Origin of the sequence: Kitasatospora sp. NPDC058218 (assembly GCF_042882445.1) — a bacterium.
Lineage (GTDB): Bacteria > Actinomycetota > Actinomycetes > Streptomycetales > Streptomycetaceae > Kitasatospora.
Map to the genome: position 1 here is coordinate 143,000 of NZ_JBHVWC010000003.1, position 54,719 is coordinate 197,718.

Sequence of the window (54,719 nt, forward strand, 5' to 3'; positions counted from 1 at the left end):
CATCATCCAACGAATCGGGCGCCGGGCACACCGCCCGACGCCCTACTCCCGCATAAATCACACAGGTCTGTTATCCGAACTTCAGACCTTCATGACTTCGGACTTTCCGCCCTGCAACCGCCCTGCATCCGCCCTGCTCCGGAGAACCGGGCAGGTCAGAACGGCAGACCGGGGATGCCGCCGCCGCCCAGGCCCTGGGTCAGCGGGCCCATCCGCTCGGCCTGCAGCTTCTGCGCCGCCTGGTTCGCGTCCCGGACGGCCGCGAGGATCAGGTCGGCCAGGGTCTCGGTGTCCTCCGGGTCGACGGCCGCCGGAGCGATGGCCAGGGCCACCAGCTCACCGGCGCCGGTCACGGTGGCCTCGACCAGGCCACCGCCCGCCGAACCGTTCACCTTCGTCTCGGCCAGCTCCTGCTGCGCCTGGGCGAGGTCCTGCTGCATCTTCTGCGCCTGCTTGAGCAGCTGCTGCATGTTGGGCTGGCCACCACCGGGGAACACGGCTCACTCCTTGCGTTCTGCGTCCGTCGTGCTTCGTATCGTCCTGATCCGCGTGCTTCGCCCGCGCCACCGGCCGTGCTCGGCCCTGTGGTGCGTACGCCGCCGCGTCGTCGTACCGAGCCTACGTGCCACCGGAACCGGCCGTTCGTCCAGCCGCCGCGCGGTCGCCGTTCGGGCGCCGACCCGCCGCCGACCCGCCGCCGCGCGGCTACCGCTCGGCCGCCGCCCAGTTGCCGCTCAGTTGCCGCCGTGCCGGATCTCCTCCAGCACCGTCGCGCCCAGCTCGCGGATGATCAACTCCTGGCCGGAGAACGTCTCCTCCTTGAGTTCGGGGTCGTCCTCCTCCGGGATGTCGTCCTCCAGCGCGACCGACTGCGCCGGTCGCCCGGCCGGCGCCGCCGGTTGGGCCTGCACCGGCGGAGGCACCGGCGCGGCCGGCATCGCCGGGGGCGCGGCCATGGGCGCGGGCGCCGGTACGGGCGCCGGTGCAGCTGCCTGTGCGGGCGGCGCGGACGCCACCGGACGCGCCGGTGGCGCGCCCCAACCGCCGGTGGAGACGCCGGAGCCGCTGGGGCTGCTGCCGCCGGTGTTGCCCCCGCCGGTGCCGCCGGAGCCGCCCGACGGGTCGACGATGCACTCGATCCGCCAGTCCACGCCCAGCGCGTCCGCCAGCGCCTGGCGCAGCACGTCGTCGCTGTTGCTGCTGACGAAGCTGTCCCGGGCACCCGCGTTGATGAACGACACCTGGAGCACGCTGCCGTCGAACCCGGCCACCTGGCCGTTCTGGCTGAGCAGGATCCAGGTGAAGCGGCGACGGTTCTTCACCGCCTCCAGGATCTGCGGCCACATCTGCCGGACCTGCCCGGCCCCCTGCTGTGCGGCGCCCGACGGCTGCGCCCCGCCCGGTGCGGCGGCCGGGGCGGGGGCGGCGGGAGCCGGGGCGGCTACCGGGGCCACCTGGAGGGGCGCGGCTGCCTGCTGCACGGGCGGCGCCGCCACCGGCGCGGGCGCACCCCCGCCCGGGGAGAAGCTGCGCGGGATCGGCCACGCGCCCGGCGCCGGCCCGGCCGGCGCCGCGGGGGCGGGCGCGGGGGCCTGGACCGGGGGCGCCTGCACCGGAGCCACCTGCACCGGCTCCGTCGGCGCTGCGGCTGCCTGCATCGGGGCCGTCTGCATCGGAGGTGCCTGTACCGGAGCCGCCTGCATCGGAGGTGCCTGCATCGGGGCGGCGAACCCACCGGAGGCCGCCCGGCGCTCCAGCTTGTCCAGCCGCGCCTGCAACGACAGCTCGTCGCTGTACGCACCCGGCAGCATCACCCGGGCACAGATCAGCTCCAGTTGCAGCCGGGGCGCCGCGTTCCCGCGCATCTCGGTCAGCCCGGTGTTGACGATGTCCGCCGCCCGGCTGAGTTCGGCCGCCCCGAACGCGTCCGCCTGCGCCTGCATCACCGCGACCCGGTCCGCCGGGGCGTCGATCAGCCCCTTCTCCCCGGCGTCCGGCACCGTGGCCAGGATCACCAGGTCCCGCAGCCGCTCCAGCAGGTCCGTCACGAACCGGCGCGGGTCGTGCCCGCCCTCAACCACCCGGTCGATCACCTGGAACACCGTCGCCCCGTCCTGCACGGCGAAGGCGTCCACCACCTCGTCCAGCAGCGCGGAGTCCGTGTACCCGAGCAGCGCGGTCGCCATCTGGTACGTCACCCCGCCCTCGGTGGCGCCGGCGAGCAGCTGGTCCATCACCGACATCGAGTCGCGCACCGACCCGGCGCCGGCCCGGACCACCAGCGGGAAGACGGAGTCCTCGACCTGGATCTGCTCCCGGCCGCAGACCTCGGCCAGGTAGTCGCGCAGCGTGCCGGGCGGCACCAGCCGGAACGGGTAGTGGTGCGTGCGGGAGCGGATCGTCCCGATCACCTTCTCCGGCTCCGTGGTCGCGAAGATGAACTTGAGGTGCTCCGGCGGCTCCTCCACCACCTTCAGCAGCGCGTTGAAGCCGGCCGAGGTCACCATGTGCGCCTCGTCGAGGATGAAGATCTTGTACCTGCTGTGCACCGGTGCGAAGAACGCCCGCTCCCGCAGCTCACGGGCATCGTCGACACCACCGTGCGAGGCGGCGTCGATCTCGATCACGTCGATCGAACCGGGGCCGCCCGTCGCCAGGTCCCGACAGGACTGGCACTCACCGCACGGGGTCGGCGTCGGCCCCTGCTCGCAGTTCAGGCAGCGGGCCAGGATGCGCGCGCTCGTCGTCTTCCCGCAGCCGCGCGGGCCGCTGAACAGGTAGGCGTGGTTGACCCTGTTGTTGCGCAGGGCCTGCTGGAGCGGAGCGGTCACGTGCTCCTGCCCGATGACCTCGGCGAAAGTCTCGGGGCGATAGCGGCGGTACAGGGCTAGGGACACACCACCGACGATATCGGGACGAGCCGACAAACGCGTCGCCCCTCGACCGGGCCCCATCCGGCCCCGGGAACGCAAAGACCCCCCGCGCACCCGCCAGAGCCCTCCTACCCTTGCTGCCTTCCGGCCCTGGGGGGGTTCAGAGAGATAACGCCACACGAGGGGCTGAGCCCCACAGTACCGGATCCCCGGCCCCCACCTCCACCACCCCGCCCTCTCCACCCCGCTCCGCGATCCGCAGGCCACACCCCTGGACCACCCTCGACATACGTGGTCGCAACCACCCCCGAACATGTACTAAGCTCTCCCACGGAGGATTCGCCTAGAGGCCTAGGGCGCACGCTTGGAAAGCGTGTTGGGAGCAATCCCTCACGAGTTCGAATCTCGTATCCTCCGCACCCGCCCGCCAGGGCAAACGTAAGGCCCCGACCGCAGTGCGGTCGGGGCCTTCGTCGTTCCGTGGTTGCAGATTCGGTTCAGGTCACCCGATCAGGCACTGTCATCAGCATCGATCAGGAGCCGCTGGGCGGCATCGCGGTGTTGCCGCGAGCCGGCGGAGCCCAGAGCGAACTTCTGGCCGAGGTCACTCGAACCTCTGGTTCCGAAGGGCACCCGACACCTCACGTGCTGGGCGATACGGGGCTGTTGGTCTGCGGGGACCGATACCCGGCGGGCGCCGGCTGCGGGATGCGGGTACCGATGGCGACGGTGGGTAGTTGAGGCAGGCTGACGTGGACCTCCAGGCCCCCGTCGGGGTTCGGACGGGCGGTGACGGTCCCGGCATGGACCTGGGCGATGGAGCGGACGATGGACAGGCCCAGTCCGGCGCCCTGGGTGGAGCCGGTGCGAGCGGTGACGCCTCGCCGGAAGGGCTCGAACAGCTCGGGGAGGGTGTCCGCGGGCACGTAGGGTCCGCTGTTGTGGACGACCAGTCCACCGTGCGGGGATGTGCGGATCTGCAGCGCGCCGCCGCGGTGGTTGTGCCGGATCGCGTTCTGGACCAGGTTGGTCACGAGGTGGGTGAGCAGGACCGGGTCGCCCAGGACGCTGACCGGGTGCAGGTCCAGGTCGACCGTGACGCCGGAGGCGGTCGCGACGGACTCATGTTGGCGGGCCACCTCGGCGGCCACTTCGTCCAGCGCGACCGGTTCGCGGTGGGTGAGCCCTTGTTCGCCCTGGGCGAGGAGCAGCAGTCCGTCGATGAGGCGTTCGGCACGGCGGTTGGCGTCGAGGAGCTGCTGCCTGACCGTGTTGAGGCTGTCGGGTGAGGGGGAGGTGTCGGCGAGACCGATCTGGATGGCGGCGCGTTGGATGGTCAGGGGGGTGCGTAGTTCGTGGGAGGCGTTGGCGATGAAGCGCCGCTGACTGGAGAAGGCGTTGTGCAGCCGGTCAAGGAGGTCGTCGAAGGTGTCGGCGAGTTCCTTGAACTCGTCGCGGGGGCCGGTGAGGGCGATCCGTTCGTGCAGGTTCTCCCAGGACAGCCGCCGGGCGGTCGTGGTGATCGCGTGGACCGGTCGCAGGACGTGCCCGGCCATCCACCAGCCCAGCAGCATAGCGAGGAGCACCAGCAGGGCGAGTGCGATGCCGGAGACGGTCATTAGCTCCTGCAGCATTTCGTGCCTGTATCGCGCGATGGCGTCGGTCACCGCCCCCGGCACGATGTTCGGCGGCTGCACGGCCGAATGCTGCCATTGCCCGGGCAGCGAGGGGAGCGGTCCGACGACGGGGGGTCGGGAGCCGAGCGGTGTGCCCGCTTCGGTTCCGACGGACACGGTCCTAGCAGTGGCCGTGCGCTGCTGGAACCACAGGTAGATGACGGTGATCAGTAGCGTGCCGGCGAGGAAGAACAGTCCGCCGTACAGGGCGGTCAGGCGGACCCGTACGGTCGGCAGCAGGCGGCGTACCTTCCTGGGGTGGTCGGCCTGGACGGGCGGGTGGACGGGGTCGGGGTGCACGGGCGCCGCCTTCATATCCGGTAGCCGATGCCAGGCAGGGTCTCGATCATCGGGGGCTGTCCGAGTTTGCTGCGGAGCCTGGAGAGGGTGACACGGACGGCGTTGGTGAACGGGTCGGCGTTCTCGTCCCAGGCGCGTTCCAGCAGCTCCTCCGTGCTGACCGCCGCCCCCCTGGCCCGCAGCAGCACTTCGAGGACGGCGAACTCCTTGCGGGACAACGCCAGATAGCGGCCGTTCCGGTGGACCTGGCGGTTCGCGGCGTCGAGCACGAGGCCGCCCTTTTCCAGGATGGGCGGCAGTGCGGTCTGGGTGCGGCGGCCGAGCGCCTGGACTCGGGCGACCAGTTCGTCGTATTCGAAGGGCTTGGGCAGGTAGTCGTCGGCGCCCAGCCGCAGTCCTTGGACCCGGTCGGCCACCGTGCCGGCTGCGGTGAGCATGAGGATGCGGGTGCGGGCGCCTCTCCCGGTCAGCTCCCGGCAGATCTGGTCACCATGGACGCCGGGCAGGTCGCGGTCCAGCACGAGCACGTCGTAGTCGTTGACCGCCAGCCGCTGCTGGGCGCTGGGGCCGTCGTAGGCGATATCGACGGCCATCGCGTACGCGCGCAGACCCGCTGCCACCAGGTCGGCGAGCACGTGCTCGTCCTCGGCCACCAGTACGCGCATCGCTCGTTCCCTTCTTCCTGTCCGCGGGTCGCCGCCGGGCATATATCGGGCGCCGGCTTTCCCCTGCGCCAAGTGGTATCGCGTCGAATGTTTCTGCGGCATAACAGAAAACTGGAACGCCCATGAAATGCCGAGCCGCGTATTCCTTGGTGCCGAGGGCCGAATCCGGCCCTGGGACGAAGGGTACGAGAAGATGAAGATCAGCAGACTGATCCGGCCTGCTCCCACGCTGCGCACGCCTTCCAGGCTCCGGCGGGGGCTGGCCGGTGTGGGGATGGGAGTGGCGGCACTGGTGCTGGCCGGCTGCGGCGGCGGCCAGCACGGCGGCCCGAAGGTGGCCAGCCTCGGCAACGGCTCGCAAGCCGGGAGTTCGGCGAGTCCGTCTCCGGGGGCGGCGAAACCCGAGGACGCACAGTTGCAGTTCGCCCGCTGCATGCGCGACAAGGGCGTGGACGTGCCGGACCCGCAGGCGGGCGGTTCCGTCAGGCTCGGCGGTCCGGGCCAGGACCCGACCAAGGTGCAGGCGGCCCTGCAGGAGTGCCAGCACTTCCTCAGCGCCGGCGGTTCGAGCATGAACGACCCGAAGCGCAAGGACATGCTCACCAAGGTGGCCCAGTGCATGCGCGAGCACGGCGTGAACATGCAGGACCCGGACGGAAGCGGTCTGCGCGTCGAAGGAGATGTGGACCCGCAGACGATGGACGCGGCGAACAAGGCGTGCCAGTCGGTCATCATGTCGACGCCGGCCGGCTCTGCGCCCGGGAGCGGTGCGGGATGATCCACCGACAAGAGCAGGATGACGTGCCAATGAACCCTGACCACGGCGCAGCGGCCGGCCCCGGCACGGTCACCGGCCCACCCGACCCCGACCCGATCACCGCTGCCCTCCCGGTACCCGGCACGCCTGCCTCCGAGGCGGTGCGCCCTGGCCGGCGGGGAGGTCGCTGGCTGGTCGTCTGCACGGCGCTGGTCTTGGTGGCAGGCTGCGCCGCAGCGTACCTCGCGGTCCGCCCCACGGGAGACAAGCAGGTAGCCGGCACGGCCCGGCCGACGACAGCAGCGGTCACCAGAACCGACCTGGTGGAGCAGGACAAGGACGACGGGACGCTCGGCTTCGACGGCTCCTACACGATCACCGCGGGCTCCGGTTCCGGTTCCGGCACGGCGGGTGGCGGCCAGTCCAGGACGTCCGGTGCGTCGAACGCGGGTGCCAACGTGCTGACGTGGCTGCCCGCTCAGGGACAGACCATCGAGCGCGGCCAGCAGGTCTACCGCGTGAATGACAAGCCGGTTCCGCTGCTGTACGGGTCGGTCCCGTCCTGGCGCGACCTGAACGTGGGCGTGTCCGACGGTGCGGACGTGCAGGAGCTGAAGGAGAATCTCAAGGCCCTCGGCTACGGCAGCGACCTGGCCGACGACAAGCACTTCAGCGATGCCACCGCCCAGGCGGTCAAGAGCTGGCAGAAGGCTCAGGGGCGGTCGCAGACCGGCACGGTCGCGCTCGGGGATGTCGTGGTGGAGCCCACCGCGATCCGGGTCGCCTCCGTCACCGGGACGGTCGGCGCCCCCGCTTCCGGCGCGGTGCTGAGCGCCACCGGTACGGACCGGGTGGTCAGCGTGAACCTGGCGACCGGAAAGGTGGCCTCGGCCAAGCAGGGAGCGGCCGTGCAGGTACAGCTGCCCGGCGGCACGACGACCTCAGGTCACATCAGCGACGTCGGCACCGTCGCCACAGCCCCCGACAACGCCGGCAGCGCGGGCCCGGCAGGCAACAACCGGGCCGGCTCCGGCACCGACAACGTCACCATCAAGGTGAAGGTCACGCTCGACCAACCCGCGGACGTGGGCAGACTCGACGGGGCACCGGTCACGGTGCTGTTCACCAGCGACGAGCACAAGAACGTGCTGGCCGTACCGGTGACGTCGCTGCTGGCCACCGTGCAGGGCACCTACGCCGTCCAGGTCGTGGCCGACGACGGCACCACCCGCCTGGTGCCCGTCACGCTCGGCATCTTCGCCGGTGGCAACGTGGAGGTCATCAGCCCGGACCTGCACGAAGGCATGAAAGTGGAGGTCCCCTCCTCATGATCCCCGTCATCGAACTCGACGGCGCCGGCAAGTCCTACCCCGGGGGCGTACAGGCACTGCGCGAGGTCTCCTTGCGGGTATGGCCCGGCGAGCTGCTGGCCGTCGTCGGCCCCTCCGGGTCCGGCAAGTCGACGATGCTGCAGCTCATGGGAACCCTGGACCGGCCAACCGCGGGACACGTCAGGGTGATGGGCCACAACGCCGCCCGCCTGACCGACCGTCAGCTGTCAGCCGTGCGCTCCCGCTGGATCGGCTTCGTCTTCCAGCAGTTCTTCCTCACTCCGCACCTGAGCGCGGTGGAGAACGTCGCCACCGGGCTGCTCTACCACGGCGTGCCACGACGCCGCCGCCGCTCCCTCGCTGCCGAGGCGCTGGGACGCGTGGGCCTGGGCCACCGGCTCGCCCACCGGCCCCACGAACTCTCCGGCGGTGAACGCCAGCGCGTGGCCATCGCCCGCGCCCTGGTGGGGCGGCCCGCGATCGTACTCGCCGACGAGCCCACCGGAGCGCTGGACTCCGCCTCCGGCACCCAGGTGATGCGGCTGCTGCACGAGCTCAACGCCGACGGCACCACCATCGCCGTCATCACCCACGACCAGTCCATCGCCCGATCGCTGCCCCGCCGGGTCGAGATCCTCGACGGCCGCATTCGCTACGACAGCGAACCACTCGACCCGATGACAGCCCCGGCGGCACTGCCCCCGCCGCGCTACGAGGCCAGGGAGGCGACGTGAACGCCGCACCGTCCCGGACCGGGGCACCCGCCCCACTACCGGCGTCCGGCCGCCTCAGCCCCGGCGACGTCATCCGTGTCGGACTGGTCGGAGTCCGCGGGCGCCCGCTGCGCGCGTGCCTGTCCGCCCTCGGCATCGCGATCGGCATCGCCGCGATGGTCGCCATCCTCGGCATCACCGCCGGCAGTCAGGCCCAGATCGAAGCCCAGATCGCCAAGGTCGGCACCAACCTGCTCACCGCCACCACCGGACATGACCTGTTCGGAACCAAGTCCGAACTGCCCACGGAATCCGCGACCATGGTGAGCCGGATCGCACCCGTGCGCCAGGTCTCCGCCGTGGGCACGGTTTCCAACGCCACCGTGCACCGCAACGACAAGACCGACCAGCGCGACACCGCCGGCATCGCCGTCCAGGGCACCCGGCTCGACCTGCCCGCCACCATCGGCGCCACGATCGCCAAGGGCACCTGGCTCAACGCGGCCACCGAGCAATACCCCGCAGTCGTCCTCGGCTCCGTCGCCGCCGACCGGCTCGGTGTCCACAGCCCCGGCACCCCCGTCTACCTGGGCGGCCAGTGGTTCACCGTCGCTGGCATCCTGAGCCCCGTCACCCTCGCCCCCGAGATCGACCGCTCCGCCCTGATCGGCTGGGACGCCGCCGCCAAGATCGGCTTCGACGGACACCCGACCACCATCTACGTACGCTCCGCCGACGAGGCGGTCAACGACGTGCACGACGTTCTCGCACAGACGGTCAACCCGCAGCACCCCGACCAGGTGAACATCAGCCGCCCCTCCGACGCCCTCACCACCGCGCTCGCCGTCAAGAACACCTTCAAGCTGATGTTCCTCGGGCTGGGAGCGATCGCCCTGCTGGTCGGAGGTATCGGAGTCGCCAACACCATGGTCATCTCCGTGCTCGAACGACGAGCCGAGATCGGCCTGCGCCGGGCCATCGGAGCCGGCCGCGGCCAGATCAAGCTGCAGTTCCTCACCGAATCCGTGGCCCTCTCCGCCCTCGGTGGCATCAGCGGCGTGGTCATCGGTCTGGCCGTCAGCGTCGGCTGGGCACTCAACCAGAACTGGCCCGTCACCATCCCCACCCAAGCCGTCCTCGCCGGCGTAGGGGCCGCCGTCACCATCGGAGCCCTCGCCGGCCTCTACCCGGCAACCCGCGCTGCCCGCACCTCCCCCGCCGAAGCACTCGCATCCAGCTGACCACCACCGTTCACCACACCCGGTGCTCCTCACGCGGACAAGCAACTCCCCGGTCTCAGTTCTGGTCTCATTCACCACCGTCCGGCCAGGTTCAACGACTGGTCAACAACCACCTCCGCCGCAGGTCAGCACCGGTACGGACGCCGGTGAACTGCATTCGAGAGAATTGGAAAGCGTGTTGGGAGCAATCCCTCACGAGTTCGAATCTCGTATCCTCCGCCTCTGCCAGCCATGGCAGCTCGAAGGCCCCGACCGCCCAGCGGTCGGGGCCTTCGTCGTTCCGTGGCTGCGGCTTCCGAGACCCGCCGGGGAACGGCTGACTGCACAGCCGCGTCCGGCCGGCGGGCTCCCCGGCCGGGCCACTGCAATCACGCCCGCCGCCGAGCTCGACCACGGCGGGCTTCACGCCCTCGCCGCGGCGGTCGCGCGCTCCCGCCGAGCGCCTCGACCACCTCGGGCGGAACTTCCAATCCCCGCATGGCCTCGGGCGGCTCGACGAGGGTGCGAAACCTCACGACGTGCTCCCCTACTCCGCGTAGGGCTGGTCGGTTCCCTGGGCGCTGTGGCCGAGGCTCCAGACGTAGCCGTCCGGGTCGGCGAAGGTGCCTCCGTACCCGCCCCACGGCAGGGCGCCGGCGGGCTTGAGGATCGTGGCGCCGGCCTTCCGGGCCTCCGCCATCACCTCGTCGACCCGCGTCTCACTGCGGACGACGTAGGTGAGGACCAGCCCGCTGAAGCCGCTGCCGTCCGTGCTGGTGCCCACCTGGTCCGCAAGGCCCGCTGTGGGTCGGGCGGGAGTCAGGACGGCGTGGGGCGAGCTACGCCGCGGTCTCCCAGGCGAAGCCGTCCGGGTCGGTGAAGGTGTCGGCGGTGTTCCCGAGGGCGATGCGGTGCGAGCCGGTGCCGTCGGCGGGGACGCCGAGGTCCTTGGCCAGGGCGCGGCGCTTGTACAGCGCCAGCTTGACCTCACCGGCCCGGCCCGGGGTGAACTCGGCGTACTTGCCGCCGAAGCTCTTGGCCACGGTCAGGCCCCGCTCGACGTAGAACTGCTTGGTGGCCTTCACGTCCTCGACGCCGATCAGCAGGACGACCTCGTCGATCTCGCGGGTGGCGGGGCCGGTGTCCTTCTTCGCCGAGGTCGCGATCTTCCAGATCGTCCCGTCCGGGGCCTGGACGACGCCGCCGTAGCCCCACAGCGACTTCGCGGCGGGCTTCAGCACCGTGGCGCCCGCCTCCACCGCCGCGGCGACGAAGCCGTCGACGGTGGCCGGCCCGGACACCGTGAGCGCCAGGGTGAAGCCGCGGAACCCGGTGGAGTGGGCCTCGGACGCCCGCAGGCGTACGTACGCGTCCACGCCGAAGGCGGTGTAGAAGCGGTGGGCGGCCTCGGGATCGGCCACCTCCAGGACGACGGACGCGAGGGACATGCGGGCTGCGGTGGAAGCGGTGGTTGCCATGACCATCACGCTAGGGGCTGCGCGGCGGCCGGGGCTTCTCGATTCCTGACCGGTCTCGCGACCTGCTTCGCCACGCACGCCGGCATCCCCACCACCGTGATCGGCGCGCCCGCGCCACCGGCCGCACCGGCGGCGTCGGCGTCGGCATCGTCGGCGGCCACATCCAGCGCCTGGCGCCGGAAAGCCCCGGGCGGCATGCCGACCAGCTCGGTGAAGCGGGTGGTGAACGTGCCCAGCGACGCACAGCCGACCGCGAAGCAGACCTCGGTGACGCTGAGGTCGCCCCGCCGCAGCAGCGCCGTCGCCCGCTCGATGCGACGCGTCATCAGGTACGAGTACGGCGACTCGCCGTAGGCGGCCCGGAACTGCCGGCTCAGGTGCCCGGCGGACATGTGCACTTCGTGGGCGAGCGCCTCCACGTTCAGCGGCTGCGCGTACTCCCTGTCGATCCGGTCGCGGACGCGGCGCAGCCGCGCGAGATCCGCCAGGCGCTGCGCCTGGACGCGTGCGCGCCGCCATTCGGACTTGCACATGAGAGCCCTCCCCTTTGTCGTTTCGTCTGCCGATGCCATCGACGTCTTCGAGCGCCCGGAGTGCGGACCGGCCCGTCGGACCCGACCCGCCGGACGGCGGCGAGACGGAGTCCGGGCTCACGGCCGGTTCGACGAGGCTCGGCGTACGCGGCTCTGGCGGGTGGCCGGCAGGGCAGGCACGTCCGCCTTGGTGCGGCGCCGCGTTCCTCACTGCGCCGCCGCGCTCCTCATCAGGTGGTCGCGTTCCTCATCGGGCGGTCGCGATGGCGGCCCGCATGGCCGCACCGGTACCCGCGGGGCTCAGCGCAGCTCCTGGATGCGGACCAGGTTGCCCGCGGGGTCGCGGAAGGCGCAGTCGCGCACCCCGTACGGCTGGTCGGTCGGCTCCTGGACGACCTCGGTGTCACCGGCCTGCACCTTCTCGAACGTGGCGTCGAGGTCCGGGGTGGCGAGCAGGATCCAGCCGTAGGTGCCCTTGGCCATCATCTCGGTGATCATGCGCCGCTCGTCCTCGGTGATCCCGGGATCGGCAGCGGGCGGCGCCAGAAGGATCGACGTGCCGGGCTGGCCGACCGGGCCGACCGTGATCCAGCGCATCCGGCCCTGCCCGACATCGCTGCGGACCTCGAAGCCGAGGACGTCGCGGTAGAAGGCGAGCGACGCGTCCGGGTCGTCGTGCGGGAGAGCAGTCGTGTGAATGGTGATGTCCATAGTGGGCAGGCTAGACGCGGCTCCGTGGGCTGCGCTTCTCGAATCCTGCTCGATTCCCGCTCGATCCGGACGCGTCGGGACGTTCGCAGGCATGGCACCCCTGAAGCGCATGCTTTCCGCGACAGCGCACCCGACGTCCCGTCAGCGGCCCTCCAGCGGCAGAGGGGAGGCTCAGTGGGAGCAATCCCTCACGAGTTCGAATCCCGGCTCTTCGGACTGCCTTCTCCCCGCGCGTGTCCCGGATCACAGGGCGGCTCACCCGGCGGGCGAAATGCCCCGGGCGCCGGAACGGTTGGCAGCTGCAGGCATTCAATGCACGTGCAGATACCGTCTGGTAACGAGGAAGATCCATGACCATCACCGCGTCCTCCGCCTCCCGCGCGGCCGAGATCCTCTCCCGGCCCGTCGCGCTGAACGGGCTGACCGTCCCGAACCGCATCGTGATGGCGCCGATGACGCGCATGTTCTCCCCGGGCGGCGTCCCGGGCGAGGACGTGCAGGCGTACTACGCCCGGCGGGCCGCCGCGGGTGTGGGCCTGATCCTCACGGAGGGGACCTACGTCGGCCACGAGTCGGCCGGGCAGAGTGACCGGGTGCCGCGGTTCCACGGCGAGGAGCAGCTGGCGGGCTGGGCGAAGGTCGCCGAGGCGGTCCACGCGGCCGGCGGGACGATCGTGCCGCAGCTGTGGCACATCGGCATGGTGCGCAAGCAGGGCGAGCCGCCCTTCGCCGACGCCCCCGCCGTCGGCCCCTCCGGCCTGCGCGTGGACGGCACCGAGGGCACCGGCAGGGCGATGACCCGGGGTGACCTGGACGACGTCATCGGCGCCTTCGCCGAGGCCGCCGCGGCCGCCGAGCGCACCGGCTTCGACGGCGTCGAGCTGCACGGCGCCCACGGCTACCTCCTCGACCAGTTCCTGTGGGCGGGGACGAACCGACGGACCGACGCCTACGGCGGCGACCACGTCGACCGCACGAAGTTCGCGGCCGAGATCGTGGCCGCCGTCCGCGAGGTCGTCTCGCCCGACTTCCCGGTGATCTTCCGCTACTCGCAGTGGAAGCAGGAGGTCTACGACGCCAGGCTCGCCGAGACCCCGGAGGAGCTGGAGGCGGTCCTGGCTCCGCTCGCCGCGGCCGGCGTCGACGTCTTCCACGCCTCCACCCGCCGCTACTGGCAGCCGGAGTTCGAGGGTTCGGACCTCAACCTGGCGGGCTGGACGAAGAAGCTCACCGGCCGGCCCACCATCACCGTCGGCTCGGTCGGCCTCGACGGCGACTTCCTCCGCGCCTTCGCGGGCGAGGGCGCCCCGGTCCAGGGCATCGACGACCTCCTCGACCGCCTGGAGCGCGACGAGTTCGACCTGGTCGCCGTCGGTCGCGCTCTGCTCCAGGACCCGCAGTGGGCGGCGAAGGTGCTGTCGGGCCGGTTCGACGAGCTGAAGCCGTACGACCCGGCGGCCCTGAAGACCCTGAGCTAGGGGCCCCACGCCGAGGGGGGAACGCCGCAGGCGGAAGGCCCGGACCGTTGCGACGGTCCGGGCCTTCGTCGTCTCACGGGTGGTGCGGTGCCCCCGGCGGGCGACGGGCGACGGCGGGTCAGCGGGCCGCGGCGTCCGTACCTCGGGAGCCGCGGAGGAGGAGCCAGCCGGCGAGGGAGAGCTCCCAGACGAAGACCGGCAGGGCCGCGGCCGCACCGGGACCGGAGAGCTGCCCGTAGACCCCGAACCACACGGCCACGGCGGAGGCGCAGATCAACGGCCCGCCCACCAGCCCCAGGGCGGTGATCGCGCGCGGCACGACCCGGGCCCGGTGGAGGAGCAGCGCCAGCAGCAGGGTGTTGACGCCGAGGATCAGGTTGGGGCCGAGCAGGAACGTCCAGTCGTGGACCGCGACGAGCGCCCTGGCCACCGTGGCGGAGGCACCGGCGTCCGACGGCGCCGCGTCCCGGCGGAGCGTCACCACCGCGAGCACCGCGACCAGGCCGAGGACGATCACGACCGCCTCCAGCACCCGGGCGCAGACGTAGCCGAGGGCGATCCCCTCGTGCTGCCGCCGCAGCATCGGGAAGAGCGTCACCCCGGTGCCCACCACCGCCAGGGCCAGCACCACCTCGCACAGCGCCCCGAGCAGCACCCGGTTGTCGGCGCCCGCGCCGAGCACGTAGTCCGCGCCGTCCAGCACCGGGCCGTACAGCGCCACCCCGGCGATGGCGGCGACCTCGGTCACCAGGAACAGCACGCCCGCCGCGATGCCGTTGCGTCTGTCTGCGTTCATCCGGAGCTCCCCACCCAATCGAGGTGTACGGCGTACACCTGGTGATGACCATAGGCGTACGCCGTACACTCGTCAAGATGAACCAGTCAGCGGACGGAACGCGGCGGGCGCCGCTCAGCCGGGAACGTGTCCTGCGCGCGGCGGTGGCGTTCGCCGACGGCGCCGGGACGGACGCGATCAGCATGCGCAAGCTCGCCCAGGAGCTGGGCGTGGTGCCGATGGCGCTCTACAAGCACGTGGCCAACAAGGACGAACTCCTCGACGGCATGGTGGATCTGGTCGTCGGCGAGATCGGCCCGCCCGGCGCGGGCGAGTGGCGGCTCACGATGCGCGCGCACATCCTCGCCGCGCGCCGGGTCCTGCTGCGCCACCCCTGGGCCGCCGGTGTGATCCAGTCCCGCACCAGCCCGACCCCGGCCGTGCTCGGCCACCTCGACTCCATGGCCCGCCTGTTCCGGACCGGCGGCTTCTCCGTCGCCCTCACCCACCACGCGATGCACGCCATGGGCAGCCGCCTGCTGGGCTTCAGCCAGGAACTGTTCGACGACACCGCCGCCGACCCCGACCCGGCACTCCTCCAGCAACTGGCGCGCGCCTACCCCCACATCGCGGAACTGGCCGGAGCCGTCGGACACGACGCGGCCTCGACCGTCGGCAACTGCGACGACCAGGCCGAGTTCGAGTTCGCACTGGACCTGCTCCTGGACGGACTCGACCGCCTGAGGGCAGCCGAGGGACTCGGCCACGGTACGTAGCCCCGCTCGCCGGTCGTGGGATGCCCTCCGGACGGGCGGGTGGGCGGTGGGCGGGCGATGATGGAAGCCCCGGAAGCGCGGCGTTCGAGGCTCGGTATGGCGGTGTGGCACGTTCGGGACTTCACTCCGGACGATCTCGAAGCGGTGGTGCGGCTCGACGGTGAGAGCGCCACCACGGACCGGCCCGCCGTCTTCCGGCTCTCGGAACTCGTCGCCGCGCTGCAGGCGCAGAATCCGAGCGTCGTCGCGGTGGCCGACGGACACCTGGTGGGCGCGGCGGTGGGTCGGGTGGACGGGGGCCGGGCCTGGGTGCTGCGGATCGCGCTGCACCCCGCCTGGCGGAACCTGGGCCTGGGAACGGCACTGCTGTCCGCCCTGGAGCACCGGTTGCAGGACGCCGGGGCCAGGGTGGTCGCGGCCCTGTTGCCCGAGGAGGAGACCGGCGCCGCGGCCCTGGGCAACTCCGGGTTCCGCCCCCACCGCGGGCTGACGTACTTCGAGAAGCCGGAGGCGGTGAGCGCCCAGGGCGCGACGCTGCTGGCGACGCTGGGCGCGGTGGTGCCCGAGGCCCGCCTCTGGGGGCAGCTCACGGGGATGGCCGACGAGAAGCGGCTCATCGAACGGCGGCTGGTGCTGCCGCTCGCCAACCCCGAACTCGCGGACGCCCACGGGGTGGAGCCGCCGCGCGCGGTGGTGCTGTTCGGCCCCCCGGGCACGGGCAAGAGCACCTTCGCCAAGGCCGTCGCCGGCCGGCTGGGCTGGCCGTTCGTCGAGCTCTTCCCCTCCCGGCTCGCGCTGGAGGACGGGCTCGCCACGGGGCTCGGCCGGCGCTTCGAGGAGATGGCGCAGCTGGACCACGTGCTGGTCTTCATCGACGAGGTCGAGGAGGTCGCGGGCACCCGCAACCTCGCCGACCCCGCGTCGGTCGGCGTGGTCAACGAGCTCCTCAAGTCGATCGTGCGGTTCCGCGACCGGGAGGGCCGGCTGCTCGTCTGCGCCACCAATTCGGTGGCCGCCCTGGACCCGGCGTTCCTGCGCCACGGCCGCTTCGACTACGTCCTGCCGGTGGGGCCGCCGGACCACGAGGCCCGCACCGCCCTCTGGGTCGGTTACACGGCCAGGACGGGCACGGCGGCCGACACGGCCGCCCTGGCCGACGCCAGCAGCGGCTTCACCCCCGCCGACATCAGGCAGGTCGCCATGGCGGTCGCCCAGGCCGTCTTCGAACACACCCTCGACACGGGGGAACGGACCGAGCCCGACACCGAGGACTACCTGGACGCCATCCGGCGCACCCGGCCGACCGTGACCGAGGAGATGGCCCGGGAGTTCGCCGACCAGGCCATCCGCTACGGACGCACCTGAGGCCGGCCGCCCGGTGGGACCGGCCGGGGCGCTCCGGCGCCCTCAGGCGGCCCGGGCGGTGCGGCGGTAGCTGCCGGGCGGTTGGCCGTACTCCCGCTTGAAGGCCTTGGCGAAGGCGTACTCGGAGCCGTAGCCGGTCCGGGCCGCGACCGTGGTCAGCGGCGCCTCGGACTCGCGCAGGAGGGTGGCGGCGGTGGTCAGGCGCCAGCGGGTCAGGTAGGCCATCGGCGGTTCGCCGACGAGCGTGGTGAAGCGACGCGCGAAGGCCGCGCGGGACAACCCGGCCCGGCCGGCCAGGGCTTCGACGGTCCACGGCGCCGACGGGTCCTCGTGGATGGCGGCCAGTGCCGGGGCGACGGCGGAGTCGCCGAGCGCGGCGGCCCAGCCGGCGGCGGCCGCGGGCGGCTGGTCCTCGAACCAGGCGCGCAGGATGTAGAGGAGCAGCGAGTCGATCAGCGCCGGGACGATGCCGGCCGATCCGATCCTGGGCTTCTCCAGTTCGGTGCCGAGGAGTTGGACCGCCGCACTCAGCTCGGGGTGGCGGCCGTGCCGGGTGGGCAGGTGGACGACCTCGGGCAGTTGGCGGACCAGCGGGTGCGGACGGCCCTGGTCCAGGTGGTAGTTGCCGCACAGCAGGCTGGTGCGGGGGCCGTCGCCGCCGAGGGTGACCAGGCCGATCGGCGACCCCGGCCGGTACTGGTCGGGCCGCTCCTCCTCGGCCGGGGTGGTGGGATGGTCGGCGAGGATGTGACCGCGGCCGTCTCGCAGGAAGACCACGTCGCCGGGGCTGAGCGCGATCGGCTCCGCGCCGGGCGCGTCCTCCAGCGGGACCAGCCAGCACGTCCCGTACAGCACCACGTGGAACCCGGCGCCGGCGACCGGGGGGAGGCGCAGGCCCCAGGGGGCGCGGCCCTCGGTGCGTACGGACGTGGGCTGGCCCGTCCGCATCGAGCTCAGCGCCTCGGTCAGGATGTCCAACGCCTTCCCCCCGCTTCCCCGCACGTCCGACGCGTTCGGCCTTCCACCTTAGGGCCGCCCTCAGGCGACGGTCAGGACGACCTTGCCCTGCACCCGGCCGGACCCGACCAGCTCATGGGCCTTGGCGGCCTCGGTCAGCGGGAAGGTCTCGCTGACGTGCGGGCGGATGCGGCCCGCGTCGACGAGTGCGGCGATGGCCTCCAGCGAGGCGTAGTCGGGCTCGACCGAGACGCCCGCGAAGTGCCGGCCGGCGGCCTCGATCCGGGCGGCGAGCTCCTGGTTCCAGTGCTCCATGATGCTGACCAGGGTGCCGCCGGGGCGCAGGACCGCCAGGGCACGGTCGCCCTCGGACGAGGAGTCGAAGACGACGTCGACGTCGCGGACGGCCTCGGTGTAGTCGGTGGTCCGGTAGTCGATCACCTCGTCGGCGCCCAGGCCGCGCACGAAGGCGTGCTTGGCCTCGCTCGCCAGGGCGATGACGTGGGCGCCGCGGGCCTTCGCGATCTGCACGGCGAAGTGGCCGACGCCGCCGGCCGCGCGGTGGACCAGCACCCGCTGCCCCTCGCTCACCCGCGCCGCGTCCACCAGCCCCTGCCAGGCGGTGAGGGCGGCGAGCGGAACGGCGGCGGCGTGCACGTGGTCGAGCGTCGCGGGCTTGCGGGCCACCTGGCGCGAGGGGACGGCGACGTACTCGGCGTAGCCGGTGGCGGCGCGGGGGAAGAACGGCATGCCGTAGACCTCGTCGCCCGGCTTGAACCGGGCCCCCGGACCGGCCTCCTCGACGACGCCCGAGATGTCCCAGCCGACGCCGAACGGCGGCTCGCCGAGCAGCGGGTAGGCGCCCGAACGGACGGCCACGTCCACCGGGTTGACGGCACTCGCGTGGACCCGGACCAGGACCTCGCCGCCGAGCGGGGTCGGGCGCTCGATCTCGACGGTCTCCAGAACCTCGGGGCCGCCGAAGGACTGCTGGGTGACTGCGCGCATGGGAGGACTGCCTTCCTGGCTCGTCCGGCCCTCGTTCGGCCGGTTCCTGTTGTCCCCAACCCTAGGAAGATCCAACGAGCCGATGAATATCCTCCAGTCTTCGGAAGATGTCCCAGCGTCTTGCGGCGCGGGTTGCTCGCTCCTGCGGCGCGCCGCCCGGGAGTCCGGGCGGCGCCGCGTTCCGTGCCGCGCCCTCGCGTTGCCCTCGCCAGGCGCTCGCATTGCCCTCGCGTTGCCTCGCCCGGCGCTCGCCGCGCCCTCGCCGGGCGCTACGGGGCGAAGGCGTCGAGGGCGGTGTCCGCCGCCTCCAGCGCGGCCTCACCCACCGCCAGGGAGTCGTAGACGAAGTGGACGGAGGCGTCCTTGATCCCGCAGTAGCCGGAGATCCCCTCCCCCAGGGTGCGGGCGACCACCGCGTCCCAGCCCCGCTCCACGAACGCCTCCCGCTCGTAACTGGCCAGGCTGATCCAGAGCATCCGCTTCCCCTTCAGCCGGGAGCGGCCGCTGCCGTAGGCGAACCCGTGGTTCCACACCCGGTCGACCCAGCCCTTGAGGATCGCCGGCAGGCCGAACCACCAGAGCGGGAAGACCACCACGATCACGTCGGCCGCCTCGATCCGCCGCATGTGGGCGTGGACCTCGGCGGAGTACTCCTTGTCGAGGTCGGCCCAGTCCGGCTCGTCCGCCGGACCCGTCCGGGGGTCGAAGCCCTCGGCGTGCAGGTCGAGGAGGTCGACGGTGAGGCCGTCGGCGACCAGCCGTGCCTCGGCACGACGGGCCACCTGCGCGGTGAGGGAGTCCGTGCGCGGGTGGGCGAGGACCAGCAGGGCGTGCCGGCCGGGAGCGGCCCGGGCCGCGGTGGGCCCGTCGGTCGTCGCCGCGCCGGTCGCCCCTACACCGGTCAGTGCTGCGTCAGTCAGTGCTGCGCCGGTCAGTGCCGCGTCGGTCATCGCTGCGCCCCCAGCCGGACCAGCATCTTGCCGGTGTTGGCGCCGCGCAGCACGCCGAGGAGGGCCTCGGGCGCCTGCGCGATGCCCTCGACGACGGTCTGCTCGGTGTGCAGCGAGCCGTCGGCCAGCCAGCCCGCGGCCTTGCCGGTCCACTCCGGGAAGAGGTCGAAGTGGCTGCTGACGAGCATGCCGCGCAGCGTCACCTCCCTGGCCGCCACCTGGAAGAGGTTGTCGGGACCGGGCGCCCGTTCGGTGGCGTTGTACCCGCTGATCGCCCCGACCAGGGCGATCCGGCCACCGGTGCGCATCGCGCCGACGGCCGCCTGGAGGTGGTCGCCGCCCACCGCGTCCAGGTAGACGTCGATGCCCTCGGGAGCGGCCTCGGCGAGCTGCTCGGCGAGGTTGCCCCGGCGGTGGTCGACGGCCGCGTCGAAACCGAAGACGTCGAGGAGCTTCTTGGTCTTGTCGGGGCCTCCCGCCGAACCGATCACCCGCGACGCGCCCAGTTTCCGGGCCAGTTGGCCGGCCACGCTGCCGACCGCGCCGGCCGCCGCGGAGACCAGGACGACGTCGCCCTCGTGCACCGGGGCGGTCCTGGTCAGGGCCGCGTAGGCGGTCAGCCCGGTGGTGCCGAGTGCGCCGAGGTAGGCCTCCGGCGCGGCGGCGGAGACGTCGACGACGGTGGCCGCCGCGGCGTCCAGGACGGCGTACTCGCGCCAGCCGAGGAAGTGCGAGACGGTCGCGCCGACCGGAACGGCCGCGGACCGGGAGGCGATCACCTCGCCGATCGCGCTCCCCTCCAGAGCCGCGCCGAGGGCGAAGGGCGGGATGTACGAGGGCGCGTCGTCCATCCGGCCGCGCATGTACGGGTCCACCGACATCCAGGTGTTCCGGACCACGATCTGGCCCTCGCCCGGCTCCGGGGCCTCGGTGGCGACCAGTTCGAAGTTCGCGGCGGACGGCTCGCCGACGGGGCGCGAGGCGAGGCGGATCTCCTGGGACACGGTCATGGTGCTGTCCTCCGTGGGTCGTTGTGCGGTGGTGATCGGTCGTGCTGACGAGGACTACGGTGCCCGGCCCCGCGCACGGGCCGCCGACGGTCCACGCACGGCCGCCGACGGCCGCCGACGGTCCGCGCACGGGCACCGGTTAGCGTGACGGCATGCGTTTCGAGGTGCTGGGCCCGATGACGGTACGGACGGAGAGCGGGGACGTCGTCCCCGTACCCGAGGCGAAGGTCCGTGCGCTGCTCGCCGATCTGCTGGTGCACCACGGGCGTCCGGTACCGGTGGACCGGCTGATCGACGACCTGTGGGGCGAGGCCCTGCCGGGCAATCCCGAGAACACCCTGCAGACCAAGGTCTCGCAGTTGCGCCGCACCCTGGCGAAGGCCGAGGACGGCGCCCGGGCGCTGGTGGAGTACGGCCCCGCGGGGTACGCCCTACGGGTGGCCGAGGAGGCCGTGGACGCCGGCCGGTTCGCCCGGCTGACCGCCCGGTCGCGGGCGGAGCACGATCCGCGGGAGCGGGCCGCGCTGCTCTCGGACGCGCTCGGGCTCTGGCGCGGCGCGGCGTTCGCCGACTTCCGGGACGCCGCGTTCGCCCGGGCCGCGATCGCCGGTCTGGAGGAGCAGCGGCTCACCGCCCTGGAGGACCTCGCCGAACTCCGTCTGGAGCTCGGCGAACACACCCTGCTCGCCGATGAATTGGGACTGCCGGCGGAGGAGAACCCGCTGCGTCAGCGGTTGCAGGCCGCCCGGATGCGGGCGCTGTACCGGGCCGGGCGGCAGAGCGAGGCGCTGGAGGTCTACCGCGAGCTGGAGCGGCGGTTCGCCGAGGACCTGGGGCTCGACCCGGGCGCCGAACTCGCCGCGCTCCACGGGGCGATCCTGCGGCAGGACCCTGCGCTGGACCCCGGCCCGGGCCCCGTCGTCAGCGCCGCCGTCCCGCCCGCCGCCGCCGACGCCCTCACCGCCGCGCCCGCCGCTGCCACCGCCCCGGGCGCCTCCCGGCCGCGCACCAACGTGCCCGCACCGGCGAGTTCACTGATCGGACGGCAGGACGCCGTCGACCGGGTGTGCGCACTGGTCGGGGCGGGCCGGCTGGTCACCCTCACCGGACCGGGCGGGGTCGGGAAGACCCGGCTCGCCCTGGCCGCGGCCACCCGGCTGGCCCGGGCGGACGCGACCGCCGCCGGACCGCTCTGCCCCGACGGCGTCTGGTTCGTCGAACTCGCGGGCACCGGCGGCGCGGTGGCGGAGACGGTGGCCGCCGCCCTCGGCATGCGCGACGACGACGCCCGGGACCTCCGCCCCGCCGACACCGCCGAGGACGGACTCGCCGACACCCTCGCGGCGAAGCGGCTGCTGCTCGTCCTCGACAACTGCGAACACGTCATCGGCCCGGTCGCCGCGCTCGCCGACCGACTGCTGCGCCGGGCGCCGGGGCTGCGCGTCCTCGCCACCAGCCAGGAGCCGCTGGCGATCTCCGGCGAGGTCGTCGACGCCGTCGCGCCGCTGACGGAGGACGCGGCGGTGGAGCTGTTCGCCGGCCGCGCCGCGGCGGCCGCACCCGGCTTCGCCCTCGGCCCCGACAACCTCGAAGCCGTCGCCCTCATCTGCCGCCGGCTCGACGGCATCCCGCTGGCGCTCGAACTGGCCGCCACCCGGGTCCGCGCGCTCGGCGTGCACGCCCTGGCCAACCGGCTGCACGACCGCTTCCGGCTGCTCAACCAGGCGCGCCGGGACGCCCCGGCCCGGCAGCGCACGCTGCGCGCGATGATCGACTGGAGCTGGGAGCTGCTGTCCCCGGCCGAGCGGGCGGTGCTGCGCCGACTGGCCGTGTTCTCCGGTGGGTTCACGCTGGAGTCGGCCGAGGCGGTGTGCGCCGCACCGGACGCCGCCCCCACGGCGGACCCCGACGCCTCCCACGTCCTGGCCCCCGACGTGCTCGACCTCGTCACCCGCCTGGTCGACCGGTCCCTCGTGGTGGCGGCGCACCACGGCGACGGCGCCCGGTACCGGATGCTCGAATCGGTGATCGCCTACGGCCTGGAACGGCTCGACGAGGCGGGCGAGACCGCGGGAGCCCGGTACCGCCACGCGCTCCACCACACCGACCTCGCCGAACGCGCCGCGCTCCGGCTGCACGACCGCGACCAGCGCGGCTGGCTGGTCCGGCTCGACCGCGAGGTCCTCAACCTGCGGGCCGCACTGGACCACGCCACCACGAGCGGCGCCCCCGAACTCGCTCTCCGGCTGGTGAACGCGCTCAGCTGGTACTGGCACCTGCGCGGCCGCATCGGTGAGGCGGTCAGGTCGCTGGGACAGGCGCTGGACTCCGCGGCCGCCCACACCGGGCAGCCCCGCACCGAGCCGCCCCACACCGGGCAGCCCCACACCGAGCCCCCCGCCGAGCCCCTCGCCGAGCCCGCCGCCGGGCTGCTCACCGGGACCGTCACCGGCCCTCTCGCCGACCGGATCGCCGCGGCGCGCGTCCGGCACACCGCCTTCACCCTGCTCACGGGGGACGACGCACGGCACGGCGAGGCCTTCGAGGGCGCCGACGCGCGCGGCCGTTGGCTGCTCGCCCTCGCCCGCTGCGGCTTCGGCGACCAGGCCGCCGAGGGCGGGATCGACCTGCTGCCCGACGAGTTCCGCCGACTCGGCGACCGTTGGGGCGAGGCGGCTGCGCTGAGCGTCCTCGCCACCGCGGCCCTGTACCGGGGCGACCTCGCCGCCCTGCGTCGGTACGCCGGCGGCAGCGCGGTGATCTTTGACGAACTCGGTGACCGCTGGGGTCAGTTGAAGGCCTCCGAGCAGCTCGGCGTACTCGCCGAGATCGCCGGTGACTACCAGGGCGCGGCCCGCCTGCACCGGGACGGCGTCCGGAGCGCGGAGGAGCTGGAGCTCTGGACGGACACCTCCTTCCAGCTGGCCCGGCTGGGCCGGATCGCCCTGCTGACCGGTGACGACGCCCGGGCCACGGAGCTCCACGAGCGGGCCCGGCGGCTCGCCGTCACGCAGTCGCACCGGCCCGCCGAGCAGTTCGCCGAGACCGGGCTGGCGATCGGGGCCCGCCGCCGGGGCGATCTGGACGCCGCCGAGCGGCACCTGCTCCCCTGGCTGGAGTGGAACCGCCGCCTGGGCGTGGACTCCGGCTCCGCGCTGGTCCTCGCCCAGCTCGGCTACGCCGCCGAACAGCGCGGCGACGCGCAGTGCGCCGAGCGGCTCCACCTGGACGGGCTCACGGCGGCCCGGCGCACCGGGGACCCGCGCGCCCTGGCGCTCGCCTTCGAGGGCCTGGCCGGGGCTCGGTCGCTCGCGTCCCGTCACGACGAGGCGGCCGCCCTGCTCGGCACGGCCGCCGCCGTCCGGGCCGCCGTCGACGCGCCGCTGCCCCGGGCGGAGCGGGTCGACGTGGACCGCGCGGCCGCCCGGAGCGGCGAAGCCCTGGGCCGGGGCGGCTTCGAGGCCGCCTACGCCCGGGGCCACGCGCTCACGGCGGCCGCGCAGTTGCGCCTCCTCGGCGCCGACCGCGACACCGACACCGACACCGACGCCGACGCCGGCAGCGACACCGACACCGACACCGATGCGACCAGCACCGAGGCAACCGTCACCCCCGGCCGGAATTGACCCACGGAAGTGCCACCAAAATGCACTTCCGAACGGGTCTCCCGCCTTCTAGATTCATGATCATGACGAACGCCACCGCACCCGCCACCGCACCCGCCCGGACTCCCCGGATCAACTTCGCCAAGGCCGCCCCGGCGGCCTTCAAGGCCCTGATCGGCTTCGACGCCGCCGCCCGCGAGGGCCTCGACCCGGCGCTCGTCGAGCTGGTGCAGATCCGCGCCTCGCAGCTCAACGGGTGTGCGTACTGCCTGCACCTGCACACCTCGGACGCACGCAAGGCCGGCGAGAGCGAGGAGCGGCTGCACATGGTCGCCGTCTGGCAGGACGCCGCGCACTTCTTCACCGAGCAGGAGCAGGCCGCTCTCGCGCTGACCGAGGCCGTCACGCTGATCGGACGGGCGGGCCTGCCCGACGACGTCTACGCCAGGGCCGCCGCGCAGTTCACCGAGGAGGAGCTGGCCCGCCTGCTGGCCCTGGTCCTCACCATCAACACCTGGAACCGGATCGCCCTCAGCACCGCCAAGGTCCCCGGCACCGACGAGCGCGCGGCCCACTGAAGCGGCGTACCGACGCAGCGTACTGACGCCGTCCCCGTACCGGCCCACTGACGCGGCCCCACGCCCGGGGCGCGGCCGAGGTCCCGGCGCCACCCCCGCGGGGCCGGGCCCTCGACCGCGCCCCGGTACGGGGACCGGACGGATCAGGGGCGGAGGTGGCCGAGGACGGAGCGGAAGGCCCGCTCGATGGCCTCGCGCGACTCGTCGGTGGGGTCGAGAGTCTCGAAGCCGTGGTGGCCGTGCGGGACGTCGATCACTTCGAGGTCCGTCTGCCGCGCTTCGGCGGCGGCCGCGAACGCCTCGACCGTCGCGGCGATCTCGGAGACCTCCAGGCCCACCCGGGTCAGCACGACGGGCAGCCGGCCGGCACCGGCCAGGGCGTCCGCGGGGCGGAACCGGCTGTCCACGGCGTGCCAGCCGGGCAGCGGCGCGAGGATGGGGTAGCTCGCGGCGAGGCAGCGCAGCCACGACGGCGGCGCGGACAGCCAGTCCGCCGAGAGCAGACCGCCGCCGGAGTAGAACCAGAGCGCGATGCGGTCACCGTCGACGCGCGGGTCGGCACGGAGCAGTTCGACGGCGTCGGCGACGTCCTGCGCGGCGAGCGGGAAGTCGGCGAGGGAGTGCAGCCGGTGGTCCAGGGTCGCGCCGATCACGCCCTGGCTCGCCGCGTACCGGCCGTAGCCGACGTAGGTCGTCCAGTCCCGCGGGGTGGGCCGCAGGGTCTCGGGGAAGGGGCCGCCGTGGACGAACAGCACCGCCGGCCGCGGTGCGCCGGCCTCGGCGAGGTCCGACGGCAGGTGGAGGTCGACCCGGCCGATGCGCTCACGGGCCTGCGCGGGCACGTCCAGCGCGAACGGGCGGAGGTAGCCGGGCTGCTCCTCGGTCGGGGGCGCGGTCAGCCGGTGGCCCTCGCCGGCGGCGGCACGGAGCAGGAGGTCGGCCAGGTCGTCGGGGCGGGAGAGCATCGGCCAGTGGCCGGTGTCCAGGTCGAAGAAGCCCACCCGGGGGTCGGCGAGTGCCTTGAGCTGCGGCATGCCCAGCGTCATCAGCCCTTCCAGCTTGGCGATGCTCATCCCGCTCGCGGTGCAGAAGACGCCCGAGGTCGGCACCGCCGCGAGCGCCCCCGTCAGCCGGAGCGGCTGGGTGAAGGTGGCGCTCGGCTGCGGCGAGGCGAGGTCGGTCAGCCGGGCCAGCGCCTCCTCCGAGAGCCCGGCGGTGCTGCCCCAGCGCTGCCACCCGTCGGCGGCCGGCGGGGCGATCCGCCAGTCGTCCCCGTCCGGCTCCGCCGGGTTCAGCAGCCGGCCCCGCACCTCCTCGTCGGGGACCAGCTGGAGGGCGGCGTCGCCGTCCTGGGGCATGCCCGCGTCCAGGTAGACGATCCGGGCGATCCGCTCCGGCCGCCGGTCGGCCGCGCCGAGCACGGGGTGGATGCCGTAGTCGTGGCCGACGATCACCACGTCCGACGCGTCCGTCTCGTCGATCAGCCTCACCACGTCGTCGATGTGCGTCTCCAGCCCGGTGTCCGGACCGGCCAGGTGACGGCGGTCCCCCAGGCCGGTGAGCGTCGCCGGGTACACCTCGGCCCCGGACTCCCGCAGCCTGGTGGCCACCTCCCGCCAGACCTGGCCACCGGTGAAGGGCCCCGACACCAGTACGAACGTCGTCATGATCGTCTCCTTGCACGTCTCGTCCGTTCGGCCGGCCTCCCGGCCGCCCGTTCACACCGGTACGGTAGGAACTCCCCCTGAGGGAGGTTCAAGTCTTGTCACCCGACGTCATGTGGAGCATCGGGGAGCTGGCCGAGCGCGCGGGTGCCACGGTCAAGTCCGTCCGCTTCTACTCCGACCGCGGCCTGTTGCCCGAATCCGGCCGGAGCTCCGGCGGGCACCGCCGCTACGGCCCGGAGGCGCTGGACCGGCTCCGGCTGATCCGCTCCCTGCGCACGCTCGACCTGCCCGTCCCCGAGGTGGGTCGGGCCCTGGAGCACGAGTCGGCACTGGAGGACGCCGTCGCCCGGCAGTTGCGCGAAGTCGGGTCGCAGCTGACCGCCCTGCGCTGGCGCGAGGCCGCCCTCCACCTGCTCCAGGACTGCACCCCCGCCGAGCGCGCCGAGCGGCTGCGCCTGATCGGCGTGGTGGCCGGCCCGCCCGACACCACCGTGATGGCCCGCTTCTGGCGCCGCGTGCTGCCCCCGCGGCTCCCCGCCGAGCTGCTCGCGGCGGTCGTCGACGCGGCCGTCCCGGCGCCCCCCGACGACCCGACCCCGGCCCAGGTGCTGGCCTTCGCCCGGATGCACGCGCTCACCGCCCCGGGCAGGCTCAGCATCGCCCCCTGCCGACCCGACCTCCGCGCGCCCGACGAGGGCTACCGGCCGGCGGTGCTCTACCAGGGCCTCGGCCAGGCGTACGAGCTGGCGGCGACGGAGATGGCGCAAGGAGCGCCGCAAGCGGGCGAGTCCCTCGACTGCTTCGTCGCCGCGCACGCCGACTCCGGCGGCCTGCGCGACACTTCGGAGTTCCGCCGGCACCTCGGGTACGTCCTCGACCAGACCGCCGACCCGCTGGTCGACCGCTACTGGCAGCTCGCCACCGAGCTCGCCACCCCGGCCGACGGCCCGCCCGCCATCACGCCCGGCTCCGCCCACGCGTGGCTGCGCGCCTCCCTGGACGCCCAACTCGCCGACGCCGCCTGACCGGTGCCGGAGCGGCGAACGAGGTCATGCCGTGACCTCCTCGGTGACCGGGTGAGCGGCGGGAGTGCTCGGGGTGCTCATGCCCGCCATGCTGGACGCGGGACGTTTCGGCCCCCGCCGAACCGTGCCCGGGGCACCATGGAGGCATGTCGCTCGCCCAGCTCGCCGGCCTGCTCGCCGACCCCACCCGCGCCGCCTTCTGCACCGCCCTGCTAGACGGGCGGGCCTGGACCGCCGGCGAGCTCGCCCGGCACGCCGGCGTCGCACCGTCGACCGCGAGCGAGCACCTGTCCCGGCTCATCGCCGGCGGCCTGCTGGCCGAGGAGCGGCAGGGGCGGCACCGGTACGTCCGGCTCGCCGACCCGGCGACGGCGGCGTTGATCGAGGACCTCTGCGCCTACGCGGCGGCCACCGGCCCGGCGCGGCCCCGGCCGCACAACCTGCGCGAGTCCACCCGGCTGAGCGCCGAGGCCCGGGCGAGGACCTGCTACGACCACCTGGCCGGCCGGCTCGGGGTGGCGGTCACCGAGGCCGTGCTGGCGCGCGGACTGGTGACGGACGACGCCGGCCTCGCGGTCACCGCGCAGGGGCGGGAGTGGCTGGCCGGTCTGGGCGTCGAGCTCCCGGCCCGGGCCGGGAGCTCGGGCGGTCGACCCCTGGTGCGGAGCTGCCTGGACTGGACGGAGCGCCGCAGCCACCTGGGCGGCGTCTTCGGCGCGGAACTCTGCCGGACGGCGCTGGACCGGGCCTGGGTGGCGCGGATCGGCTCCGGCCGGGCCCTGCGGGTGACGCCGGATGGCGACCGGGCGCTGCGCGAACTGCTCGGGATGGCCCTCGACCCGGTGGCGGCGTGACGGACCGGACGCCCGCCACCGCTTCTGCGACGCCACCCGGCGGCCGCTCCCCCGCCCGGGGCCCTCACCCCATCGTCTTCGCCCCGTCCAGCGACTCCCGGATGATGTCCGCGTGCCCGGCGTGCTGCGCGGTCTCCGCGATGACGTGCAGCAGCACCCGGCGCACGGACCAGCCGGCGCCCGGCTCGAACCACGGCGCCTCCGGCAGCAGGTGGACGAGGTCCAGGTCGGGCAGGGTCGAGACCAGCTCGTCCGTCTCGTGCGCCACCCGCTCGTAGGCGGCGAGGAGGCCGGCCAGCGTCTCGCCGTCCGCCATCCGGAACTGGCCCTCCCAGTCGATGGCCGCCCGCTGCATCGCCTCCGCACCACCGACCGCGAACCGCATCCAGCGGTCCTCGACGCCCATGACGTGCTTGATCAGGCCGCCCAGGCACAGCTCACTCGCCGTGGTGCGCCGGGCGGCCTGCTCGTCGTCTAGGTCGCGGACGGTGTACCGGAGGAAGCCGCGGTGCTTGTCCAGCGTCTGGAGCAGGTCGGCCCGCTCCCCGCCGCTCATCAGTCGTCCGCCATCACGGGCATGTCCCCGGAGGTCGCTCCGAGGTCGATGATGCCGAAGGCCGCGCCCTGCTGGTCGCCGACCGCCGCGAACCGGCCGAACGGGCTGTCCATCGGCCCGAAGTAGAGCTGTCCGCCGTGCTCGTTCACCTTGGCGACGGTGGCGTCGCAGTTGTCCACCGCGAAGTAGACGCTCACGTACGACGGCGCCTCGGGCGGGAGGTCCTCCGGGCCCACCTTCATCCGGCCGAGAGCGGGCCGGTCGGCGACCTGGAAGATCTTGTAGTCGACCTGGTCGGCCTCCATCCGCTTGGTGCTGTACGGGAAGACGGCGGGGAAGAAGGCGTCGGCCTTGCCCGGCTCGCGGGTGAGCACCTCGGCCCAGGTGTACGCACCCGGCTCGCCCTGCTTCTCGAAGCCCTCGTGACTGCCGGCCTGCCAAACGCCGAAGGTGACGCCGCCCGGGTCCTTGGCGATCGCCATCGAGCCGAAGTCGCCGACCTGCATCGGGCCCATCAGCACCTCGCCGCCCGCGCTGCGGATCTTCTCGACGGTGGTGGCGGCGTCCGGCGAGGCGAGGTACAGGCACCAGGCCGACTTCACCTCCTCCCCGGGCATCGGCGGGACGACGGCGGCCACCGCCTTGCCGTCCGAGTACGCCGTCGTGTAGTTGCCGAACTCCGACGCACTCTCGCCGAAGGTCCAGCCCAGCACCGCCCCGTAGAAGGTCTTCGCGCCGTCCAGGTCCTTGAACATCGCGTCGGCCCAACAGGGCGTGCCCTCAGGTAGCACGGCCATGATCCTGTCCTCCATGTAGCGATATGTAGCTATTTGCCCCGATTCGCCACAGTAGCCAGTCCCCCGCCGGACCGCGCCCCGAGCCCGGAGCCCGCGCCCGAGCCCCCGCCCGGACACGCCGACGGCCCACCGGAGCACCCCGGCGGGCCGTCGTCGAACCCGGTCGCGGGAACCGGTCGCCGCTATCCGCTCACCCCGCCTTGCCTCCCGGGAGCGCTGCGGCGAGCGGCGGCCGCGCACCCGCCGTGCCGAAGCCGACCGGCCCCGTCGGTACGAGCCCCGGGCGCGGCGCCGCCTCCGCCCCGCCCGCGGCCGCCTGCACCGGTGCCGCCGCGAGGGCGAGCCGCGCCGCCGCCGTCCCCAGCCCGGGCGCACCGAACGGAAGCGCGCCCCCGGTGCCGGCCGGCACCGACCCCGCAGGAGCCGCGGCCGTGGACTCCTCGACCGGAAGTTCCACGGGCCGGTCGACAGGAGGCCCGCTCGGGACCCCCGCCGGAGCACCTGTCGGGGCACCCCCCGGCACCGCCCCCGCCGTACGCCCGAAGTGCCGCCGCAGGTCCGCCTCGCCGTACCGCCGGCAGTCCCGGTGCCAGATGTAGATGCCCGCGAGCCAGTTCTCCAGCTCCTCCACGTACCCGTCCAGCAGCGCCCGGGCCTCCGACCCCAGCTCGAAGTCGTCGTACAGCACCGGGAACTCGTTCTGCGCCACGTGCTGGAACTGCCTCAGCCGCGAGTGCATCAGGTCGTCGACGATGCGCACGGCCGCCGGGTAGTCGCAGTTGAAGAAGTTCTGCACCACCAGTACCGCGTTGTGCACCTCGCCCTCGTACTCGACCTCCTTCTGGTACGAGAACAGGTCGTTCATCATGCACGCGTAGTCGGCGGCCGCGTTCTCCAGCGAGCGCATCGGCCCGCTCTGGTAGATCGCCGGCGGGACGGCCTGGCCGTGGGCCAGCCGGCACAGGCTCATGGTGAGGTCGGAGCCGAAGGTCTTCCGGCGCATCTCGATGTAGTCCACCGGGTCGGGGATCCGGTGCTGTGCCTGGTTGTTGAGCTCCCAGACCCAGCTCAGGGTCATGTCCTCGATGGCGGTGCGGAACTTCCGCCGGGCGTCCGCCGTCATCGGGGCGCTGGTCCGCTCCCAGAGGTCGGCCAGGCCCCGCTCCAGGGCGTTCACCGGCACCGGCGTCGGGCTGCCGTCGACGGGCATGAAGGTCGAGAAGCGCTCGGTGATGAGCTTGGCCCCGACCAGGTCGCGGGTCCGCCCGTAGACCACCGGGTAGTAGTCGTCGCCGTACGTCCCCCACGTCAACCAGGCCGAGGTGAGGTCGAGTTGTTCGGCGGTGGCGTCCGGGTGGATGCCGGCCGAGCAGAGCGGGAAGTCGTAGTCGGCGACCTTCTCGGCCGTCCAGATGTCCGAGCCCGGGACGCCCGGCTGCTCCTCCAGCATGCCCATCCGGGCGGCCCACTCCGCGGTGTTGCGCCGGGAGGTGTCCAGGTGCGGGCTGAGCTGCACGGTGTAGGGGAGTTTGAACTCCGGCAGCCGGGACGGCCCGACCTGCTGGAACGGCACGTGGCTGTGCGACCTGGTCCGCCGCACCGCCGGGTCGACGCCGCCCAGCGAGCCGGGCGTGCCGTCCAGCGTGTTCACCCCGCTCAGCGAGCCCAACTCGCCCAGCCCACCCGGCAGTCCACGCGCCGCGCCGACCCGGAGCACGTCCAGCGCAGACGTCCCGATCCCGCCGATCGCGTACTGGTCCCACCAGTTGGCCGCGCCCGCGGCCGCGCCGCCGTCGTTCATGTACCGGCTGGACCGCATGTGCCACTCGTGGCCGCCGGACTGCCAGTCCTGCAGGCCCTTGACGTACGCCAGCACCCGGGCGACGCCCACCGGATCGAGCCCGGTCTCGGTGAACAGCCACGGCAGTTCGGTGAACACGGTGTTCTCGAACTGCTGGAGCCGCGAGGTGAGCAGGTCGTTGACGGCGTCCGCGGCCTCCTGCGTCGTGCAGCCGAGGAAGGTCTCCAGCACGAGGATGCCGTTGCTCAGCTCGCCCTCGTCCTCGACCTCCCGCTGGTAGGAGAAGATGTCGTTGCGCAGGTGGACGCCGTCCGAGAAGGCGTCCATCAGGACGCGCAGCGGCCGCGAACCCGAAACCTCCTTCGGCACCTCGGCGTTGGCCGCGTACTCGATCAGACCGGCCGACCAGGGCGCACCGCCCACCTTGCGGCGCATCTCGATGTACTCGACCGGGTTGGCGATCCGGCCGGCGTTGATGTTGGCGAGTTCCCAGAGCGACTCGTTGAGCAGGTTGCGGGTGCTCTCGGCGAAGCGGATCCGCCAGTCCTCGCCCATCGAGGGCACGGTGCGCCGCCAGAGGTCGGCCAGCCCCGCCTCGACCGGGTTGGTGGGCTCGGGCATCGGGGTGGTCGGGTCGGCCGGCATGAAGAGCGGCAGCCGGTCCAGGTAGGCCTTGCCGCCCTCGCGGTCGTTGCTGCGCTTGTAGATCTCCAGGAAGTGGTCGTCGAAGAAGAAGACCCACACGTACCAGTCGGTGACCAGCGACAGCGCCTCGGCGGAGGCGTCCGGGTGGGTGTAGGCGCACAGCAGGCCGTAGTCGTGGGCCTCCAGATCGGCCTGGTCCCAGATGCCCGACCCCTCCAGCATCCCCATCTCCCGTGCCCACGCGGTGGAGTGGGCACGGGCCCCTTCGAGATGCGGGTTCAGCCGTGCCGGGTGCGGCACGTAGAAGGAGGGCAGTTCGAACGGCTGAGTCACCGGGCGAGCCTTTCTGGACGCGTCGAGGAGGCCTACCGGCGCGGCGGAGCGGAGCCTTCGGTCCGCCGCGTCCGCCACCCGGTCGGCTCAGCATTACCCGTGGCCGACGATCTCCACCGGGCAACCGCAACAGTCGTATGAGATAAGCCGATTGAGTCGAACTTATGCCCGATAGAACGGACGCTTCTGGTTCATCTGTACGGGTGCGGGCCGCCCGAGCCCCGCCTCCCCCGCCGCCCGAGCTCGCCCTCCCGCCAGCCGACCCCGTCCTCCCCCGCCGGCCGGTCAGACCGTCTTCACCGCACCGCCGTCGATCAGGTGATCCGCCCCCGTGATGCTGCCCGCGTGCGGCGAGGCCAGGTGCACGACCAGCGCCGCCACCTCCGCCGGCTCGACCAGCCGGCCGGTGGTCATCCCGACCGTCCCCGGCAGCGCGGCCAGCAACTGCTCCTGCTCCAGCCCCATCGCGCCGGCCAGTGCCGCCCCGTACCCGTCCGACGACTCCCACATCGCGGTCCGCACCGGGCCGGGCGAGACGGTGTTGACCCGCACGCCGCTCGGCCCGAACTCCTCGGCCAGCGCCTTGCCGAAGGCCGTCAGCGCCGCCTTCGCCACCGTGTACGGGACGGGCCCGGCGTGCGGCAGTCGGGCGCCGTTGGACGAGATGTTGACGATCGCGCCGCGCCGCCGGACCAGGCCGGGCAGCGCCGCCCGGGTGGCGCGGACGGCGGCCATCAGGTTGAGGTCGAAGGACTGCCGCCACTGCTCGTCGGTGAACGAGAGGAACCCGCCGACCTGGTCCGCACCGGCGTCGCCGCCGCCCACGTTGTTCACCAACAGGTCCAGATCGCCCCCGAGTTCGGACGTCGCCGCCGCCATCAGCCGGGCCGGGCCGTCCGGGGTCGACAGGTCGACCGGGACGGCGATCGCCCCGGTGCGCACCAGCTCCGGCGTCACCGTCCGGGCGCCCGCCACCACCCGCACCCCCTCGGCCGCCAGCGCGGCCACCACAGCCAGCCCGATCCCCCGGCTCGCACCGGTCACCACGGCGGTCCTGCCGTTCAGCTGCATGTCCATGCTGCACCCCTCCATGCCCAAGATTTGCGTCATCAGTGATGCAAGAAAGGTAGAACATGCATCATCAATGTCGCAACTATCGACGGAGCAGCTACCCCGCCGTATCCTTTCGGGGAGTCCGACAGGAAGAAGGCGCGCCACCGATGCCGACCCAGCAGCCGCAACCGCGCCGCCCCCTGCGCGCCGACGCCGAACGCACCGTCCGGGCGATCCTGGAGGCCGCCGAGCGCGTCCTGAGCGCCAATCCCACCGCGACCCTGGAGCAGATCGCCGAGGCCGCGGGCGTCGCCCGGACCACCGTCCACCGCCGCTTCGCCACCCGCGAGGCGCTGCTCGCCGCGCTCACCGCCTGGGCCACCCGGCAGTTCCACACCGCGGTCGAGACCGTCAGCGACAGCACCCCGCCGCTGGTCGCCCTGCACCAGGTCACCGCCAACGTGCTCCAGGTGAAGATCGGCTGGGGCTTCGCGATGAGCGCCCCCGCCCCGGAGGACCCGGAGGTCGCCCGGATGCACGCCGAGGTGCTGACCCGCTGCGACCGGCTCTTCGAACGCGCCCGCGACGCCGGCGTCCTGCGCGCCGACACCGACCTCGCCTGGGCCCGCCGCGTCTACTACGCCCTGATCCACGAGGCGGCCCGGCCCGGCCCCGGCGACCCGGACACCCCCGAGGCACTCGCCGCCCTGGTCGTCGACACCCTGCTCGGCGGCCTCGGCCCGCGCTGACACCTCCCGGGAACGCCGGGAGGGGCGAGCGGTGACCGCTCGCCCCTCCCCCGGCACTGCCGGCCCCGCCGTCAGCCGAGCAGCGCCAGCGACGCGGCGGCCGGCGCCAGGTAGACCAGCGGGAACGGGATGTGGGCGTACGCCCGCGCCCGGGCGACGGTGATCGCCGCCCCCGCGAAGTACAGCACCAGCCCGATCGCGGCCAACACCCCGACCACCGGCACGAACAGACCCGCCACCAGGCCCACCGCCCCCGCCGCCTTCGCCGCCCCCAGCCAGTTCCACCAGGCCTGCGGCACCCCGTACTCGGCGAGCGGCTCCACCACGAACCTGGCCCGGACGAAGATCGCCCCACCCGAGAACCCCGCCATGAAAGCGGCCAGCGCGGTGACGACGACATAAGTGGTGGACATCAGCGTTCTCCCCATCGGAATCGGGCGGGTCTCTCGTGCACTTCCACTCCTCTGACCCGCCGCACCACCCCGGTGTGACAGAACCGCCGAAGATCTTTTCGGCCGCTCTGCTCAGCCCCCACTGCCGTTCACCGAGTCCTGCATGACATCCCAGGCCGCCGGCACCGACTCGTCCGGGTCCTCGCCCCCGTCGGGCTCGAACGCACCCGTCGGACCCGCCTCGCCCCCCGGCCCCGCCGGCCGGACCGGCCCCGGCACGAACGCACCCGGCTCCGCCGCTCCGCCCTCGGGAGGGCCGCCCAGGCTCGCCCGGATCAGCGCCGCCGCCTCCGGACGCCCCATGGCCTCGGTGATCCGGGCCACCCAGCGCGCGTAGTCGGTCCGCTCGTCGCCCTCGCCGTCGAGGTCGGCGTCATCCATCAGGTCGTTCAGCGGCCCGACCACCACCGGCCCCCGCCGCTCCGGCTGCTGCGCCCCTGCCGCCGCCGACGGCGGCACCGTCCCACCGTCCACGTCCGGGTGGTGCAGCGCGGACACCGACCCCGGCGCGACCGCGTCCAGGAACGGCACCGGCTGCCGCACCGGCCGCGTCACCAGGTACTCGTACAGCTCGTCGACCGGCTGGTCGTTGGCCGCCGCCGACAGCTGGGCGAGCGGGCCGATCATGCCGACCGCCTCCCTGACCTCCTCGTCGTGCCGGGCCAGCCACCAGACCACCGCGCTGCCGGGCGACTTGAGCACGTCCTCGCCGAGGTAAGCCCGCTTGTTCCGCTCGTACCGCCGCTCGTGCTCCCAGACCTCCTCGGCCTTGCGCACCTCGGACAGCTTGCCGAGCCGCTCCCGGTCCGCCTCCGGCAGGCCGAGCCCGACCCGTCCGCCCATCGCCACCACCAGGCCGGAGGAGTCCGGGCTCTGTGTGCCGAGCATTCCCTCCAACCGGTGCCGTACGAGGTCCAGCCGGCCGGGGTGCTCGCGCTCGGTCACCGCCCGGGCGCGGGCCAGCACGGTCTCCACGGCGAGGCTGCCCGGGTTGGCGTGGACGAGACCGCTCATGTTCCGCACCGGCCGCCACCAGACCGTCGCCGAGAAGAGGAAGTCGTAGTCCGGCACCCCGCTGGGCAGCGCGACGCCCTCCACCCGACTCTCCTGGTAGGGGAGTTCGACAGCCGGCGGTTGGACCGGGGGCGGCGACGAGGGGTACGGCTCGCGCGCCGCCTCCACCACCGCCGCACCCTGGCGCCCCGCGGTCTGCTGCACCACCAGGGCGACCACGGCCGCCGCCACCGCCCACAACCAGACCGGCCACCCGGCCGCCAGCCCGAGAAGCACCGGCACCGAGCCCGTCGCAACGGCGAGGACGGCAACATTGACCTTGCTCATGGGGCTCACGGGATCCTCTCCTCGGACGGACGCGCCCGGGGCGGGTCCATCGGCTCAATGCCCTGCACGTGATCGATCAACTGCCAGAACCGGCGCGCCACTTCGTCCCGGCGGGGCCCGACCGACGGGTCCCCGCCGGTCGCCGCCCAGTCGTAGCCGACCAGGTACAGGCGACTGAGCAGGTCAGCCCGTTCGCGGGCAGCCCCGACCAGCACCTGCATCAGCTGCTCCCCCCGGGCCGCCGGAGCCGTCAGGGCTTCGGACAGCCACCGCTTCACCACCGGCTCCCACCGCCGCACCGGGGCCACCGCCAGGACCGCACACCAGCCGCGTTCGACGGCCTCCCGGTCGATCCACTCGGGCGGCGGGTCCATCAGGCTCAGGAAGATCCCGACGTCCGCCGAGTCCACCCGCCGGGTCTCCAGCGCGTCCCAGAGCCGGGCCATGAGCTTGGCGTGGAGCCGCCGGTCCCGCCGGACCAGTACGAACAACGCCTCCCGGGCGTCCGGCGGGCCACCGTCGGCAGTCCCCCGGGCGAGGTGGTGCAGTCGGACGAGCGCCTGGTCGGGGTGGGCGGGTGCCATCACGTCGAGGCAGATCCGTGCCAGGACGCGGACGAGGTTGGGGTGCAGCCGCGCCGTGGTCGCCCAGTCGTAGATCCGGGCCCGGAAGGCCGGACCGAAGCGCTCGTCCGCGAGCCCGCAGGCCAGGACCTCGATGGCCTCCGGCAGCAGCCTCGTCTCCGCCGCCCAGAACTCGGCGAGCTCGAACAGCGGCCGCACCCGGCCCACTCGCAACGACTGCTCGGCGAAGCGGGCCACCAGGAGCCGCCGGTCGTGCGGGCCGAGCAGTCCCGCCTTGACGGTCTCCCCCACCCAGTGCCCGAACGCCTTCCGCAGGTCCGGGTAGTACGTCCAGAAGTGGGCGCGGACGGCCGCGTCGTAGGCCAGCGCCTCGAACTGGATCCGCCCGTCCCGGTCGACCGTCACCCGCAGGTCGTCCAGACGCTCGGTGAGGTCGGTCCGGTCGAGCCTGGGCTTCTCCTCCGGCGGGTGCTTGAGCTTCGCCAGCAGCCTTTCGGCCTGGTGGAACACCACGTCGGCCGGAGCGCCGCTCAGCATCGCCGCCACCAGCAGCAGTGCCCGCTGCCGCCCTTCGGCGAGCCCGGCGACCTGGTCGGCGACCTCCCTGCTCCGGTCCCGGAGCGCCTCCGCCGCCTTCCGCGCCCAGAGTGCGAAGTCGCCGCCCGTCGAACGGGCCTGCTCCATGAGCTCGGCCAGCCGCTGCAACTCCCGCATGGCGGAGCGCTCCAGCAGCTCGCCGAGGGCCGACTCCCGCAGCTCGGCCGCCGGGACGTCGATGCCCGTCCGCTCCAGATGCCGCGCGAGTACGCGATCGCCGCGCGGGCGCTCGATCGGCACCACCAGCTGCCGGAGGTCCGACCGGAGCAGCCGGTCGTACCCGTCGGGAAGGACGACCGCCATCCGGGCACCGCAACGCTCGACCTTGTCCCAGTAGGCCGAGAGCCGCTGCTGCTCACCCACGAACTCCTGCTCGGACGCCCCGGAGAGGTCGAGCAGGATCCGGTCCCCCTCGGCCGGCTCGGGCTCCTCGTCGTGCCGGTCCGCCAACGGCAGATCACGGAACCGGTCGTCGTCGGCGCCCTGCCGGTGCAGCAGCACCACGGCCGCGGTCCGCCGCCCGCTCCCGGGCGGCCCCGCCAGCAGAACGGTCGTGCCGGGCTTCTCCAACCGCTCGGACGCATCGCCGTATCCCCTCGGGGAGACGAACCGGCTGCTCAACCAGCGGCGATGTTCCAGCGCCACCCGCAGGGGGTCGATGCCGGTCCGGACCAGCCGGTCCTCACCGGCCAGCAGGTAGTAGAAGTGCTGGTCCCCGGTTCCCGTGTGCGTCGGCCCGTGCGCGTCCCCGATCCGCGTCTCGGTCACCGCTGCCGGCCCTCGCGGCGGCGGCGCTCCTCGCGCTCGTCCCGCTCCTCGCGCTCCCGCCGGTCGCCGAACTTCTGGTTCACGGTGCCGCGTTCGAAGTAGTTAGCGCCCTCCCCGGTGAACTGCACGCCTCCGTTGCGGATCTCGTTGTGCTGCTCCCCGCTCCCCGTGTGCAGCGGCCCGTTCGCCGTGTTGATGAACGTGCCCACGTCGCCGCCCACGTTGCCGATGCCCCCGTTCTGCCGGTGCGTGTAGTCCCTGGCCTGGACGACGCTGCCGTCGACCCGGCCCACCCGGTTGCGGGCCTCCGGCTGATCGGCCTCGCTCTTCGCGAGTTGCCGCTGCGCTTCGGCGAGTCGGGGGAGCGCCTCGGCCAGGTCGTCGCCGATCCGGGCCAGGTCGGCGTCCGCGTTGCGGGTGTCCAGCCGGCGGTACTGGCAGTCGGCCAACTCGCCCAGTTCGGCGGGGAGGTCGCGTCGGTTGAGCCGGGTGGCGCGGCCGATCAGCACCGGTACGACCAGTGCGCCGCTCTCGAAGGCCTCGACGATCTCCCGCCGGGTCCAGTCCTCGGGGTCGTCGAGCGCGCGCCGGCCGTCCGCGGTGCGGGCGTCGGCCCAGCGGTCGCCGATGACGGCGATCAGCACGCTGCTGCGGCGCACGGCGGTCAGCAGTTCCTGCGGGAAGCGCCGGCCGACCTTGATCGATTTGCTGGCGCGGAACACCCGTTCGCTGCCGAACCGCCGGGACAGCTCGCGCTCGATCAGGGTGGCACCGGTGTCCTCGTCGCTGGTGCGGTAGTTCACGAAGATGTCGGGCATGGCGGATCACCTCTCCAAGGAGTGACGGGGGCAGGACCGGGCCGGGGAGACGCCGGGGAAAGGCCGGACGGGAAGCGGGGCGCGACCGGGCTGGCCGGGGCTACGGGTGGAGCGCCGCGGCGAGCGCGGGCTGGAGGTCGAGCACCGCCCGGTTGACCCGGAACCGGGCCAGCTCGCGGGCGAGCCGCTCCACGTCGGTGGTGATGGTCGCCGACCGCAGCCCCGGCACGAGCGGCAGCAGTTCGGCGGCCAGCGCGCAGGCGTGCTCGATCTCCCCGGCGGCCGCGTGCGCGAGGGCGCGTCGCAGGCCGTACCGGGCGCGGCTGCGGGTGGCGTGCGCGGGGATCCGCAGGTACTCGCGGTCGAGGACCTCGGCGGCCTGCGCGGGGCGGCCGAGGTCGTGCAGACACCAGCCGGTGACCATGGCGGCGGGGTCGGTGAGGTTGCTCGTCCCGAGCACGGGCGTGCCGGTGCCGTCCTCGGCCGCGGCCCGGGCCAGCAGGTCGCGGGCCCGGTCGAGGCTCCGCAGGCTGGCCGTGTGGTCGCCGGCCAGGGCGTGGCCCTGGGCCTCCCGCTGGGCGGCGAGGCCGCGGATCCGGGGCGGCAGCCGGTCCTCCTGGGCCCGGGCGACCAGCTCGACGGTCTGGGCGGCGTCGCCCGCGTAGAGGGTGACCAGGGCTCGCCGGACGAGCGCGTACGAGGCGAGGTCGCGGTCGCCGCCGGCCTCGGCGAGTTCGACGGCGCGGGCGGTCCACCAGAGGGCGGCCGGGTTGTCGCCGGCCTCCTGGGCCATCCAGCCGGCGTATTCGGCGTACCGCGCGGCGAGGCCGAGCAGCTTCGGACGGCTCGACGCACCGGCCTGGACAGCGAGTTCGCGCAGGGTGTGGGTCTGGACGGTGAGCAGTGGCAGCAGGACGCCGGGGTCGGTGGTCTGTCCGAGCGTCCGCATCTGGTCGAACTGCAGGCGGAAGATCTCCACCGGCGCCGTCTCCGTGACCGCCTGCGCCTGTGCGTGCGTCTGCTGCGGCAGCACGGTGGCGGCAACTCCCGCCCCCAGCAGCGATGTCGCGCCGGCGGCGAGCAGTCGGCGCCGCCCGAGGCTCCCGGGCCAGCGGACGCCGTCGGGGCCGACCCGGAGCAGCCATGCCTCCTCGTCGACCGTGGCGCCGTCCACCCCCGTTCCGCGCTCGGGGGTCTCGGACGGCACCAGTCTCTCCAGCTCGCCGCCGGCGCCAAGCCGGGCGTCGCAGCGGCGGGCCAGGTCGGGCGGCGGCGTCTTGTGGCCGCGTTCGATCTTGCTGAGGTGGCCCTTGCTGTAGTTGAGCAACTCGGCCAGCCGGGTGAGCGTCAGTCCGGCGGCGATCCGCCGTCTGCGCAGTTCCGGCCCGAACTCGCCGGCCGTGTCGGGTGATTTGGACGTGCGCATGCCAACCCCCTCTCTGGAACCGTCTGCCCGTGGTTCTGCGTCGTGGGCCCGAGACGGTCTCTCCCCCCGCCTCCGCATGAATATTGGCATGCGGACGAGGGGGGTGAACGGGGAATGGCGCTGTTTCCCGTTTCCTCTTTCACCAGTGCCGATTTGGTGGCTACTCGTCCTGAGGACAAAGGGAGTTAGCGACAAGTCCACTGATATGACGGGACTATCGGCCCTCCTTCCCGCGCCCGCGCCACCACTGCCCGGCCCGGCTCCGTCCGCACGGAATGCCGATCGTCAGCACGGTGACGTTCGCCACCCACCAGACCAGCCGACGCACACCGGGCCGGTCGGCGCCGACGAGCAGGGTGGCGAGGGCGGAGACCGCCACGGAGGCCCCGACGACCAGGAGGACGGCGGCCACCTCGGCGCGGTCGTCCCGCCTCACCCGCGAAGTCCCGTCCGGATGAGCTCGGTGAGTCGCTCGACGACGTCCGCCCGGACGGCGCCGAGGTCGATCAGCACGACCCCCGTGGTCTGCGCCGAACGCCAGTCGACGCCGGCCGAGGGCAATGTGAGCCCGGCGGCGGCGAGCGTGGCCCGGAAGTCGTCGAAGGCGTCGGCGGCACGGCGTCGGTCGTGGGCCGTCATTCTGCCCAGCATGCTCATGGCTCGTTCTCCTACGGGGAGTTGCGTGATTCAGGGAGCGACCGAGTGCACCGGCGAGGGCTGCTGGGCGAGCCAGCGGGGTTCGGTGTCCCACTCGACGCCACCGCCGAACGGCCGGAGGAACGCCAGCCCGTACTGGAAGGCCATGAACGCGCCCCACCGCCCGCTTCGGACGTCGAAGACGACCTCCCCCTGCCGGGACGGGCGGTAGGCCACCGCCGGCGGTACGGCACGGGGGACGGGCGGGGGCGCGACCGGGAGAAGACTGCCGCAGCTCAGTCCCGCCTCGGGGACAGTGTCGTTGCAGCGCTCGCAGCGACAGGGCGGGAAGTTTCGCTCGATGATGAGGTTCGTCATATCTAATCCACTGTTCGAGGACGATCCGATGTGGGAGGAATGCAAGAGGGACGCCTAAGGAACGCGAGATTCGTCGCGTTTTCGCAAATCCCTTGCGAAGGAAGTGTCGGTCTGTGACCGTGGGACAACCAAGGGTTTCCACAAGACACTTCAGGCGCTCTTACGGCGGGGGAGGTGGCCGGCATGGCTCGCAGGAGGGTGTATCCGAATGGCAAGCCCCGGACCTGGGGAGACGAGCTCGCCCACTGGCGGCAGGCATCGGGGCTACGACAGGACGAACTGGCACAGCTGGTGAACATCCATCAGACTCGCGCGTCCCAGTTCGAGGTGGGCAAGGCAACGCCGACCCTCAAGGACGCGACGATGTTCGACAGCGCGCTCGGAGCGGGGGGCCAGCTCGTCCGGAGCTACGAACTCGTCGCCCCCTACCTGCAGGACTACCACCCTGACTGGTTCCAGGAGTTCGTACAGTCCGAGGCCAAGGCACGTGAGATCCGGCAGCTCAAACGGGCCGGATCTCAGGCCTGCTTCAGACCGAGGCCTACATGCGCACCCTCTTCACCGAACACAGACCAGACCGAAGCCCCGAAGACATCGATGCCATGGTGGACGCCCGCAAGCAGCGCCAGCAGAGGCTGTTTCTTCCCGAAAATGCCCCACTACTCATCGCGCTACTGGAGCAGGCACCACTGGAGCGGACGATCGGTGGCCCGGACGTGATGCGTGAGCAGCTGGACCATTTGCTGACGATGATGCGCCGCCCCAACGTGATCGTACAAGTCCTGCCACTCAATGCCACAGCCGCGGCAAGGATGCAGGAAATGGTGCTCCTTGAGATGCCGAGCGGCCGCCGACGCGTCTACTCGGAGAGCCTGAGCAGGGGTCACTTCATCGACGATGACGATGATGTACAACGCTGGTCGGCTATCTATGATCGGACCAGAGCAGCGGCCTTGTCAGACTCGGAGTCCGCCGATCTGATCAGTCGCATCAAGAGAGGGTTGAAGCGCCATGTTTCCATCCCCAGACCTGACGGCCGCCACCTGGCGCAAGAGCAGCTACTCGGAGGGCGACGGCGGCGAGTGCATCGAGGTGGCCCCCGGCTACCCCCACCACGTCCCCGTACGTGACAGCAAGGACCCCCACGGCCCCGCCCTGCTCTTCTCCCCCGCCGCCTGGCAGGCCTTCGTCACCGCCGTCAACACCGGCGACTTCGACGCCTGAGCCCCGCCTCCCGGTCGCCGAACACGCTTTCGCTCACACGGCCGGGCTCCCCGTCTGGCATCGTGGGCAGGATCCGGAGCCGGCCGGGCAGTACCTCCGTGCGGTCGGCGATGTCAGCGACCAGCACGAGGAGCTGTTGTGACCGCCACCTCCCCCGAGTTCGTGGCCGGCCTGAGGGCCGACGCCGAGGCCGCCGGCATCACCGGCTTCGTCGCCGCCGCCGTGATCCGTCACAACGGCCGCACCCTGCTCGTGCGCCGCAACCCCGACGACTACATGGGCGGCCTGTGGGAGGTCCCCTCCGGAACGGTCGAGCCCGGCGAGACCGTCCTGGAAGCCCTGTACCGCGAGACCACCGAGGAATCCGGTCTGACGATCAGCCAGGTCACCGACTTCCTCGGCCACTTCGACTACCGGAACAGCTGGGGTGGAACCACACGCCAGTTCAATTTCGCCGTCACCGTGGAGAAGGCCGAACCGATCGTCCTCACCGAGCACGACGCCCACCAGTGGGCCCTCCCCGGCGAGTTGCCCGAGGTGAGCGACGCGGTTCGCCAACTTCTCACCCGCTGACGGCGAGATCCGGGGACCCGGACGTCCGCACATCGGTCGCCGCCCCGACCCGGGCGCCGGGCAGCGCCGCCTTCCCCGCACACAGGATCGCCCGGGCGCGCGCGGCGCCGCCGGCCGTCACCGTGGCCCCGCCCCCCGACCGCCACCGGCCGTCTCCCGAGGCCCGCACAGGCGCGGCAGATGCCCGGTTGCGGCACGGGGTCGCGGCACTCGGCGCACTCGGCGGGCCGGGCCTCCGGGGGCCGCTCGCCGGTCGGCGCGGGCGGCATCTTGCGCTCCAGCCGGTAGCGCAGCACCGCCGCCGCCGAGTGCACCGTCGCGGGCAGCCCGGGCAGCAGGGCCCGGGCCAGGTCGCCCGCCGTGCTGCCGCGCTCCAGCCACTGCGCGACCAGCGGCGCCAGCTCTGCGGCCTCGGCCTCGCCCAGCCGCAACCGGGGCTCCGGCCGGAGGACCCGGAACAGCGTGGCCACCGCCGCCCGGACCTGCCCGTCCGGCACTTCGGCCGGGTCGTTCAAGTCGGCGGGGAGGGAGGGTTCTTGGTGCCGGTTCTTTACCAGAGGGGTGTCAGCGGGACCGGGCCGCGCTCCACCGGGGGCCGGACGGGAGACACCTGGTGCCGCCCTCTGCGGGGTGTCGTAGACGCGGGCTTCGCTGCGGATCGTCCCGTCCGCCAACCGGATCTTCTCGACCCGGTAGTACCCGGCCTCGGTCAGCTCGCGCAGCGCCCGCCGGACGGCTCCGCGCCCCTGCGGGCTGGTGTCGGCCACGTGCCGCCCGTCCTCCCGCCAGCCGTCGGGCCGGGAGAGCAGGTCCGCGAGCAGCCCGCGGGCGGTGTAACTCAGCTGCCGGGCCTGCAACAGGCCGTTCGGAAGCACGGTGAAGTGACGTACCTGTTCGGTACGATGGATACGCATCGGGAGCTCTTCTCCTGGCGCCGGACCCCGGGGTGTTGGAGCACCGCCGGGGTCGCCTATCTTCTGTTCTGGTCACGGAACGCATCGCAACATTCCTACGTACAAAGCGCGTTGACGCAATGTCAAAGAAAGCGCAAGACCGGTCGAAGTCGAATACAGCGACCCCTCGAATTCACTCGATCTGAGCGTCGTTGATCGCATCGAACCCCGCTTGCCCCTGGACGTGGTTCCATGTCGTCCGGATCCGATTCCACCGGCCCGGGATCACCGAAGGCCCACCCCAATCCCCCGCCCGTCGGACGCCACCCGGCCTCAAATATCGGGCATCGGCCCGGTCGCACAACAATCCGCCAACGAACTACCCAGGCGCGACAAGGCTACTCAACTCAACCAATCCACCCTTACGGGCGTGTTGACCCCCTCCCCTCCTCCGCCGTCCACCAGACTGGGCGGCGATCCGAATCTCCACACTTCGAGGAGGCCTGCCTATGAACGTCACCGTCCGGCTCGCGCAGCAGCCCGAAGCCGACGAACTGCTCGGGCGCAGCGCGCTCGCCGCGCTCGTCGGGATGCTTCTCGACCAGCAGGTGCCCATGGAGTGGGCGTTCACCGGCCCGCTCACCATCGCGCAGCGCCTGGGCCGGGACGACCTGGACGCGCACGAGATCGCCGTCCACAACCCCGAGGCCTTCGTCGCCCTGCTCTCCGAGAAGCCGGCCGTGCACCGCTACCCGGCCGCGATGGCCAAGCGGGTGCAGCAGCTCTGCCAGTTCGTGGTGGCGCAGTACGACGGCGACGCGGCGGCGCTCTGGCGCGACGTCGCGACCGGCCGGGAGCTGCTCAGCCGCCTCAACGCCCTTCCCGGCTTCGGGAAGCAGAAGTCGCAGATCTTCCTCGCACTGCTCGGCAAGCAGTACGGCGTGCAGCCCGCGGGCTGGCGCGAGGCGGCGGGCCTGTACGGCGAGGAGGGGGCGTACCGGTCGGTCGCGGACATCACCGGCCCGGAGTCGCTGGACAAGGTGCGCGCCCACAAGCAGGAGGTGAAGCGGGCCGCCAAGGAGGCCAAGACGGCCAAGGTCTGATCAAGCGTCACACGGCGGCCGCCCGGCGCTCACGAGGAGCGCCGGGCGCCCGGGGCTACCGCAGCCCTGCGGCGCCCGAAGGGCCCCGCACCGCCTTCTCGTCCGCATCCGCGAGCCAGAAGCAGACCGGCGCCAGGGCGAGTTCGAGCACCATCAGCCCGGTCTGGAAACCGTGCGGCCACCCCTCCACCGCGATCGACAGCACCCGCCCGAGCGCGCCCAGCAGGAAGACGCCCGCCAGCACCCGCACCACCGCCGCCGGGATCGGCGCCTGCCGGACCGCCCAGATCCACGCCAGCCCGTAGCCGGCGAAGATCGCGCCGAAGAACCGGCCCAGGCTGTCGATCGTCGCGCCGGCGTCCTCCCCACCCGGGATCGAGGCATTGCCGCCCAGGACGTGGAAGAGCCCGATCGCCACGCAGGCGACCCCCGTCGTCCACGCGAGCACCCGCAGGGCTCTGGCCATGATCAACTCACCCCTGCCCACTAGTTGACACACGTCTACTAAAGTAGGACCCAGCTAGTAGACACGTGTCAAGTAGGCTTCACCCGTGCCCCCCAGTGACCAGAGCCGGCGACGCCGGCGGCTCAGCCCGGCCGACCGCCGCGCCCAACTCCTCTCCGTCGGCGCGCAGCTCTTCGCCGCCCGCCCGTACGAGGACGTGCTGATGGAGGACATCGCCGAGCAGGCCGACGTCTCCCGCGCACTGCTCTACCGGCACTTCCCGAGCAAGCACGACCTGTTCGCCGCGGTCTACCGGCAGGCGGCCGACCAACTGCTCGCCGACACCCGGCTCGACCCCGCCGACACCCTGGTCGACCAGCTGATCCAGGGCATGGACACCCACCTCGACTACTTCATCGCCAACCGCAACGCCGTGCTGGCCGCCAACCGGGTGCTCGCCGGAGACCCGGTGATCCGGACGATCATGACCAACGAGCTCGACGAACTCCGCGCCCGCCTGCTGAACGTGCTTCCGCTCGCCGACGCGGCCGCGCACGAGGCGGTCTCCGGTGTGCTGAAGAGCTGGCTGGTCTTCGTCCAGGTGCTCTGCGTCGACTGGCTCGCCGACGAGACCTGCACCCGTACCCAACTGCGCGACTCCTGCATCGGCGCGGTACTCGGCGCCCTGCGCCCGCTCCTCACCACCGACCCCGCCCCGGACTGGCCGCGCTGAGCCGCCACACCGAACCACGCCGGACCCCGCACCCGCCGGACCCCACACCCCCACGCCCCGGCCCGCGCACCCGCGCAGCCGCGCACCCCCCGAAAACGTGTTGCCCGCCCACCACTCCCCGGGCGAGGCTCCACGGATGACCGACACCGACAGCCCCGCCGTGCGCTCGCTCTTCTCCGCCGACGGCCGCCTGCCCACGATCCCCCGCAAGGCGGCCCGCCGCGAGCAACTGCTCGCCCACCTGGCCGGCACCCTCTTCGAACCGGACCGCTCCTACAGCGAGCAGGAGGTCAACGAGGCGCTGCGGACGGTGCACGACGACTACCCGGCCCTGCGCCGCTTCCTGGTCGAGGCCGGCCACCTCGCCCGGCCCCAGGACGGCAGCAGCTACCGCCGCGCCGCCTGAGCCGCCCCCGACCGGCAGGCCTGTCGGCGCCGCACGATAGGAAGAGGGCTGTTGTCGTCGAAGGGCATGTGGGAGGCCGACCCGGACGAACTGTTCGGCCGCCGCACCCCGGACGAGGACCCCACCCAGGTCCACTTCTCCTACTGCATCGGCACGTTCCACCAGCTCCATCTGATGGTGGACGGCGCCACCGGAGCCGTCCAGATCTACGACCCCGACGGCTGGGACCACGCGGCCGGCTACGGCGGGCCCGCGGCCCCGTCGCTGCCCGCGCTGGTGGGCGCGCTCGGTCTGCTCGCCCGCTACGAGGAGCGGTTGACCGGCACCGACGCGGCGGCCGCGCTGGCGGAGTTCACCGCGCTGCTGGAGCGGCTCGGCCAGGGCCCGGACGAATCCGACCTCTGGCCCGACCTGCTGGAGGAACTGCGCGAGGAGTACGCCGACGGCGAGGAGTAGGGTCCGAGCCGCTCACCGCACCCGCCGGTACGCGTAGCGCCCCCGGATCTCCCGGGCGAAGTACCGCCCGAGGCTCTCCGCCGCCAGCAGCTCCCGGTACACCCGCCCGGGCACCTCGGCGTACACGTAGACCCGCCCGCCGGTGAACTCCAGCTCCAGCGCCAGGTGCGCCGCGTCGTACCCGACCGAACGCAGCGCCGAGGAGTCCACCGCCGGCCGCTCCATGGTCCTCCCAGTGTGCGCGCGAAGGCCCCGGCCGCGCATCGCGACCGGGGCCCCACCGCACACCGTCAGACCAGGACGGGCTCCTGCTCCCGCTCCTCCGGCGCGACCGCGTCGGACGGCCCGGCGACGACCGCCGCCTTCCGCCTCGGCAGCGCGAACATCAGCAGGAACACCGCCACCAGCACCCCCACGACCCACCACATCGCGTTGATGAACGCCCCGCCGAACGCCGTGCCGACCGCCTCCGGGGCGACCACGTCGTCCATCGCCCCGAAGAACGCCACCGACACCAGCCCGAGCCCGAGCGCCGTCCCCAGCTGGTTCACCGTGTTGATCAGGCCCGACGCCGAACCGGCGTGCTCACGCGGCACCTCCGCCAGCACCGCGTCCGTGATCGGCGCGACGATCAGGCCCATCCCGAGGCCCATCACCACCAGCGGCAGAGCCATCTGCCAGGGCGCGATCGCCGTGCCGTACCGGTCGGCCTCCCAGATGTAGATCAGCGCGCCCGCCGCCATCACCAGCGCACCCGCCTGGAGCACCTTGCGCCCGAAGCGCGGCACCAGCTGCTGCACCGAGAGCCCGGCCGCCAGCGAGATCGCGATCGAGAACGGGATGCCCGTCGTCCCGGCCTTCAGCGGGCTCCAGCCCAGCCCGATCTGCATGTAGAGCGTCCAGACCAGGAAGAAGATCCCGGTGACCACGCCGAAGGTCAACTGCACGCCGATGCCGGCCGCGAAGCTCTTCACCCGGAACAGCGACAGCTCGACCAGCGGCGAGCCGTCCCGCCGCGTCTTCACCTTCTCGTAGGCGACGAACAGCGCGAACACCGGCAGGCTGCCGACCATCGAGAGGTAGCCCCAGAGCGGCCAGCCGGCCTCGCGGCCGTGGGTGAGCGGGTAGAGCAGCATCAGCAGACCGGCGCTGGCCAACACGACGCCGACGATGTCCAGCTTGAGCGCCTTCTCGGCCCGCGACTCGCCGATGAACGCCCGGCCGAGCAGCAGCACCACGACGCCGACCGGCAGGTTGATCAGGAAGATCGGCCGCCAGGCCAGCCCGAAGAGGTCCCACTCCGTCAGCAGCGCACCGATCAGCGGTCCGGAGACGGCGCCCAGGCCGACCACCGCGCCGAACAGGCCGAACACCTTGCCGCGCTCCTCCGCCGGGAAGGTCGCGTGGATGATCGACAGCACCTGCGGCACCATCAGCGCCGCCGTCGCACCCTGCAGGATCCGCGTCGCGACCAGCATCTCGGCGCCGGTCGCCAGCCCGCAGAGCGCCGAGGCGACGGTGAAGCCGCCGATCCCGATCAGGAACAGCCGCTTGCGGCCGTAGACGTCGCCCAGTCGGCCACCGGTGATCAGCCCGATCGCGAAGGCCAGGGCGTAGCCGCCGGTCACCCACTGGATGGCGCTGAACGAGGCGCCGATGTCCTCCTGGATGCTGGGGATGGCGATGTTCACGATGGTGACGTCCACCAGGTCCATGAACGAGGCCATCATCACGATCGCCAGCGCGATCCACCGCCGCCGGTCGGACACCACCCCGGACGCCGCTCGGGAAACCACCCCGGACGCCGCTCGGGATCCCACCCCGGAATCCGCTGTCATCTGCTTCTCCTCTACCTCGCTCTTCGGCACATCGAGGACGATAGAGTCCATGTAGGTCAGCTCTTGTCCTCCTTGTCCGGCATCCTGGTCACCATGACCGACACCCCGGCGAGACTGCTGACCCTGCTGTCCCTGCTGCAGACCCCGCGCGAGTGGCCGGGCAGCGAACTCGCCGAGCGCCTGCGGGTGAGCCCCCGGACGATCCGCCGCGACATCGACCGGCTGCGCGAGCTCGGCTACCCCGTCCAGGCGACGATGGGCGCGGTCGGCGGCTACCGGCTGGTCGCGGGGACGGCCATGCCTCCGCTGCTGCTGGACGACGAGGAGGCGGTGGCCATCGCGGTCGGGCTCCGGGCGGCCGCCGGTCACGCCGTGGTCGGCATCGAGGAGGCCTCGGTCCGTGCCCTCGGCAAGCTGCTCCAGGTCCTGCCGAGCCGACTGCGCCACCGGGTCGGCGCCCTGAACACGGCCACCGTGCCGCTGCTGACCGGCGACGGCCCGACCGTCGACCCGGAGGACCTCACCGTGCTCGCCAACGCCGTCACCAACCGGGAGCGGCTGCGCTTCGGCTACCGGGCCGGCGACGGCGCCGAGACCAGCCGCCAGGTGGAGCCCAACCGCCTGGTCTCGGCCGGGCGGCGCTGGTACCTGGTGGGGTACGACCTCGACCGGAACGACTGGCGGCTCTTCCGGGTGGACCGGATCAGCGAGCCGTTCGCCACCGGCGCCCGGATCACCCCGCGCGAACTCCCCGCCGAGGACGCGGCCGCCTACGTGGCGAGCAAGCTCCGCCGGCTCGCACCGACGTACACCCTGGTCGCCACCCTGCACATGCCCGCCACCGACATCCCGTACTGGCTGCACCGCGACTCCGAGGTCGAGCCGATCGACGCGCGCAGCTGCCGCCTGCGCTCCCGCGCGGAGTCGCTGGAGTGGCTGGCCATGCGCCTGGTGATGCTCGGCTGCGAGTTCGAGGTGCACGAGCCCCCGCAGATGCACGCCCACCTGCGCGAACTGGCCGCCCGCGCCGGCCGGGCAGCGGACAGCGCGGGCCAGGACGGCCCGGCTCAGGACAGCGCGCGTCAGAACAGCCCAGCTCAGGACAGCCCGCGTTAGGGCCGACAGCCCCGCCTAGACCGCCACCTCGTACCAGGCGTCCCCGGCCCGGAACCGCAGCACGCCGTCCCGGCCGTGCGCCCGCTCCCCGTCCAGCCCGCCGGGCAGTTGGAGCCGCCCGCGCCCGGTCTCCTGCCAGCCCTCGCCCACCAGCTCGCACCGGACGACCTCGCCCCGGCCGGTCAGGAAGACGCCCCGCCGGCCGCTGATCGCGAAGCCGACCGGCTGCCGCACCGGGCACTTCACGCTCGACGACGGCCCGCCGGACGGATCGATCCTGGTCAGGTAGCTGCCCGAGCTGTCGGGGTACCAGGCCAGCCAGGCGGCCCGCCCCTCGGTGGCGGCGGCCAGGCCCTCCAGCGGGTAGCCGGGCAGTTCGCCCGGCCCGGGGCGCCAGAGCACCCGGCCGGCGGTGTCCGCGGCGGTCAGGCCGGGGTGCGCCATCGGGTGGTCGCCGTAGATCCCCTCGTCCCCGAAGGCCATCCAGATCCGGCCGTCCCGGTCGGTGACCAGGGCCTGGACGTCGTCGCCCAGCGACAGCTCCCGGGCCGGCCGGCCGGCCGCGCCGAACACGACGGCGTTGGGCTCCCACGTCCCCGACCCGTCGTCGGAGCGGTAGCTCACCACCAGCACCCGGCCGCCGGGCAGCAGCGCGAGATGGTCCGGTCCGACGGTTACCGGGGTGAGCGGCAGCCGCCACTCACCCCGGTCGGTCACCCGTACCAGCTCACCGTCGAACGGTGTCCGGATCCGCGGCCACCCGTCGGCCGGCCCCAGGTCCTTCTCGTGCGCCAGCAGCACGGCCAACTCGCCGCCCGGGCCGACCGTCCAGCCCACGGCCCGGCGGCCCGCCCGGGCGTCCTCCTCGGGCAGGCGCCACACCTCGACGGGCCGAACGACCGGCAGCGGCATCGCGGATGACCCCTGTCGCCGACTCAGACGCCGAACTCGGCGGTCAGCACCGCGCGGCCCAGCGTGTGGAAGGTGAGGTGGAAGCCGATCTGGGCCGCCGGTGTCTCCGGCGCGACGTCCAGTACGTCCACGTCCAGCGCATGCACCGCGAAGGCGTAGCGGTGCGCCGGGCCGGGCGGCGGAGCGGCGCCGTCGTACTTGTTGCCGGGGAAGTCGTTGCGGCCGTGGAACGAGGCCGCACCGGGGAGGTCGGCGTCCGACGAACCGGCGCCGCGCACCAGGCCGGTGGTGTCACCGGGCAGGTTGAGGGCGAGCCAGTGCCACCAGCCCGAGCCGGTCGGGGCGTCCGGGTCGTAGCAGGTGACGGCGATGGACCGGGTGCCCTCCGGCAGGCCGGACCAGGACAGCTGCGGCGACAGGTTGCCGCCCGCGTGGATGAACTCCTCGGCCAGCTTGCCGCCTTCGGCGATGTCCTCGCTGGTCAGCTCGAAGGACGGCACCTGCGGCAGGAACTCGTAGGGCAGCGGCGGACGAACGCTCATGAAACGGTCACCTCTCGACAAGCCGGGACAGCCCCGGACCAGGCTGAATGACGCGATTCACAATAGTGGGGTGCCGTCGCGCACGGCCCCGTTCTACAGTCGGGTCATGACCCCCAAGCTCGCCCGCCTGCTGGCCGACTCCCGCCGCGCACTCCTCACCATGCTCGGCATGCTCGTCGTCGTCTGGGCGGTGCAGGTGGTCAACTGGATGGACGACTACGGCCTCTCCTACGACTTCGGGCTGAGGGCGCGTCGGCTCGACGAGCTGCCGGACATGTTCACCGCGCCGCTGCTGCACTTCGGCTGGGGGCACATCGAGGCCAACTCCTGGCCGCTGTTCGTGTTCGGCTTCCTCTCCGCCTACCGGGGCATGAAGAAGTTCCTCTGGGCGACCTTGACGATCGTCGTCTCCAGCGGGCTCACGGTCTGGCTGTGCGAGCGCCCCGAGGCGGTGACGGCCGGCGCCAGCGGCCTGGTCTACGGCTACTTCGGCTACCTGGTGCTGCGCGGGGTGCTCGACCGCAACCTGCTGGACGCGGTGATCGGCGTCGTCGTCGCGGCCGTCTACTCCTACCTGCTGATCGGCGTCCTGCCCGTGGCCCAGGGGGTCAGCTGGCTGGGCCACCTCGGCGGGCTGCTCGGCGGGCTCGCCGCCGCCTGGCTGCTCCGCAACCGCGCCCCGAAGGCCGCCACGGCCGCGGCGGCCGAGCCCGCCACCGGCCCCCGGACCGCCCTGCACAAGGAGCTCGACGACCTCGGCCTCTGACCGCGGGCGGCCGGCAGCCGCCCGGTACAGCCAGGTATAGACCAATCCGGGGCCTGCGGCTAGCGTGGGAGTCCATCCGCCCCCTGCTCCGGAGCCGCACCGTGGAGTCGTCCGTCCTCGCCTTCGCCACCGACCTGCTGGACGAGGGCGCCGACACCTTCTTCGGGAACCTCACCGACCGGGCCGGGGTCGGCGGCGTCACCCTCGCCTCGGTCTACCACGAGGCCCGGGACGTCTTCCCGCACAACCCGCACCGGGTGATCCGCTACCTGGAGCCCGGCGCCGCCTACTTCCGCCCCGATCCGGCGCGCTGGGCCGGCCGGCGCCTGCGGCCCACCCCCTCCACCGCGATCGGCGACCGCGACCCCTTCGCCGAGGCCGCCGCCGAGGCGCGGCGCCGCGGGCTGAAGCTGCACGCCTGGACGGTGTTCTGCCACAACGACCGGCTCGGCTTCGAACACCCCGACTGCGCACCCGCCAACGCCTTCGGCGACCGCCACCTCACCGAGCTCTGCCCGGCCGCCCCGGAGGTCCGCGAGTACGCGGTGACCCTGGTCGCCGAACTGGCCCGGTACGGCGTGGACGCGATCCGGGCCGAGTCGCTGCACTTCCACGGGCTGCGCCACGGCTACCACCACGAGCGCTACTTCGAGGAGCTGGGCCCGGTCGCCGAGGCGCTGCTCGGGATCTGCTTCTGCGACCACTGCCGCGCCGCCGCCGTCCGCGCGGGCGTCCCGGCCGACGAGGTGGCGGCGGCCGTCCGCACCGAGCTGCGCCGCCGGCTGGCCGACGACACGGCCGCCGCCGAGCCCGCCGCCCTCGACCGACTGGCCGACGGCGCCGTCGCGGCCTACGTCGACGTCTCCGCCGCGACCGTGACCTCGCTCGCCACCGAGGTGGCCGAGGAGGCCCGGCGGCACGGCATGCGACTGAGCTTCATGGACGGCGGCGGCCCGGGCCGGGGCTGGCTCTCCGGCATCGACCTGCCCGCACTCGCCAAGGCGGCCGACCAGATCGAGACGCTCGGCTACGCGCGGACCCCGGAGGCCGTCCGGGAGAAGGTCGCCGCCTTCGCCCTGCACGGGGTCCGCCCGCAGGACATGGCGGTGATCCTGCGCCCGATGGCCTCGGACTGCGACGGCCCGGCCAACCTCGCCGCGAAGATCGCCACGCTCCGGGAGCTGGGCGTGCCGGAGGTCGAGTTCTACCACTACGGCCTGATGCGGCTCTCCTCGCTGGACCGGATCGGCGCCGCGCTGGCCTAGGCCCGGCGCACCGGCGGCCGCACCCGCACCCGCACCGAACGGGCCGGGCGGGCCGGGCGGCGGCGCCGGTCAGCGCCGCCGCCGGGACGTCCCGAACAGGCTGCGCGAGATCTCCCGGCCGAGCTGTGACCCGGCCGAGCGGGCGAAGGACTTCAGCGCCGGATTGCTCATCAGCATCCCGAGCACCCCGCCGCCGTCCTTCTCGGCCCCCGACTCGCGCGACGCACGCGAACCCTGCGACCCCCGTGCCTCCTGCGCCTCCTCACCGGGAGCCGGAGGCGGCACCGGCACCGGCTCCGGCACAGGCGCCGGCTCCGGCTCCGGCCGCGCCGCCCGGGCGGCCAGCTTCTCGTAGGCCGACTCCCGGTCGATCGCGTCCCGGTAGCGGGCCGCCAGGGCCGACGCGTCCACCGCCGCCCGCAGCGCGGCCGGCTCGACCGGGCCCATCAGCGACTGCGGCGCCCGCAGCCTGGTCGCCGCCACCGGCGTCGGCGCCCCCTTCTCGGAGAGCACCGTGACCACGGCCTCACCGGTGCCGAGCGAGGTCAGCAGCTCGCTCAGGTCGTAGGAGGACCGGGGGAAGGTCGAGACGGTCGCCTTGAGCGCCTTGGCGTCGTCCGGGGTGAAGGCCCGCAGCGCGTGCTGCACCCGGTTGCCCAGTTGGGCGAGCACGTCGGCCGGGACGTCCTTCGGCGTCTGGGTGACGAAGAAGATCCCGACGCCCTTGGAGCGGATCAGCCGGACGGTCTGGGTGATCGCCTCCAGGAAGGCCTTGGAGGCGCCCTTGAAGAGCAGGTGCGCCTCGTCGAAGAAGAACACCAGCTTGGGCTTGTCGAGGTCCCCCACCTCGGGCAGCTCCTGGTAGAGGTCGGCCAGCAGCCACATCAGGAAGGTGGAGAACAGCCGCGGCCGGTCCTGCACGGCGGGCAGTTCCAGCGCCGAGACGAGGCCGCGCCCGTCCGGCGCCGTCCGCAGCAGCTCGGCGGTGTCGAACTCCGGCTCCCCGAAGAACGCCCCGGCGCCCTCGTTCTCCAGCATGGTGAGCGAGCGCAGGATCACTCCCGCAGTGGCCGCCGAGATCCCGCCGATGCCCTTCAGCTCCTCCTTGCCCTCCGGTGAGGTGAGGAAGGTGATGACGGCGGTGAGGTCCTTGAGGTCGTACAGCTCCAGGCCGTTGCGGTCGGCGTAGTGGAAGACGAGGCCGAGCG

General features: G+C 73.0%; 53 protein-coding genes, 1 tRNA gene, 1 other RNA gene and 2 pseudogenes (1 of these 57 cut by a window edge). 24 read left to right on the forward strand and 33 right to left on the reverse strand.

What is annotated here, in order from left to right:
• Positions 1-155: 155 nt before the first annotated feature.
• The 3 genes from ACFVYI_RS02755 to ffs all read right to left on the reverse strand — a co-directional run bounded on the left by ACFVYI_RS02755 (position 156) and on the right by ffs (position 3,061).
• Positions 156-497: a YbaB/EbfC family nucleoid-associated protein gene (locus ACFVYI_RS02755; protein ID WP_329488611.1), complete on the reverse strand. Its 342-nt coding sequence runs from the start codon at positions 495-497 to the stop codon at positions 156-158.
• Positions 498-734: 237 nt separating this feature from the next.
• Positions 735-2,897, reverse strand: coding sequence for a DNA polymerase III subunit gamma and tau (locus ACFVYI_RS02760; protein ID WP_387880801.1), 2,163 nt, complete (start codon positions 2,895-2,897; stop codon positions 735-737).
• Positions 2,898-2,970: 73 nt separating this feature from the next.
• Positions 2,971-3,061, reverse strand: an RNA gene (gene ffs, locus ACFVYI_RS02765) — signal recognition particle sRNA small type.
• A gap of 144 nt (positions 3,062-3,205) precedes the next feature.
• Here ffs and ACFVYI_RS02770 point away from each other — a divergent pair.
• Positions 3,206-3,290, forward strand: a tRNA-Ser gene (locus ACFVYI_RS02770).
• Positions 3,291-3,514: 224 nt separating this feature from the next.
• Here ACFVYI_RS02770 and ACFVYI_RS02775 read toward each other — a convergent pair.
• Both ACFVYI_RS02775 and ACFVYI_RS02780 read right to left on the reverse strand, forming a co-directional pair.
• Complete coding sequence (locus ACFVYI_RS02775; RefSeq protein WP_387880804.1) at positions 3,515-4,864, reverse strand: sensor histidine kinase; 1,350 nt, start codon at positions 4,862-4,864, stop codon at positions 3,515-3,517.
• Positions 4,861-5,514 carry a response regulator transcription factor gene (locus tag ACFVYI_RS02780; RefSeq protein WP_327251142.1) on the reverse strand — a complete coding sequence of 218 codons (654 nt, stop codon included), beginning with the start codon at positions 5,512-5,514 and terminating at the stop codon, positions 4,861-4,863. The genes ACFVYI_RS02775 and ACFVYI_RS02780 overlap by 4 nt, the downstream gene beginning before the upstream one ends.
• 193 nt (positions 5,515-5,707) lie before the next feature.
• Here ACFVYI_RS02780 and ACFVYI_RS02785 point away from each other — a divergent pair, with 193 nt between their 5' ends.
• From ACFVYI_RS02785 to ACFVYI_RS02800, 4 genes are read left to right on the forward strand one after another with little or no spacing between them, the layout of a single operon-like run.
• On the forward strand, positions 5,708-6,292 hold the full coding sequence (locus ACFVYI_RS02785; RefSeq protein ID WP_387880805.1) for a hypothetical protein: 585 nt from the start codon (positions 5,708-5,710) through the stop codon (positions 6,290-6,292).
• Between the two features lie 29 nt (positions 6,293-6,321).
• Complete coding sequence (locus ACFVYI_RS02790) at positions 6,322-7,602, forward strand: peptidoglycan-binding protein (RefSeq protein WP_387880807.1); 1,281 nt, start codon at positions 6,322-6,324, stop codon at positions 7,600-7,602.
• Positions 7,599-8,336, forward strand: coding sequence for an ABC transporter ATP-binding protein (locus ACFVYI_RS02795; protein ID WP_387880811.1), 738 nt, complete (start codon positions 7,599-7,601; stop codon positions 8,334-8,336). The genes ACFVYI_RS02790 and ACFVYI_RS02795 overlap by 4 nt, the downstream gene beginning before the upstream one ends.
• Positions 8,333-9,556 (forward strand): ABC transporter permease, encoded by a 1,224-nt coding sequence (locus tag ACFVYI_RS02800; protein ID WP_387880813.1) that lies wholly within the window; start codon positions 8,333-8,335, stop codon positions 9,554-9,556. Before ACFVYI_RS02795 ends, ACFVYI_RS02800 begins: the two co-directional genes overlap by 4 nt.
• A gap of 526 nt (positions 9,557-10,082) precedes the next feature.
• On the opposite strand, the gene ACFVYI_RS02805 is transcribed toward ACFVYI_RS02800, so the two are convergent.
• The 4 genes from ACFVYI_RS02805 to ACFVYI_RS02820 all read right to left on the reverse strand — a co-directional run bounded on the left by ACFVYI_RS02805 (position 10,083) and on the right by ACFVYI_RS02820 (position 12,257).
• Positions 10,083-10,319, reverse strand: a complete 237-nt coding sequence (locus ACFVYI_RS02805) for a VOC family protein (protein WP_387880816.1) — start codon at positions 10,317-10,319, stop codon at positions 10,083-10,085.
• A gap of 55 nt (positions 10,320-10,374) precedes the next feature.
• A complete protein-coding gene (locus ACFVYI_RS02810) occupies positions 10,375-11,013 on the reverse strand; it encodes a glyoxalase (protein WP_387880819.1) in 639 nt (212 codons plus the stop codon).
• Between the two features lie 5 nt (positions 11,014-11,018).
• Positions 11,019-11,546, reverse strand: coding sequence for a helix-turn-helix transcriptional regulator (locus tag ACFVYI_RS02815; RefSeq protein WP_387880822.1), 528 nt, complete (start codon positions 11,544-11,546; stop codon positions 11,019-11,021).
• Positions 11,547-11,846: 300 nt separating this feature from the next.
• Positions 11,847-12,257, reverse strand: a complete 411-nt coding sequence (locus ACFVYI_RS02820; protein ID WP_387880824.1) for a VOC family protein — start codon at positions 12,255-12,257, stop codon at positions 11,847-11,849.
• Between the two features lie 350 nt (positions 12,258-12,607).
• On the opposite strand from ACFVYI_RS02820, the gene ACFVYI_RS02825 reads away from it, so the two are divergent.
• Complete coding sequence (locus ACFVYI_RS02825; RefSeq protein WP_387880825.1) at positions 12,608-13,735, forward strand: NADH:flavin oxidoreductase; 1,128 nt, start codon at positions 12,608-12,610, stop codon at positions 13,733-13,735.
• A 118-nt stretch (positions 13,736-13,853) separates the two neighbouring features.
• Here ACFVYI_RS02825 and ACFVYI_RS02830 read toward each other — a convergent pair whose 3' ends face one another.
• The gene (locus ACFVYI_RS02830) at positions 13,854-14,531 is read right to left on the reverse strand and encodes a DUF4386 domain-containing protein (RefSeq protein WP_387880828.1); all 678 of its coding nucleotides are present in this window, start codon (positions 14,529-14,531) and stop codon (positions 13,854-13,856) included.
• A 77-nt stretch (positions 14,532-14,608) separates the two neighbouring features.
• Here ACFVYI_RS02830 and ACFVYI_RS02835 point away from each other — a divergent pair, with 77 nt between their 5' ends.
• Both ACFVYI_RS02835 and ACFVYI_RS02840 read left to right on the forward strand, forming a co-directional pair.
• Positions 14,609-15,286, forward strand: a complete 678-nt coding sequence (locus tag ACFVYI_RS02835) for a TetR/AcrR family transcriptional regulator C-terminal domain-containing protein (RefSeq protein WP_387880831.1) — start codon at positions 14,609-14,611, stop codon at positions 15,284-15,286.
• A 96-nt stretch (positions 15,287-15,382) separates the two neighbouring features.
• Positions 15,383-16,651, forward strand: a complete 1,269-nt coding sequence (locus ACFVYI_RS02840) for an ATP-binding protein (RefSeq protein WP_387880833.1) — start codon at positions 15,383-15,385, stop codon at positions 16,649-16,651.
• A 42-nt stretch (positions 16,652-16,693) separates the two neighbouring features.
• Here the strand turns inward: ACFVYI_RS02840 and ACFVYI_RS02845 are convergent, their stop codons facing one another.
• From ACFVYI_RS02845 to ACFVYI_RS02860, 4 genes are all read right to left on the reverse strand, one after another.
• Positions 16,694-17,629, reverse strand: a complete 936-nt coding sequence (locus ACFVYI_RS02845) for an AraC family transcriptional regulator (protein ID WP_387880836.1) — start codon at positions 17,627-17,629, stop codon at positions 16,694-16,696.
• A 60-nt stretch (positions 17,630-17,689) separates the two neighbouring features.
• Positions 17,690-18,616 carry an NADP-dependent oxidoreductase gene (locus ACFVYI_RS02850; RefSeq protein ID WP_387880838.1) on the reverse strand — a complete coding sequence of 309 codons (927 nt, stop codon included), beginning with the start codon at positions 18,614-18,616 and terminating at the stop codon, positions 17,690-17,692.
• Positions 18,617-18,885: 269 nt separating this feature from the next.
• On the reverse strand, positions 18,886-19,566 hold the full coding sequence (locus tag ACFVYI_RS02855) for an NAD(P)H oxidoreductase (protein ID WP_387880840.1): 681 nt from the start codon (positions 19,564-19,566) through the stop codon (positions 18,886-18,888).
• A complete protein-coding gene (locus tag ACFVYI_RS02860) occupies positions 19,563-20,576 on the reverse strand; it encodes an NADP-dependent oxidoreductase (protein ID WP_387880842.1) in 1,014 nt (337 codons plus the stop codon). Before ACFVYI_RS02860 ends, ACFVYI_RS02855 begins: the two co-directional genes overlap by 4 nt.
• Positions 20,577-20,728: 152 nt before the next feature.
• On the opposite strand from ACFVYI_RS02860, the gene ACFVYI_RS02865 reads away from it, so the two are divergent.
• Entirely contained in the window at positions 20,729-24,202 is a 3,474-nt protein-coding gene (locus ACFVYI_RS02865) for a BTAD domain-containing putative transcriptional regulator (protein WP_387880844.1), read from the forward strand.
• A gap of 56 nt (positions 24,203-24,258) precedes the next feature.
• Positions 24,259-24,759 (forward strand): carboxymuconolactone decarboxylase family protein, encoded by a 501-nt coding sequence (locus tag ACFVYI_RS02870; protein WP_387880846.1) that lies wholly within the window; start codon positions 24,259-24,261, stop codon positions 24,757-24,759.
• 143 nt (positions 24,760-24,902) lie between these two features.
• Here ACFVYI_RS02870 and ACFVYI_RS02875 read toward each other — a convergent pair whose 3' ends face one another.
• Positions 24,903-26,426, reverse strand: coding sequence for an alpha/beta fold hydrolase (locus ACFVYI_RS02875; protein WP_387880849.1), 1,524 nt, complete (start codon positions 26,424-26,426; stop codon positions 24,903-24,905).
• A 95-nt stretch (positions 26,427-26,521) separates the two neighbouring features.
• Between ACFVYI_RS02875 and ACFVYI_RS02880 the strand changes: the two genes are divergently transcribed.
• Complete coding sequence (locus ACFVYI_RS02880) at positions 26,522-27,451, forward strand: MerR family transcriptional regulator (protein ID WP_387880852.1); 930 nt, start codon at positions 26,522-26,524, stop codon at positions 27,449-27,451.
• 146 nt (positions 27,452-27,597) lie between these two features.
• Positions 27,598-28,305, forward strand: coding sequence for an ArsR/SmtB family transcription factor (locus ACFVYI_RS02885; protein ID WP_387880855.1), 708 nt, complete (start codon positions 27,598-27,600; stop codon positions 28,303-28,305).
• A gap of 64 nt (positions 28,306-28,369) precedes the next feature.
• Here the strand turns inward: ACFVYI_RS02885 and ACFVYI_RS02890 are convergent, their stop codons facing one another.
• The 4 genes from ACFVYI_RS02890 to ACFVYI_RS02905 all read right to left on the reverse strand — a co-directional run bounded on the left by ACFVYI_RS02890 (position 28,370) and on the right by ACFVYI_RS02905 (position 33,514).
• The gene (locus ACFVYI_RS02890; RefSeq protein ID WP_387880858.1) at positions 28,370-28,861 is read right to left on the reverse strand and encodes a DinB family protein; all 492 of its coding nucleotides are present in this window, start codon (positions 28,859-28,861) and stop codon (positions 28,370-28,372) included.
• On the reverse strand, positions 28,861-29,658 hold the full coding sequence (locus ACFVYI_RS02895) for a VOC family protein (protein ID WP_387880861.1): 798 nt from the start codon (positions 29,656-29,658) through the stop codon (positions 28,861-28,863). The genes ACFVYI_RS02890 and ACFVYI_RS02895 overlap by 1 nt, the downstream gene beginning before the upstream one ends.
• A 190-nt stretch (positions 29,659-29,848) precedes the next feature.
• A complete protein-coding gene (locus ACFVYI_RS02900) occupies positions 29,849-32,437 on the reverse strand; it encodes a germacradienol/geosmin synthase (protein WP_387880864.1) in 2,589 nt (862 codons plus the stop codon).
• Between the two features lie 285 nt (positions 32,438-32,722).
• A complete protein-coding gene (locus ACFVYI_RS02905; RefSeq protein ID WP_387880866.1) occupies positions 32,723-33,514 on the reverse strand; it encodes an SDR family oxidoreductase in 792 nt (263 codons plus the stop codon).
• A 143-nt stretch (positions 33,515-33,657) separates the two neighbouring features.
• On the opposite strand from ACFVYI_RS02905, the gene ACFVYI_RS02910 reads away from it, so the two are divergent.
• On the forward strand, positions 33,658-34,239 hold the full coding sequence (locus tag ACFVYI_RS02910) for a TetR/AcrR family transcriptional regulator (RefSeq protein WP_387880869.1): 582 nt from the start codon (positions 33,658-33,660) through the stop codon (positions 34,237-34,239).
• 71 nt (positions 34,240-34,310) lie between these two features.
• On the opposite strand, the gene ACFVYI_RS02915 is transcribed toward ACFVYI_RS02910, so the two are convergent.
• The 8 genes from ACFVYI_RS02915 to ACFVYI_RS02950 form a co-directional block, all read right to left on the reverse strand.
• A complete protein-coding gene (locus ACFVYI_RS02915) occupies positions 34,311-34,652 on the reverse strand; it encodes a DoxX family protein (protein WP_387880871.1) in 342 nt (113 codons plus the stop codon).
• A 111-nt stretch (positions 34,653-34,763) separates the two neighbouring features.
• Positions 34,764-36,032, reverse strand: coding sequence for a hypothetical protein (locus tag ACFVYI_RS02920; RefSeq protein WP_387880874.1), 1,269 nt, complete (start codon positions 36,030-36,032; stop codon positions 34,764-34,766).
• A gap of 5 nt (positions 36,033-36,037) precedes the next feature.
• On the reverse strand, positions 36,038-37,981 hold the full coding sequence (locus ACFVYI_RS02925; RefSeq protein ID WP_387880877.1) for a hypothetical protein: 1,944 nt from the start codon (positions 37,979-37,981) through the stop codon (positions 36,038-36,040).
• Positions 37,978-38,799 carry a TIR domain-containing protein gene (locus ACFVYI_RS02930; RefSeq protein WP_387880879.1) on the reverse strand — a complete coding sequence of 274 codons (822 nt, stop codon included), beginning with the start codon at positions 38,797-38,799 and terminating at the stop codon, positions 37,978-37,980. The genes ACFVYI_RS02925 and ACFVYI_RS02930 overlap by 4 nt, the downstream gene beginning before the upstream one ends.
• Before the next feature lie 100 nt (positions 38,800-38,899).
• Positions 38,900-40,225 (reverse strand): multiprotein-bridging factor 1 family protein, encoded by a 1,326-nt coding sequence (locus ACFVYI_RS02935; protein WP_387880882.1) that lies wholly within the window; start codon positions 40,223-40,225, stop codon positions 38,900-38,902.
• Between the two features lie 214 nt (positions 40,226-40,439).
• A complete protein-coding gene (locus tag ACFVYI_RS02940; protein WP_387880883.1) occupies positions 40,440-40,661 on the reverse strand; it encodes a hypothetical protein in 222 nt (73 codons plus the stop codon).
• Entirely contained in the window at positions 40,658-40,882 is a 225-nt protein-coding gene (locus tag ACFVYI_RS02945) for a hypothetical protein (RefSeq protein ID WP_387880886.1), read from the reverse strand. The genes ACFVYI_RS02940 and ACFVYI_RS02945 overlap by 4 nt, the downstream gene beginning before the upstream one ends.
• A gap of 30 nt (positions 40,883-40,912) precedes the next feature.
• Entirely contained in the window at positions 40,913-41,239 is a 327-nt protein-coding gene (locus tag ACFVYI_RS02950; protein ID WP_387880888.1) for a hypothetical protein, read from the reverse strand.
• A 183-nt stretch (positions 41,240-41,422) separates the two neighbouring features.
• Here ACFVYI_RS02950 and ACFVYI_RS02955 point away from each other — a divergent pair.
• The 5 genes and pseudogenes from ACFVYI_RS02955 to ACFVYI_RS02975 form a co-directional block, all read left to right on the forward strand.
• Positions 41,423-41,632, forward strand: a pseudogene (locus ACFVYI_RS02955) (helix-turn-helix domain-containing protein); the annotation flags it as partial.
• Between the two features lie 152 nt (positions 41,633-41,784).
• Positions 41,785-42,168 (forward strand): annotated as a pseudogene (locus ACFVYI_RS02960) (DUF5753 domain-containing protein); the annotation flags it as partial.
• An 82-nt stretch (positions 42,169-42,250) separates the two neighbouring features.
• Entirely contained in the window at positions 42,251-42,463 is a 213-nt protein-coding gene (locus ACFVYI_RS02965; RefSeq protein WP_387880890.1) for a DUF397 domain-containing protein, read from the forward strand.
• A gap of 138 nt (positions 42,464-42,601) precedes the next feature.
• Entirely contained in the window at positions 42,602-43,036 is a 435-nt protein-coding gene (locus ACFVYI_RS02970) for an NUDIX domain-containing protein (RefSeq protein WP_387880893.1), read from the forward strand.
• A gap of 1,402 nt (positions 43,037-44,438) precedes the next feature.
• Positions 44,439-45,032: an HhH-GPD-type base excision DNA repair protein gene (locus ACFVYI_RS02975; protein ID WP_387880896.1), complete on the forward strand. Its 594-nt coding sequence runs from the start codon at positions 44,439-44,441 to the stop codon at positions 45,030-45,032.
• A gap of 55 nt (positions 45,033-45,087) precedes the next feature.
• On the opposite strand, the gene ACFVYI_RS02980 is transcribed toward ACFVYI_RS02975, so the two are convergent.
• The gene (locus ACFVYI_RS02980) at positions 45,088-45,498 is read right to left on the reverse strand and encodes a DUF4345 domain-containing protein (protein WP_387880898.1); all 411 of its coding nucleotides are present in this window, start codon (positions 45,496-45,498) and stop codon (positions 45,088-45,090) included.
• 85 nt (positions 45,499-45,583) lie between these two features.
• On the opposite strand from ACFVYI_RS02980, the gene ACFVYI_RS02985 reads away from it, so the two are divergent.
• The 3 genes from ACFVYI_RS02985 (at position 45,584) to ACFVYI_RS02995 (ending at position 47,072) form a co-directional block, all read left to right on the forward strand.
• Positions 45,584-46,210, forward strand: coding sequence for a TetR/AcrR family transcriptional regulator (locus tag ACFVYI_RS02985; RefSeq protein WP_387880901.1), 627 nt, complete (start codon positions 45,584-45,586; stop codon positions 46,208-46,210).
• A gap of 136 nt (positions 46,211-46,346) precedes the next feature.
• Entirely contained in the window at positions 46,347-46,616 is a 270-nt protein-coding gene (locus tag ACFVYI_RS02990; RefSeq protein WP_387880904.1) for a DUF2087 domain-containing protein, read from the forward strand.
• A 51-nt stretch (positions 46,617-46,667) separates the two neighbouring features.
• The gene (locus tag ACFVYI_RS02995) at positions 46,668-47,072 is read left to right on the forward strand and encodes a hypothetical protein (protein WP_387880907.1); all 405 of its coding nucleotides are present in this window, start codon (positions 46,668-46,670) and stop codon (positions 47,070-47,072) included.
• Between the two features lie 12 nt (positions 47,073-47,084).
• On the opposite strand, the gene ACFVYI_RS03000 is transcribed toward ACFVYI_RS02995, so the two are convergent.
• Positions 47,085-47,297, reverse strand: coding sequence for a KTSC domain-containing protein (locus tag ACFVYI_RS03000; RefSeq protein WP_387880910.1), 213 nt, complete (start codon positions 47,295-47,297; stop codon positions 47,085-47,087).
• 65 nt (positions 47,298-47,362) lie between these two features.
• Positions 47,363-48,802 (reverse strand): MFS transporter, encoded by a 1,440-nt coding sequence (locus tag ACFVYI_RS03005; protein ID WP_387881014.1) that lies wholly within the window; start codon positions 48,800-48,802, stop codon positions 47,363-47,365.
• 201 nt (positions 48,803-49,003) lie between these two features.
• Here ACFVYI_RS03005 and ACFVYI_RS03010 point away from each other — a divergent pair, with 201 nt between their 5' ends.
• Positions 49,004-50,026 (forward strand): helix-turn-helix transcriptional regulator, encoded by a 1,023-nt coding sequence (locus ACFVYI_RS03010; RefSeq protein ID WP_387880913.1) that lies wholly within the window; start codon positions 49,004-49,006, stop codon positions 50,024-50,026.
• Positions 50,027-50,041: 15 nt separating this feature from the next.
• Here ACFVYI_RS03010 and ACFVYI_RS03015 read toward each other — a convergent pair whose 3' ends face one another.
• Both ACFVYI_RS03015 and ACFVYI_RS03020 read right to left on the reverse strand, forming a co-directional pair.
• Positions 50,042-50,938: a hypothetical protein gene (locus ACFVYI_RS03015; protein WP_387880916.1), complete on the reverse strand. Its 897-nt coding sequence runs from the start codon at positions 50,936-50,938 to the stop codon at positions 50,042-50,044.
• A gap of 23 nt (positions 50,939-50,961) precedes the next feature.
• The gene (locus ACFVYI_RS03020; RefSeq protein WP_387880919.1) at positions 50,962-51,480 is read right to left on the reverse strand and encodes a YbhB/YbcL family Raf kinase inhibitor-like protein; all 519 of its coding nucleotides are present in this window, start codon (positions 51,478-51,480) and stop codon (positions 50,962-50,964) included.
• 106 nt (positions 51,481-51,586) lie between these two features.
• Between ACFVYI_RS03020 and ACFVYI_RS03025 the strand changes: the two genes are divergently transcribed.
• Together ACFVYI_RS03025 and ACFVYI_RS03030 are read left to right on the forward strand one after the other, a co-directional pair.
• Positions 51,587-52,246, forward strand: coding sequence for a rhomboid family intramembrane serine protease (locus ACFVYI_RS03025; protein ID WP_387880922.1), 660 nt, complete (start codon positions 51,587-51,589; stop codon positions 52,244-52,246).
• Positions 52,247-52,347: 101 nt separating this feature from the next.
• The gene (locus ACFVYI_RS03030) at positions 52,348-53,511 is read left to right on the forward strand and encodes a hypothetical protein (protein ID WP_387880926.1); all 1,164 of its coding nucleotides are present in this window, start codon (positions 52,348-52,350) and stop codon (positions 53,509-53,511) included.
• 69 nt (positions 53,512-53,580) lie between these two features.
• On the opposite strand, the gene ACFVYI_RS03035 is transcribed toward ACFVYI_RS03030, so the two are convergent.
• Positions 53,581-54,719: the 3' portion of a helicase HerA-like domain-containing protein gene (locus ACFVYI_RS03035; RefSeq protein ID WP_387880928.1), read on the reverse strand. 505 nt of this gene lie beyond the right edge of the window; only the last 1,139 of its 1,644 coding nucleotides appear in the window; its start codon lies beyond the right edge, outside the window; the stop codon is at positions 53,581-53,583.

What these genes read in the sequence shown, in the direction of transcription:
- ACFVYI_RS02775 (WP_387880804.1), bottom strand. Translation starts at nt 4,864, where the DNA reads ATGAAGGCGGCGCCCGTGCACCCCGACCCCGTCCACCCGCCCGTCCAG.
- ACFVYI_RS02780 (WP_327251142.1), bottom strand. Translation starts at nt 5,514, where the DNA reads ATGCGCGTACTGGTGGCCGAGGACGAGCACGTGCTCGCCGACCTGGTG.
- ACFVYI_RS02785 (WP_387880805.1), top strand. Translation starts at nt 5,708, where the DNA reads ATGAAGATCAGCAGACTGATCCGGCCTGCTCCCACGCTGCGCACGCCT.
- ACFVYI_RS02790 (WP_387880807.1), top strand. Translation starts at nt 6,322, where the DNA reads ATGAACCCTGACCACGGCGCAGCGGCCGGCCCCGGCACGGTCACCGGC.
- ACFVYI_RS02795 (WP_387880811.1), top strand. Translation starts at nt 7,599, where the DNA reads ATGATCCCCGTCATCGAACTCGACGGCGCCGGCAAGTCCTACCCCGGG.
- ACFVYI_RS02810 (WP_387880819.1), bottom strand. Translation starts at nt 11,013, where the DNA reads ATGGCAACCACCGCTTCCACCGCAGCCCGCATGTCCCTCGCGTCCGTC.
- ACFVYI_RS02815 (WP_387880822.1), bottom strand. Translation starts at nt 11,546, where the DNA reads ATGTGCAAGTCCGAATGGCGGCGCGCACGCGTCCAGGCGCAGCGCCTG.
- ACFVYI_RS02820 (WP_387880824.1), bottom strand. Translation starts at nt 12,257, where the DNA reads ATGGACATCACCATTCACACGACTGCTCTCCCGCACGACGACCCGGAC.
- ACFVYI_RS02825 (WP_387880825.1), top strand. Translation starts at nt 12,608, where the DNA reads ATGACCATCACCGCGTCCTCCGCCTCCCGCGCGGCCGAGATCCTCTCC.
- ACFVYI_RS02830 (WP_387880828.1), bottom strand. Translation starts at nt 14,531, where the DNA reads ATGAACGCAGACAGACGCAACGGCATCGCGGCGGGCGTGCTGTTCCTG.
- ACFVYI_RS02835 (WP_387880831.1), top strand. Translation starts at nt 14,609, where the DNA reads ATGAACCAGTCAGCGGACGGAACGCGGCGGGCGCCGCTCAGCCGGGAA.
- ACFVYI_RS02840 (WP_387880833.1), top strand. Translation starts at nt 15,383, where the DNA reads ATGGCGGTGTGGCACGTTCGGGACTTCACTCCGGACGATCTCGAAGCG.
- ACFVYI_RS02850 (WP_387880838.1), bottom strand. Translation starts at nt 18,616, where the DNA reads ATGCGCGCAGTCACCCAGCAGTCCTTCGGCGGCCCCGAGGTTCTGGAG.
- ACFVYI_RS02855 (WP_387880840.1), bottom strand. Translation starts at nt 19,566, where the DNA reads ATGACCGACGCGGCACTGACCGGCGCAGCACTGACTGACGCAGCACTG.
- ACFVYI_RS02860 (WP_387880842.1), bottom strand. Translation starts at nt 20,576, where the DNA reads ATGACCGTGTCCCAGGAGATCCGCCTCGCCTCGCGCCCCGTCGGCGAG.
- ACFVYI_RS02865 (WP_387880844.1), top strand. Translation starts at nt 20,729, where the DNA reads ATGCGTTTCGAGGTGCTGGGCCCGATGACGGTACGGACGGAGAGCGGG.
- ACFVYI_RS02870 (WP_387880846.1), top strand. Translation starts at nt 24,259, where the DNA reads ATGATCATGACGAACGCCACCGCACCCGCCACCGCACCCGCCCGGACT.
- ACFVYI_RS02875 (WP_387880849.1), bottom strand. Translation starts at nt 26,426, where the DNA reads ATGACGACGTTCGTACTGGTGTCGGGGCCCTTCACCGGTGGCCAGGTC.
- ACFVYI_RS02885 (WP_387880855.1), top strand. Translation starts at nt 27,598, where the DNA reads ATGTCGCTCGCCCAGCTCGCCGGCCTGCTCGCCGACCCCACCCGCGCC.
- ACFVYI_RS02890 (WP_387880858.1), bottom strand. Translation starts at nt 28,861, where the DNA reads ATGAGCGGCGGGGAGCGGGCCGACCTGCTCCAGACGCTGGACAAGCAC.
- ACFVYI_RS02895 (WP_387880861.1), bottom strand. Translation starts at nt 29,658, where the DNA reads ATGGCCGTGCTACCTGAGGGCACGCCCTGTTGGGCCGACGCGATGTTC.
- ACFVYI_RS02905 (WP_387880866.1), bottom strand. Translation starts at nt 33,514, where the DNA reads ATGGACATGCAGCTGAACGGCAGGACCGCCGTGGTGACCGGTGCGAGC.
- ACFVYI_RS02910 (WP_387880869.1), top strand. Translation starts at nt 33,658, where the DNA reads ATGCCGACCCAGCAGCCGCAACCGCGCCGCCCCCTGCGCGCCGACGCC.
- ACFVYI_RS02915 (WP_387880871.1), bottom strand. Translation starts at nt 34,652, where the DNA reads ATGTCCACCACTTATGTCGTCGTCACCGCGCTGGCCGCTTTCATGGCG.
- ACFVYI_RS02920 (WP_387880874.1), bottom strand. Translation starts at nt 36,032, where the DNA reads ATGAGCAAGGTCAATGTTGCCGTCCTCGCCGTTGCGACGGGCTCGGTG.
- ACFVYI_RS02930 (WP_387880879.1), bottom strand. Translation starts at nt 38,799, where the DNA reads ATGCCCGACATCTTCGTGAACTACCGCACCAGCGACGAGGACACCGGT.
- ACFVYI_RS02935 (WP_387880882.1), bottom strand. Translation starts at nt 40,225, where the DNA reads ATGCGCACGTCCAAATCACCCGACACGGCCGGCGAGTTCGGGCCGGAA.
- ACFVYI_RS02945 (WP_387880886.1), bottom strand. Translation starts at nt 40,882, where the DNA reads ATGAGCATGCTGGGCAGAATGACGGCCCACGACCGACGCCGTGCCGCC.
- ACFVYI_RS02950 (WP_387880888.1), bottom strand. Translation starts at nt 41,239, where the DNA reads ATGACGAACCTCATCATCGAGCGAAACTTCCCGCCCTGTCGCTGCGAG.
- ACFVYI_RS02965 (WP_387880890.1), top strand. Translation starts at nt 42,251, where the DNA reads ATGTTTCCATCCCCAGACCTGACGGCCGCCACCTGGCGCAAGAGCAGC.
- ACFVYI_RS02975 (WP_387880896.1), top strand. Translation starts at nt 44,439, where the DNA reads ATGAACGTCACCGTCCGGCTCGCGCAGCAGCCCGAAGCCGACGAACTG.
- ACFVYI_RS02980 (WP_387880898.1), bottom strand. Translation starts at nt 45,498, where the DNA reads ATGGCCAGAGCCCTGCGGGTGCTCGCGTGGACGACGGGGGTCGCCTGC.
- ACFVYI_RS02990 (WP_387880904.1), top strand. Translation starts at nt 46,347, where the DNA reads ATGACCGACACCGACAGCCCCGCCGTGCGCTCGCTCTTCTCCGCCGAC.
- ACFVYI_RS03000 (WP_387880910.1), bottom strand. Translation starts at nt 47,297, where the DNA reads ATGGAGCGGCCGGCGGTGGACTCCTCGGCGCTGCGTTCGGTCGGGTAC.
- ACFVYI_RS03005 (WP_387881014.1), bottom strand. Translation starts at nt 48,802, where the DNA reads ATGATGGCCTCGTTCATGGACCTGGTGGACGTCACCATCGTGAACATC.
- ACFVYI_RS03010 (WP_387880913.1), top strand. Translation starts at nt 49,004, where the DNA reads ATGACCGACACCCCGGCGAGACTGCTGACCCTGCTGTCCCTGCTGCAG.
- ACFVYI_RS03015 (WP_387880916.1), bottom strand. Translation starts at nt 50,938, where the DNA reads ATGCCGCTGCCGGTCGTTCGGCCCGTCGAGGTGTGGCGCCTGCCCGAG.
- ACFVYI_RS03020 (WP_387880919.1), bottom strand. Translation starts at nt 51,480, where the DNA reads ATGAGCGTTCGTCCGCCGCTGCCCTACGAGTTCCTGCCGCAGGTGCCG.
- ACFVYI_RS03025 (WP_387880922.1), top strand. Translation starts at nt 51,587, where the DNA reads ATGACCCCCAAGCTCGCCCGCCTGCTGGCCGACTCCCGCCGCGCACTC.